Here is a 57671-nt window from a genome sequence, read left to right on the forward strand (position 1 = left end):
AAAAAAGGAATCTGAAAGCCTTATATTTACTGGCTTAGAGATTCCGAGAGATTATTATTAAGATTAGGAGGGTTTGAAAAAATATAAAGAGAAAATGGATTGTGACAGCGGCTGCTGTACTGACAACAGGACTTTTGGCGGGCAGTGGTTCTTTAAATGCCGGGGCGGGAACCATACCTGCAGAAACTACGGTATCAGGAACCACGGTGGAGGCTCAGACAACTGGGGAAGATGCTGGAACAGAAGGGGAAAAAGCAGCTGACGGTGAGAGTACAGGTGGTAGATGTGAAGGGGCTGAAACAACTGGCCAGGCTGTATGTCTGGGTAATCAGAGGGACACCCCTGCTGGTTCAGCTTTATGTAATTTTTTATGGGCTTCCGGGATTGGGGATAACTCTGGATGCATTCCCATCGGCCGTAGTTGTATTTTCTGTTAATACCGGAGCCTATGCGTCCGAGACCACCCGGGCTGCTATAGAGGCAGTTCCGGCCGGACAGTTGGAGGCCGGATACTGTGTGGGTTTGTCCTATACTCAGACCATGATGCGGATTATCCTGCCCCAGGCTCTCAGAATCGCATTTCCGCCGCTGAGTAATTCCCTGATTGGGTTGGTGAAGGATACGTCCCTGGCAGCCAATATCACAGTGATGGAAATGTTCATGTCGGCCCAGAGAATTGCTGCCAGAACGTATGAACCATTTGCACTGTACTGTGAGGTTGGCATCATTTACCTCATATTTTGTACGGCGCTGACCAGGCTTCAGAGCGTATGGGAACAGAAACTGAGGCTGGAGTGAAAATAAGGAGAAAGACCGCATTCGTCTTTCAGAACTACAATCTTTTCCGGAATAAAACGGCCCTGCAGAATGTAACGGAGGGGTTAGTCATTGCTCGGAAAATGCCAAGGTCCCAGGCTGAGAAGGCCGGTAAGAGGGCTTTAGATAAGGTGGGACTCTGGGACCGGTATGACTATTATCCTCATCAGCTGTCCGGCGGACAGCAGCAGAGAGTGTGGATTGCCCGCGCGATTGCCACGGAACCGGAAGTAATCCTGTTTGACGAACCGACCTCGGCCCTTGACCCGGAGCTGATTGGCGAGGTATTAGAGGTGATGAGAAAGCTGGCAGGGGAAGGAATGACGATGCTGGTTGTCACCCACGAAATGAACTTTGCAAAAAATGTGGGAACAAAGGTAATTTTCATGGATAAAGGAGTGGTGGTAGAGGAAAATACGCCGAAAGATTTTTTTGAGTCCCCGAAAGAAGACAGGGCAAGGCGGTTTATGAGTTCTATAAAATGGAGCGGATGATAAAACATATAGGAAGGGGAATTTATTTAGTAAATGTGATTAGTGGGTTAAGGGGTAAAGATACTGTATGGCCCTTCTGCATTTTGAGTGGTTATGCTCCACTTTCCTTGTATGAAGAAGTAATCCGGATTTGTAGAAAATCTGTTATTACATAAAAAATTATAAAAGAAAGGAAGAACACAATGAGAAAGAATTCGCAGAGAATCATAGCAGGGGCGTTAATGCTCACGGTACTCGTAAGCACAGGCTGCTCTGTACAGAATAGCCAGCAGACTGTAACGGAGCAGCAGACACAGCAGAGCACAACATCGGAGACAGAACCGGAAACCGGTGCACCTGTTGCAGACACAGACGAAACAACAGACGGAGTTGTAAATTATGGTATGATGGAGGATACCTCCATCAAGGTGGAACCGATTGAACTTACTGACGAATGGGATAAGGTATTTCCACTCAGTGATGAAGTGAACCATAGAAAGGTGACGTTTGTCAACCACTTTGGCAATACATTGGCTGCTGATCTTTACGAACCAAAAGAATATACAGGGAAGATTCCGGCCATTGCTGTAAGTGGCCCCTTTGGCGCTGTAAAGGAGCAGAGTTCCGGTCTTTATGCACAGGAAATGGCAGAACGAGGTTTTCTTGCTATTGCCTTTGACCCATCCTTTACAGGAGAAAGCGGCGGATATCCGAGGTACTTCAATTCGCCGGATATCAACGTTGAGGATTACCAGGCTGCGATTGATTTCCTTTCCACCCAGGACAATGTTGATCCAGAACAGATTGGTATTATCGGTATCTGTGGCTGGGGCGGTATGGCACTTCAGACAGCAGCGCTGGATACCAGAGTTAAAGCCACGGCTGCCATGACGATGTACGACATGAGCCGGAATACGGCACTTGGTTATTTTGATTCCATTGATGAGGACGGAAGGTATGAGTCCCGTGTTGCTTACAATCAACAGAGAACAGATGATTATAAAAATGGAACTTATACGCTGGGAGGCGGCCTTCCGGAAGAAGCACCGGAAGAAGCTCCGCAGTATGTTAAGGACTATGTGGCTTATTATAAGACCGACCGTGGCTATCATCCCCGTTCCGTCAATTCCAATAATGGGTGGGCGGCTACCGCTCCGGGCTCTCTGATGAATATGCGTTTGTTTGAGTATGCCCCTGAAATCAGAAGTTCGGTTCTTCTTGTGCATGGCGAGGAAGCACATTCTTTAATGTACAGCCATGATGCATACGAACTCCTCCAGGGTGATAATAAGGAACTGTTGATAATTCCGGGAGCAACCCACACAGACCTGTACGATCAGATGGATAAGATTCCGTTTGACAAATTAGAAAGCTTCTTTACGGAAGCATTTCAGTAACCGGTGGATTACGGCGGTTGTGCGCTTTAAAAGGAGCACAGGAAAGGACACTTTATGAAGAAAGCAGGATTAAAAAAATATGCCGTGGCACTTATGGTAGTCATTGGATTGACAGCAGCTCTTACAGGAGTTGCAAGTGCGGAAATGACAGGAGAGGTTGTAACTGCATCCCAGTTGGAGGTGCGTTTTGGTGATAATGGAGCAGCCTTCACAATGACACTTGAAAATAATGATACGACTGCAGCTATCAAAAAGCATGTAGGGACAGCCGACTGGAGGCTTCCAATCTATCACTTTGATGATTATGATAATTGGGAGGTGATGCAGTATTATGATATTTCATCGCGGTATGAGATTCCATCGGTTGATGTGAAAACAGTGACCTCCCAAAAAGCAGGAGAAGTGTATTACTCCCACCCAAACAGGATCATCCTGTTCTATGGGGACGGGGAGGTGACCGGAGACTATACAAAGATCGGAGAAATTGAGGCTGCCGATGATTTAAAAAAAGCGGTTGTTAACAATCCGATCTTACGGGGCTGGGGTAATAAGATTGTCCAGATTAAGAGCGTAAAATAAGCACAGCACTGTGATTGCCAACATGGAAAGTTAATTTTCAAATACAGACCTTTCTGCGGGGGTCTGTATTTTTTTCATCATTGTATGGATTGCTTCAAACCAGGAAAAAGTTCAAGGGGTTTATGAAAAGTTTATTATTTTGTTAGGTGGACGTTATTTTAGTGGTTTAAGATAGAAAAAGAGTAGAAGATGGAACGTGCCGGGTTGGCGTTTCTATCAGAAGTTATGGATAAAGCCATAGTAAAAAGGCATATGTAAATATTTAGTATAGGTATTTGATATTAAATACTACTGGTATTACAATGGACATAAAGAAAGGGGAGACATAAACAGAATGAATAAAATGAAAAGAATGCTGCTGTTTACAACACTGACCATAACAGGAGTGTTAACAGGGTGTGCAGGAGGGGCGCCTGTATTACAGCAGACCGCATACGCACAGAACAATGGGGCTTTGACTCAGACGGTTACGGCTGCCGGGAAAGCATCAGATGCGGCCATCACCCCGGGAAGCGAAATCATGAAGCTGGAAGACGGTTTTTCAGCAGTAAGCTATGACGGGAATTACTGGTTTGATGACTTTCTCGCTCAGGGAGGAGCCACGAACGATGCAGGAGTCATTGATTTCCTTACCAGACATATGATGGCCGGTGAGTCACGACCGTCACTCCGGACAGGCGGTTTCGGATGCAGCACCTTGGCGGTGAAAAGCCCGGCGGGAGAAGCTCTGTTTGGAAGGAATTTTGACTGGCAGCCATGTGAAGCCATGGTGGTCCGTTCCAGGCCGGAGGGTGCATATGCTTCTGTTTCTACGGTTAATATGGATTTTATTCGTTCCGGCTATGGGGCAGGCCTTTCACAACTGCCGGATGAGGTCCGTACCCTGATTGCCTTATATGCTCCTCTTGACGGCATGAATGAAAAAGGTCTGGCGGTATCGGTCAATATGATACAGGATTATGATGTCATCTGTCAGGACACAGGAAAACCGAATCTTACCACGACCACGGCTATCCGGCTGTTTCTGGATCGGGCGGCCAATGTGGAGGAAGCACTGGCTCTGTTGGGACAGTATGATATGCACTCCTCTATGGGAATGATGGTACATTTCGCACTGGCAGACAGAAGCGGCCGAAGCGTGGTGGTGGAGTATATTGATGACGAAATGGTTGTGACGGATACGCCAGCTGTGACAAATTTCTATCTGGCCGAAGGAAGAAAGCAGGGAATTGGAACAGCACAGTCCCATACCCGGTATGAGAGATTGATGAAACGTCTGGCAGAAGATGAGGCGATGGACATGGATCAGGTCAGGGATGCCTTGGACAGTGTCAGTAAGGACAATTTTGGAGAATTTGAGTCAACAGAATGGAGCATTGTTTTTAATTTAAACAACGGTAAGGCTTGTTATTATCACAGGGAGAACTATGGGAACAGTTATGTGTTTTCTGTAAATGAAGAAGCTTAAGTGAATGCCAGACAGTATGAATGGAACTGTCTGGGTATTCAGTGGAACATATGGAGGTTATGATGAATTACTTTAATTTACTGTGGAATTTATACCAGTTAAAAAGAAACACGGGAATGAGACGGGAACAATTAATAACGCTCCAGGAAAAAAAACTGAGAGAATTGCTTGTGTATGCCTATGACAATTCAACGTATTACCACCGGGTCTTTGAGGAGGCAGGCATTACAAGAAAGCAGATTCCGCTCATGCCCCTGTCGGCATTTCCTGTTTTGGATAAACAGCTTTTGATGGAGCATTTCAATGAACTGGTTACTGTTTCCGATTTAAAGCAGGAGGACCTGCGCCGGTTTGACCGGGAGGAAAGCACAGAACAGAAAAAATTTAAGGATGAGTACCATGTGGTCCATTCTTCCGGCAGTACAGGGACCCCAGGATATTTTATTTATGATGAGGCGGCATGGAGCCAGATGCTCCTTGGGATTATCCGGGCCGCGCTCTGGGATATGACCATGCCCCAGATATTAAAATTGCTGTGGAAAGGCCCGCGGATCGTGTATATTGCCGCAACAGACGGCCGGTATGGCGGGGCCATGGCAGTGGGGGACGGGATAGAAGGCGTCCATGCGGACCAACTTTTCCTGGATGTCAAGACACCCCTTGCAGCATGGATTCGCCAGATTAAAGAGTTTAAACCAAATATGGTGATCGGTTATCCGTCAGCAATCAAGATTCTCGGGGAACTTGTGGAAAAAGGTGAAGTCAGCGTGGATATATTCCGCATCGTTTCCTGCGGAGAACCTCTTGGCGCCAGCTTACGGAATTATCTGGAGACAATATTTGAAGCGGACGTGGTTAATATTTATGGAGCCAGCGAATCCCTGGCCCTTGGCGTGGAAACAAGTCATGCGGAGGGAATGTATTTGTTTGACGACTTAAATTATATCGAGGTAGAGAACGGCACCATGTACTTAACCTCCCTCTATAATTATGTACAGCCTCTGATTCGATACCGTATATCCGACCAGCTTAATTTACGGGAACCGGAGGATGGGAGCCCCTATCCGTTTACGCTGGCAGGCAATATTATGGGGCGGAATGAGGACATGATGTGGTTTGAGGATGGACGTGGAAACAGGGATTTTCTGCATCCCCTTGTCATTGAAGGATTCTGCCTGGACGGGCTTTTAGATTACCAGTTCCGCCAGCTGGACAGTCATTCCTTTGAGATGCTGGCAGAAGTGTCAGACACAGGAAAGATAAAAGAAATCCGGGAAGAAATGATGAAGCAGATGGCGCTGCTCCTGAAAGAAAAGAGCCTGGAATATGTAAGGTTTTCCATTCGCTTTGTGGGAGAAATCCGGCCGGATCAAAGGACAGGAAAAAAGCGGCTTATTGTGGCATGACGTGTTAAGTGCTCATAATGAGCCACTGCACTAAGCTCATGGAGGACCTCGCTAAGTGCCAGTGTCATGTATCGCACGTAAGCGGCCAAAAGACACCCGCTAAGTGCTCATAACGAGGAGGAAAAGAAACTTGAAAAAGACATTATTAGCTGCCAAAGATATCAGCAAAGAGTTTGGGAAGGACCGGGGAGCGGTTCCGGTGCTGAACCATGTATCCGTGGATATTTATGAGGATGACTTTACAATCATCATGGGGCCGTCCGGGGCAGGAAAATCAACTCTGCTGTATGTCCTCAGCGGAATGGACCGTGTTTCTTCCGGGACTGTGGTTTATAAGGGAAAGGTGATTAGCCGTTTCAAAGAGAGCCAGATGGCCAAAATCCGCTCACGGGAATTTGGTTTTGTGTTTCAACAGACCCTTCTGGTAAGCAACTTAACGCTTTTCGAGAATGTGACGGTTGCAGGATATTTAGGGAAGGAACGGAAGCCGGAAGAGACCAGGAAGCAGGCAGAAGCCCTGCTGGAACAGATGAATGTAGGAAGCGCCAAGGACCGGATGCCGGCAGAGGTTTCGGGCGGTGAGGCACAGAGGGCGGCCATTGCCAGGGCCATGATCAATGAACCGGGTATCATTTTTGCAGATGAGCCAACCGGAGCCTTAAATAAAAGGAATACAGGGGAGGTTCTGGATCTTTTGACTGAATTAAATAAGGAAGGCCAGAGCATTCTGATGGTTACTCACGATCTGCGGGCAGCTGTCCGCGGGACACGGCTTCTTTACCTGGAGGACGGTAAGATTCTGGACGAACTGTCCATGCCTGTTTTCCATCCGGAAGATGAAAGGACGAGGGAGGCAGCGATCAATGACTGGCTTGTTTCTTTCCAATGGTAACGAGGGGGTTCTATAATGGAAGATACAATATTATTAATGGCTGATCTAAAACGGCACAAAGGCAGCCTGTCCGGCGTATTTATCCTGGTACTGCTTGTCTGCACGGCGTTGGGAACGGTTCTTTCTATATGGATGAACTCAGAACGCTATCTCAGGGAAGAAATGGAGCGGGCGGGGTTTGGGACCCTGACTGCATGGGTCTCCAATGTGCCTGATATGGATGCTCTGGCGGACAATATTGCTGACTTGGAGGCGGTTGGTAATGTGGATACGCAGGTAGTCATTTATTCGGACTATACGGTGAATGACCAGGATTCTGATAGTGAAGGCCAGCTGATTCCCCATGGGACGGAGGATAGACGGTATAAATTCTTTGAAGATGAGCTGTCCGGGTACCAGGGAGATATACCGGAAATCCGGCCGGGAGAGATTTATGTCTCCCCTTCCATGATTTCCATGTTCGGTGTGCAGATTGGAGATGAAATCAGATTTCAGGTTGCCCGCGGGGGACAGGCGGCAGACTTTACGGTGAAAGGGTTTTATGAAGATCCATTTATGGGCAGTTCCATGATCGGAATGAAAGGATTTCTAATCAGTGAGGCCGATTATTCCGGAATCATCCAGACAATCCGGGATACTGGTATTGATGCGCTGGCCAGGGACGGAGCTATGCTGCATATATTTCAGGCGGACACAAACGGGGAAGGTGTCACGGTTTCCCAGCTGAATCAGCTCATTAATGAGAATACAGAGCTGCCGCAGTATTTGGAATTCCTCCACAGTGGGAATGCCATTGCCGGATTCATGCTGATTCTCCAGAATGCTTTCAGCGGCCTTTTGGCGGCGTTTGTAGTGGTACTTATTTTTGTGGTCCTGATCGTGCTGGGACACGGCATAGGAAGCTCCATTGAGGCAGATTATGTGAATATGGGGATTTTGAAAACCATTGGTTTTACAGGCGGGAAATTACGCCGGATTCAACTGGCGCAGTACATGCTCGTCATCTTAACCGGAATGGTTTTGGGTATCCTGGCGGCTGTTTACGTCAGCCGGATTGTGAGTGCGGCCACACTTACGACTACAGGAATCCGCATTCCTACAGACCTGCCTGCCGCCTGGTGTTTCTTAATCAGTGGTCTGCTATTCCTGGTATTGACCGGTTTTATTGTATTTAAAACGGGAAAGCTCAAACGGATCACACCGATGAAAGCAATTGGAGGTGAGGCTTTTATCTACGGAACCAGAGTGAAAAAAGGCTTCCCAATCCGGGGGAACTATCTAAAATACTCCATGGCGCTCCGTCAGCTTACCGCAGGCGCCCGAAGATATAGCGGGGCCTGTATTGTGGCAATCCTTCTGGTGTTCTTTGCCTCCATGATCGGACGGATGGATACCTGGCTGGGAGCGGACGGAAAAGGGATGATGGATGCATTCAATCCGGCGGATCACGATATCGGCGTCCAGATTTTTGGGGAACATACCCCGGAGGAAGCGGAAGCAACCGTGCTTTCCTATACCGGCATTACGGACCGTTACCTCCTGGCGATGCAGGGGGTGTCTGTGAACGGAATTGATTATACGGCCAATGCAATCACCGATCCGGAGCGGTTCCACATTGTGGAAGGGCGGACTTCCAAGGCAGATGATGAAATCGTGATGACAGAGTTTGTGGCCTCTGACCTGGGAGTAGCAGTCGGTGATACGGTCACGGTACAGGCTGATCTGGGCAGTGAGGAATATGTGATATCTGGCATTTATACCTGTGCCAATGATATGGGCGATAATATCGGAATGAGCCGGGAAGGTTACCTGAAAATCGGATCGGATGACCCGGCTATCTGGTGCCACCATTATTTTCTGGAGGATGCTTCACAGAAAGAGGCCATCATAGTGGCTCTTGATGAGTCTTATGGCGGGGATGTCCATGTCCATGAGAATACATGGCCCGGTCTATATGGAATCATCTCTGGCATGCAGGCGCTTTTGGTATTCCTGTATGGGATGGTGGCGGCTTTTATTCTGATTGTCACAATTATGACTGGCAGTAAAATCCTTTCGGCAGAACAGAGGGATATCGGGATTTACAAAGCAGTTGGCTTTACCAGTGGACAACTGCGAGGCACATTTGCCCTGCGGTTTATGATTGTTGCTGTTCTTGCTTCCATCATCGGAACCATTCTGGCTGCAGCCCTGACCGATTCTCTTGTGTCCATTGTCATGCGAATGGCAGGCATCAGCAATTTCTCTTCCGGTATGACAGCCGGCAATACGTTGGTTCCGTCCGCGGTGGTGATCCTTTTGTTTACCGGTTTTGCCTATGCCGTATCGTGGAAAGTAAAAAAAGTGGACTTAACCGTGCTGATAACGGAATGACACATACTAAAAAAGCATAGATAACTATTTGATATAAGTATTTGTTTCGTTGATACCGCAGATATATAATAAAAAAAACAGAATACAGCATTTAGAAATTCAGAGAACGAGACACAGGAAAGGAATCAGGATGAAAAAGAATATAGTAAGAAAACAGTCAATCATATTTATGCTGGCCCTGGCTGCGGCTTCCATGCTGGCGGGGTGCCAAAAAACAGATGAGACCAGGAGAGAAAACAGCAATCCCTCCACATCTGCCGGTACTACAATGAGCGCTGGACGGGATAATAGCACAGGCAATGCGGGAACCAAGGCAGAGGAAGCAGGGGAGGAACTCACAGGAGCATTGGCACTGGAAGTCCGTTTTGGCGATGACGGAGCCCCTTTTGTCATGCAGATGGAGGACAATGCAACCGCAGACGCAATCGCCGGATATGTGGGAACCGCCAACTGGAGACTGCCAATCTACCATTACGACGATTATGAGAATTGGGAAGTAATGCAGTATTACGACATTCCCAGCCACTATGAGATACCCTCTGAGCCAGAAATGGTTACCGCAGAAAAAGCGGGTGAGGTATATTATTCGGAGCCTAACCGTATTATCCTGTTTTACCAGGACGGGGAAGTTACCGGGGAATACACAAAGATTGGGACGATTGAAGACACCGGGGAGTTCAGGGAAGCAGTGGAGAGCAATCCGGTACTGGAGGGTTGGGGCAACAAGATTGTCCTGATTAGCAGCTTAGTGAATTTATTTTGAAAAATCTTGCTGCCAGGCCTGACCATGACGGTTCCGCTGACCATAATTTCCTTCACTCAGGCACTTTGTATAGCGATTCTGACAGCGCTGGTCCAGCTCTATATTGTTTTCCACGATTTTGACAAAATTGCAGCGTTTGGGAGAGAAGAAAATGAATTTCCAGGAAAAGCAGGGAGTGCCGGCACACGCGGAGCGCAGGAATCATAATTTCAATCCAATTCCAATCATGGTCAGAATCAGGGGCAAAGGAGAATCCTTGGAAAAGAAATGTTTGCAAGAGAAATAGATGCAATGAAAAGAAGGAGACAACAATGAAAAAGGGTGTACGAATCCTGCTGATTGTGTTAATGCTGCTGATTTCGGGTGCCGCTTATCTTTATTTCCGAATCAGGGCTGGCGTTGATTCGGCTGTCAATGTACAGAAACTGGAAGACGGTTTCTATTATATGGAATACAGGGACGATTATGGGTTCGACCGCTTTCTGGAACAGGGTGGAGCAGCTTCCGATCTGGATGTGGCAAAGTTTGTCGGTAAGGCTCTGTTCAAAGGATTTCTATATCCCCGTTTTTTAGGAGGCAGCTTCGGATGCAGTACTCTGTCGGCCAGAAATCCGAAGGGCGGTGTGATGTATGGCAGGAACTTTGATTGGATGGAATGCACCTCCATGGTTGTCAAGTCAAAACCGGAGAGAGGATATGCTTCGGTTTCTACTGTAAATCTGGATTTTCTGAATCTGGGTACGGAATACGATCCCGAAAAAACCGTATCTAAAATCATATCGGCCGCAGCCCTGTATGCCCCAATGGATGGGATTAACGAAGAAGGTCTCTGTGTAGCCGTGCTGATGATTGATGACTCAGCGGTTACGGAGCAGGATACCGGAAAGCCGGACCTTACAACCACAACCGCTGTCAGGCTGCTTCTGGACAAAGCCGCCAGTGTGAACGAGGCGGTTCAGTTATTGGGACAGTATGATATGCATTCCTCCGCAGGCATGATGCTTCATTTGGCTCTGTCAGATAAAAGCGGTCGTTCGGTGGCTGTGGAATATGTGAACAACGAGATGTCGGTGGTTGAAACTCCTGTGGTGACAAATTTTTACCTGACCCAGGGAGATAAATATGGGATTGGGACAGAACAGTCTCATACACGATATGAAATGTTACTAGAACGTTTGTCAGAACAGCCGGCCATGGATATGGAGAACATGAAAGACGCGATGAGCAGTGTCAGTAAAAATAATTTCGGAGAATTTGCGTCAACTGAATGGACCATAGTATATAGCCAGGACAGCGGAGAAATCCGGTATTATCACAGGGAAGACTATGATAACTATTATTCGTTTTCAGTGGAGTAAAAGGTAAGGAATATGCTGGAGAATTATTTATTAAAAGGTTTGGTAATCGGGGTTGTATTCGGGGTACCCGCCGGGGTCGTGGGTATATTATCCATACAGCGGGTGCTGACCCAAGGTGCATTTGCAGGTTTTTTGACCGGGATTGGTTCCTCTGCAGCAGACATCTTTTACGCATGTGTGGGGGTGTTTGGGCTTACCTTCATCTCGGATATTTTGCTGAAACATCAGAGCACTATCTGCATGGTTGGCTGTCTGATGGTGGTTGCCATTGGAGTCCGCACAATCAAGAAAAAGGAGAGTCATTCCTTCGCCAGTGCGGCAGGGAACAATAAGGAGGAACATCCCGGACATATTTTCTCCTGCTTCCTGTCCTCCTTTGTGATTGCGATTACCAATCCCGCAACGATTTTATCTTTTATGGTAGTATTTTCCATGTTCAGGATTGGCGGTAATGAATCTGTGGGAGAGAATGTCCAACTGATATGTGGTATCTTTGCAGGTACCTGTATCTGGTGGCTTGCAATCGCGGTGATTGTTAGCCTGTATCGGAAAAAGGTTACGGACGATGTTTATTTCATATTGAATCGGATTTTCGGGGCTCTGATGATTTTATTTGGCATCGTGATAGGTGTCAGAGGATGTCTGAACGGTTAAGATTGGCTCGATAGTTTGGAAATTGTTTAAACACATCATGACTCCTCCCGTTATATAAAGCAGATACCGTACAAAAACATCTGGAAGCTGCAGACATGTACAGGATTGGAAAAGCTCCGCAATTTTTATTCCGGAGAAAAAATGGGAATATGGGGAGAAAACAGGCAATGACAATCAGACAGAAAATTAAATTATCTAATGTAATGATGGCGCTTATTCCGATTATGCTGACGGCCATTATTGTTGCAGTATGTTTACAGACTTCGCTGGGCAGTTACTGGTATACGCTGGAGACCATGTATCAGGATGAGAATGGGATTCAGTCGGCCCAGAGCCTTATTTACACCTATCAACAGGAACTGTGGGAGAATAACTGGGGACAGGGGGTTCATAGAGAGGCCGGGACGGAAATCAGGAAAAGTGACAAAATGAACCATCTGGAAAATAAACTTTCCAGAATGGGGTATCATTTTCTGATTACCAAAAATGGAAATGAGATTTATTCCAATATTTCGGAGGAGGAGATGAGGGCGGCGGAATCTGTAGCAGGTACAGCCATGGAATCGGCTAAGACCCTGACAGCAAGCTACCATGATGTGTCTGTGGTGAAGCATACGTTTTACCATGGGGAGAAGGCTGTGTGCATCCTGGCGGTCCATACTGGGGAAACCGACCAGGAAGTTATCTCCTATCTGCAGAACTATATCCTAAACTATATCGTGGGCTTTATCAGCGCATTTCTGGTCCTGACTGTTTGTGTCAATGGAATTCTTTCCTGCTGGATATCTAAGAGCGTTCTGGTTCCTTTGCAGAAACTGAGCCGCGGCACAAAGGAAATCAAGGAGGGGAATTTAGATACCAGCATTGATTATACGAAAGAGGATGAATTCGGCGAGGTATGCCGGGACTTTGATGAGATGAGAGCCTATTTAAAGGAGTCAGTGGAGCAGCGGCTGAAGGATGAACAGCGGAAAAAGGACCTGATTATTGGGATTTCCCATGACCTTAGGACCCCGCTCACGTCCATCAGCGGGTATCTGGACGGGCTGATGGATGGGATCGCCAATACCCCGGAAAAAAGGCAGCGGTATCTGTCCGCCATCAAAACAAGGGCAAAGGATTTATCTCGCCTGGTAGACAGTCTTTCCGAATATAACCGGCTGGACAGCAGCAGCTTCCATTACCATTTGGAACCGGCAGATTTAAAAAGGTTTATAGGGCAATACCTGATTTCTTATGAGGAGGAGGCCAGACAAAATAAGGTGGAATTTAAACTCACAAGTGAAGGGGGAGAATTCCCGGTCCTTCTTGATAGAGAGGAGATGAAACGCGTGCTGGACAACCTGTTTACCAATACCATACACTACCGCAGGCATCCCCATTCAAATGTGGTGATATCCCTAAGGCGTGTGGAACGCAGTACAGTGGTGGAGTTCATTTTTTTCGACGATGGGCCGGGGGTGCCGGAAGAAAGCCTGGACCGCCTGTTTGAGAGCTTTTACCGGGTGGATGGGGCCAGGAGTAATTCTGGGGAAGGCAGCGGAATCGGACTGGCTGTTGTAAAGGAGATCATATCAGGCCACAGAGGAATCGTCCATGCGGAAAATCATGGAGGCCTTGCGATTATTATACATCTGCCAATGACAGAGGAGAAATAGCATGAATAAAGTATTGATAGTAGAAGATGACGAGTTGATTGCAGAACTGGAACGGGATTATCTGGAGGCCGGCGGTTTTGAAGTAGAGCTTATTTTTGATGGAAATGAGGGGCTTAACCGGGCAATGGCCGGCGGCTGGGATGCCCTGATTCTGGATGTGATGCTGCCGGGTAAAAGTGGGTTTGAGGTGTGCCGGGAGGTAAGGAAATCCTTGCATTTGCCGGTTATCATGGTCACAGCCAAAAAAGAGGATGTAGACAAAATACGGGGACTTGGCCTGGGGGCGGACGATTATCTGGTAAAGCCTTTCAGTCCTGCGGAATTGGTAGCCAGGGTAAAATCCCATATCCAGATTCACGAGAGACTGCTGGAGCACCGGGAGCAGCAAAAGGTGGACGCAATTATCGTGAAGAATCTCGCCATCCGTCCTAAGGAAAGAAGGGTATACTTGAATGGCGAGGAAATGAACCTGGCCAATAAGGAATTTGAAGTGCTTCTTTTCCTGGCTGAGAATCCCAATATTGTTTTCTCAAAAGATACATTGTTTGACCGGATTTGGGGCATGGACTCGGTAGGAAATACGGCGACTGTGACAGTACATATAAACCGTTTGAGAGAGAAACTGGAGAAGAATGCCGATTCCTCAACGTTTATTGAGACGGTCTGGGGAGCCGGATACCGGTTTAAGGTGGAGTGAGGAGAAAAATCCATCTAAGTTCCGAAGAAGAAATGTAAGGGGAAGAAAGCCGCAGGGGATGTTTGCAAAAAGAGCGATTAAAAATATTACGAAAGGAAATAGGATTCATGAGACTATATAAGAAGAAGCTGTTTGCGGGATTGGTGTTGGCTGCCATGTTTGTATCGTCAGCCTATAGTGCCGGAAATCTACAGCCGGAAGAAGCAGCCAGGAGTGAACATACAGCTGAAACAACAATGGAGACGTCAGAAATAGCGACGACGGAGGAGAGCAGAGCAATAACGATGAATGTACAGATAGGCAGCAGTACATTTACAGCAACGCTGGAGGATAACACGGCAGTGGATTCTTTTGTCAGGATGATGCAGACTGCTCCTGTAGTAATCCAGATGAATGATTATTCCGGATTTGAAAAGGTAGGATCGATTGGAACCAGTCTGCCGGCCAGTAACAGTCAAACCACGACGCAGTCAGGGGATATTGTTTTATATAACGGAAATCAGATCGTAATATTTTATGGTTCTAATTCCTGGAGCTATACGAGGCTGGGCAAAATAGATGATTTATCCGGATGGACGGAAGCGCTTGGAAGCGGTGATGTGACAGTAACATTTTCTTTGGAATAGCTGGAATGGGAAAAGAAACAGGCGGCCTCTGCATGGCGTGTTGCAGAGGCTGCCTGTCCTTGTCCGAATTGACAGTAACTATATTTTGCAGAGCACGTGTTTTTCTACGCCATATGGCAGGTCTGCATGGAAGATTAGATACTGCTATGAAAAGCGTCCTGCACATTTTTAAGAAAACGGTCCGCTGCTCCGGAAAATACCTGGTATTTTTTCCAGACAATGTCAAGATGGGCGTCCATCTTTGGTTTCAACGGCCGGAAACACAGGCGGCTGCCTTCTGAGGTGTTCACCAGCTTGTCCAGACACAGGGCGTATCCCAGTCCCTCCTCCACCATAAGGGAGGCATTGTATACCAGATTATAGGTGGCTACGATATTCAGCTTATCATAATCTTTTTTCAGCCAGCCTGAAAATTCATTGCTGACCGTAGTCTGTCGGGAGGATATAAGAGGCAGCTCCCAGATATCCTCCGGCCGGATGAAATCGTGGGCGGCCAGAAGGCAGTCCTTGGGCATTAATAGCCCCCAGGTATCGGTGGCAGGAAGGCGGATATAATCATACTTTTTCATATCTGCCGGTTCGATGAGGATTCCAAAGTCCAGAAGCCCCTTGTCCAGCCGTTCCATCACATCATCCGCGTTTCCGCTGTATAAGTGGTAGCGGATATCAGGACAGCTCTTTTGTAAATCCGTGGCTATCCTGGCAATCAGACGCATGGCATCTGTCTCCCCGCCTCCAATGTAAATGTCTCCGCCAATGGCCTCATCCGGCGCCGTAAGTTCCGCTTCTGTCTTATCTACCAGATCGAGTATTTCCGCCGCCCGTTTGCGGAGGAGCATCCCTTCCTCTGTCAATGTGATTCTGCGGTTTCCGCGGATCAACAGTTTTTTTCCGATCTCATTCTCTAAGTCCATGAGCTGCCTTGACAGCGTTGGCTGTGTCATATGGAGGGACTCCGCGGCCCCTGATATGCTTTCTTCCCTGGTGACAGCCATAAAGTATCTTAAAACACGAATATCCAATCTGATTCCTCCATTCCTGTTATTTATGCCAGACACACGAAAATTCTTCTATGTCTATTATATATAGAATGTGATATGCCTGTCAAGTATGGGATTGTATTTAATATAAGTATTTGATATGAATATGATTTTGGATTACAATAAAGACATAAAAGAAGCAAATAATTTGCGAGGAGGAAAATATGCAGAAGGAAAGCATCATGGGGACAACACCGATCCCCCGATTAATCATAAAAACGTCCATACCACTGATTATATCATTGCTGGTAAACAATCTTTATAACCTTGTGGACAGTATCTTTGTCTCCCGTGTCAGCGAGGATGCGCTGACGGGAATCTCAATTGCGGCGCCGCTGCAGATGCTCATGATTGCGCTGGGATGCGGGCTGGCCGTGGGGCTGAACGCAATGGTATCCAAAGCCATGGGAGAAAAGCAACCGGAGGAAGTAAAAAAGACAACATCGGCGGCAATCGTCATGGCATTCGGAGCGTATCTGATTAATGTAATTGTCTGCTTGTTACTTGTAAAACCATACTTTGCATGGCAGGCCGGCGGGAATGAAGTGATTGCGCGGTACGGAATTTCCTATATACGGATCTGCATGCTCTTTTCCTTTGGCCAGATGCTCCAGTGGGTGTTTGACCGGCTGTTGATTGCGACAGGAAAATCCAATCTGTTCCTTGCCACGCTGGGGACAGCTTCCCTCGTGAATGTGATTTTAGACCCAATCCTGATATTTGGATATTTTGGTTTTCCGGCCATGGGGACGGCAGGGGCGGCCGCAGCGACCGTCACGGGGCAGCTGGCAGGAGGACTTCTTGGAATTTATCTGAATATAAAAAGGAACAAAGAAATCCCGGTTCATTTTACCCTGCATATCCAGAAAAAGTATGTGGCTAATATCCTGAAAGTTGGAATCCCCACAGCGATTGTACAGGGAATCATGTCCGTCATGGGAATATTTATCAATACCATCCTGTACCAGTTTTCATCAACAGCAGTGGCAATCTATGGAATCCTGATGAAAGTTCAGAACCTGGCACAGATTGGCGTCCAGGGAATGAACAACGGCCTGATCCCGATTATTGCTTACAATTATGGGGCCGGAAAAGAAAAGAGAATCCATGAGACAATCCGGTACGCATTTCTTTATGCAGTGATAATCATGACAGTGGTCCTGATTTCTCTTGAATTGATACCGGATAAAATCCTGATGTTGTTTGACGCCTCTGAGCAGATGATACGGCTCGGTATTCCAGCGGTCAGAATTATGTCGGTCAGCTTTTTTGTATCGTCGGTGGGGATTATATTTGCGGCAATTTTTCAGGGGTTTGGAAATGGAAACTACAGTATGTATCTTGCATTCATGCGCCAGGTAATTCTGCTCATACCGATTCTTCTGATTGGAGCAGCTATAGGAAATATAACGGTTATCTGGTCGGGGTTTGCGGTGGCGGAGGCGCTGTCCATTCCTTTTGGAATGTGGTTATATGGAAAAGTAACACAAAATATGATTGCGCCTATGGCAGAAACTTATGGGGAAAACAGGGTCGAAACTGCATAGAAACAATAAAGCAATAAGTGTCAATTATATGTAGAACACACGATGCTTTGTGGGTATAGAGGGAAATGGAGACAAGGGAGGTGATAGATTAGAATGGCAAACTATGTGGAAAACCCTGATTCCGTGATTCAAAATCTGGAGGATGCCGGATGTGATATGGAGATGGTGGCAGAGTTTATGAAATTAGGCATCGCTGGAAACCGGCAGAACCAGTTAAAGCTGTTGGAACAGCATAGAAAACGCCTGTTGGAAAAAGTACATACGAATGAAAAGCGGATTGACTGCCTGGACTATCTGGTGTTTCAGATGAATAAAGAAGAATAACAGGATTATATAAGGAAGGAGTGCTGAACCCTGCCTATACCTTTACGCTGCCCAGGTATCAGATGGTGGCAGGCTTTTATGATATTATGTCTCATATTCTGGAACAGTACTTTTCCGGTGAGGATGACAATACTTCCGATTATATCATGGAGGGGATGTTAAAATCCATGATTCACAGCTCCAGGATTGCAGTTAAGAATCCTTTGGACTATGGGGCCAGAAGCAATATCATGTGGACCGCTACATGGGCATTAAATACACTGGTGTCCAAAGGAAAGACAACAGACTGTATAGTGCATATGATTGGGCAGCCGGTAGGAGCTTACACGGATGCCACTCATGGAATGACACTGTCTGCCGTTTCCATGGCCTATTACATATTCCTGATGCCTTACGGCCTTGCTAAATTAAAACGGTATGCTGTCAATGTATGGGATGTGGACCCAGCCGGAAAAACCGATGAGGAACTTGCGGCGGAGGGCCTGAAACAGATGGATAGCTACATGAAGGAACTGGGCCTTGTAATGAGTATCTGCGAACTGGGAGTCACAGAGGAAATGATCGGGGGCATAGCGAACGGTACATTTGTGATGGACGGCGGCTATAAGGTACTGACCCATGATGAGATTGTACAGATTTTGAAGGAAAGCATGGCATAAAAAGTATACCCAAAAGGTACCCCGTAATTCAAGCCTTGCGGGCAGGGCGCGCTTTGTGCGGTAAGATATGGAAGAAAAGAAAGGAACATTATCATGGCAAATTACATTGCAGAATTAAGTAAAGATGTAGAAAGAAAACACGTGAGATATAATAACCGTTACGGACTTGCCATTGCAGCAGATCTCTATCAGGCAAAGGCGATCGATGGCAGCGAAACGCATCCGGCGATTATCGTGGGTGCGCCCTATGGCGGCGTAAAAGAGCAGGGGCCTTGCGTTTATGCCAATGAACTGGCCAAAAGAGGATTTGTGGTCCTGACCTTTGACCAGTCCTTTATGGGGGAGTCCGCCGGGGAGCCGAGGAATCTTTCGTCGCCGGAAATCTTTACGGAGAATTTCAGCGCAGCGGTGGATTACCTTGGAGTCAAAGTCCCATATGTGGACTGTGATAAAATCGGGGTAATCGGTATCTGTGGTTCCGGAGGCTTCGCTTTATCCGCAGCACAGGCGGATACAAGAATCAAAGCGGTGGCAACCGCAAGCATGTATGTCATGACAACCGCCGTCCGAGGCACGCAGGATCAAGCTGCGCTGGCAGAAATGAAAGAACGGCTGTCTCTGAAACGGTGGGAAGATTTTGAACAGGGATATCCGGAATATATTCCCAGTTTTCCGGAAGAACCCATAGATGCAGTGCCGGAAGGAATGCCGGAGCCGGGAGCTGAATGGTTCCGCTTCTACGCAGTAAAGAGAGGCCACCATCCGAACGCCAGAGGCGGATTTACTACAACCAGTGATCTGGCATTTTTGAATGCCGACTTAACCGCGTTTGTTGGGGAGATATCACCAAGGCCCGTTCTCTTTATTGCAGGTGACCGTGCCCACTCAAAGTTCTTTTCTGAAATGGTATACGAGAAAGCACAGGAGCCGAAGGAACTTTATGTGGTGGAGGATGCGGAGCACATTGATTTATATGACAGGACAGATCGGATTCCCTTTGATAAGCTGGAGCGCTTTTTCAGAGAGAATTTGTGAAAGGAAGGAAATGTATGAGTAAAAGAATTCTGGTTTTATCGACCAGCCCCCGTATCGGCGGAAATTCGGAGACACTGGCGGATGTATTTATAAAAGGCGCAGAGGAGGCAGGTCATGAGACAAAGAAAATCTGCCTTTATGATAAGAAAATTGAATTCTGCAAGGGCTGCCTGGGCTGCCAGACCACAGGGAAATGTATCCTGCGCGACGACGCAGAAAGAATTATAGCGCAGATGAAAGCAATGGATGTATTGGTATTTGCGACCCCGATTTATTTCTATGAGATGTCGGGGCAGATGAAAACATTGTTGGACCGCACCAATCCGCTGTTCCCGGCAGAGTATGAATTCCGTGACATTTATCTGCTGGCCACTTCGGCGGACGAGGAGGAAAGCTCTATGGAGGCTGCAGTGAAAGGCCTGGAGGGCTGGATCAGCTGTTTTGAAAAGTCCCGTCTGGCCGGCGTCGTGCGCGGAACCGGTGCTGACAAAAAAGGAGCAATAGAGGAATGTGGGGAAGCGCTGTCTGCCGCATATGAAATGGGTAGAAATGTTTAGAAGGAGGCCGGGGCAATTTCCCTGGTGACAACCATACCGGTCGCTGCAATCGCCTCCAAATAGTGAGATGCAGACAGTTAAAACCGCCCGTACCCAAAATGGCTGAGTATTTCTGAAATCCAGAAAACCCAGCCATATGATATACTCAAAAAGCATAGAAATAAATTTGATATAAGCATTGGATATTTCATGCTATTGGTATTAAAATATCGTCAGATAAAGAAAAAGAGTAAAACGGCAAAGTTTATTTAAAGTTTATACTTATGTTAGCCAGCCGTTATTTTCGTCAGTTAGGATAGTTCATATTAAGAAACCGACTCACATTATTTTAAGGAGGAGCAGACAAAATGAAACAGATTAATCAGAAGTTTTTAACAGGAGAGCGCGCGTTATTCCAGGGTAAGGATTTGAAAATCTATGATACCACTTTTGCTGATGGGGAATCCCCTTTAAAGGAAAGCAGAAACATTGAGCTTTACCGCAGCATGTTCAAGTGGAAATATCCGCTGTGGTACAGTCACAATATTAAAATGGAGGACTGCGTGCTGTTTGAGATGGGGCGTGCCGGAATCTGGTATACGGAGAATATCTCCATGAAAAACTGTATTGTGGAGGCTCCAAAAAATTTCCGCCGTACCACCGGAATCGAACTGGAGCGCGTTACCATGCCGAATGCAGGTGAGACCCTGTGGAACTGCGATCAGATCCGGATGGACCAGGTATCCGCGAAAGGCGATTATTTTGCAATGAACAGCAGCAATCTTTATATCGACGGCTTTGAACTGGTTGGAAATTATTCCTTTGATGGGGTTAAAAATGCGGAAATTCATCACGCAAGGCTGCTGTCCAAGGACGCGTTCTGGAACAGTGAAAATGTAACGGTTTATGATTCCTTTATTTCCGGCGAATATTTAGGCTGGAATGCGAAGAACTTAACGCTCATCAACTGTACCATTGAAAGCAGCCAGGGTATGTGTTACATTGACAATCTGGTGATGAAAAACTGCCGCCTTTTAAATACAACGCTTGCATTTGAATATTCCACGGTGGATGTGGAGGTGAACAATACCATTGACAGCGTTTTAAATCCCAACAGCGGCATAATCCGGGCAGGAAAAATCGAAGAACTGATTATGGATGCATCAAAGATTGATGTGACAAAAACGTTCATTCAGACGGAAGAATTAAAGGAGGCTGTGTAGGATGCCTTACAATTTTGATGAGTTAACCGAGCGCCGGGGAACAGGTTCCATGAAGTGGGATGTACCGGAGGGTGAGCTTCCCATGTGGGTGGCGGATATGGATTTTGAGACAGCCCCGGAAATCAGGGAAGCGCTGATGAAACGGGCAGCCCATGGGATTTTTGGCTATACGGTAGTTCCGGACGAATGGAGAGAAGCGGTCACCGGCTGGTGGGAACGGCGGCACGGCTTTGTGATGGAAAAAGACTGGCTGGTATTTACCACCGGAGTGGTTCCGGCTATTTCAAGCGGCGTCAGAAAGCTGACGACGGTTGGAGAAAATGTGCTGGTTCAGACACCGGTCTACAACATCTTTTTTAATTCTATCCGAAACAATGGCCGGAACATCATCGAGAACAGGCTGCTCTATGATGGAGCGGGCTACCGGATTGACTGGGAGGACTTAGAGAAGAAGCTGTCAGATCCACAGACGACTCTGATGATTCTCTGTAATCCTCACAATCCCACCGGAATGATCTGGACGCGGGAAGAACTGGGGAGAATCGGAGAGCTATGTGCGGCCAATCATGTGAAGATTATGTCGGATGAGATTCATTGTGATCTGACAGAGCCGGGGTACGGTTATATCCCCTTTGCATCAGTATCAGAAACATGCGCTCAGAACAGCATCACCTGCATCGCTCCAACGAAAGCCTTTAATCTGGCTGGTTTGCAGACAGCAGCTGTCATGGTGCCAAACGAAGAACTACGTCACAAGATGGAGCGCGCTTTGAATACGGATGAAGTAGCGGAACCCAACGCCTTTGCGATTGAAGCTGCCATTGCAGCATTTACAAAAGGCGAGGGCTGGCTGGATGCGCTTAGGGAGTATTTGGCAGAAAACAGGAAAACAGTCCGTAAATTTCTGAACGATGAAATCCCGGAGATGTCTCTGGTACCGGCCCACGCCACCTATCTGCTCTGGCTGGACTGCCGTAAAATCATTGTGGATGCGTCAGAATTATGCCGGTATCTCAGAAAGGAGACAGGACTTTACCTGTCGGCCGGTATGGTATATGGCGGAAACGGCAGAGAATTTCTGCGAATGAATACAGCCTGCCCGAAAGAACGGCTTCTGGATGGTTTGGAGCGTTTGAAACAGGGCGTTAAGACCTATGAGGAATATGCAGCCGGAAGCTGTTGATGATGATAGAAGGGTGACCATGTACTATAAAAAGTTTCGTTCATTAAATTTATCAGCATTGGGGCTGGGCGCATTGCGCCTGCCCATGGAAAAGGACAATCCAGAAAGCGTTGTCCGCAGAAATTCCTGCATGTACGGTCCTTCCATATTTAAAGTTGGAGCAATAAGATTTTACAATATTGATTAGAATAAGCATTGTCTCAATAAAAAAACAGCTCCTTTTCAGGACATAAGAAATAGATGCCAGGCTCCGGAAGACGACTTTTCCGGGGCTTTTTGCGTATGCCGGGGATGGCGCTAATCTTGCTGAGGCGATGAAGCGGGTAAGGCTGTTCAATAACCTGAAGTCCCAAAAATGCAATTCCTTCCAATGCCTGTCAAAACCACTTGTAGTCAAAGTATGAAAGATGTATAATTACAAAAGAGATGCAAAGCCATGACCACTCTGGAGTGTTATTAACGCATGGAAGAAGATTAAAAAGATGATGCTCTCCCTGTTGGGTCACTGAGGAGGAGGAAGTATGGAAATATTAAATGAAACGCTCAAACGGACAGGCTACGAATATGATACGCTGATGAATCTGCTGCATGTCAGCGTCAGCAAGCATATATTGGATGAGTATTATACCCTGGTATGGTGCAATGACTACTATTATGAACTGATTGGATATTCCAGGGAGGAGTATGAGGCATTGTACCACAATAAGCCGGCTCATTACTATATGAATGACGATTTGAATATCCACGATGAAAAGCTGTGGATGCAGCTGAGCGCCAAGGTAATGGAGACACTGGAATCAGGGGAAAAGTCCTATAATCTGGTTACGCGGATGCGGCGGAAACATAACGGAAACCATCATGATTATATGTGGGTGCGGCTGAATGCATATCTTACGGATGAATATGTGGATGGCTACCAGGTCAGCTATTCGGTCATGACGGATATTACCGATGTGATGGATATGAAGCTGGAGCAGTCAGTGACCTACGACAGCCTGCCGGGGTTTGTCTCCAAGTTCAGAGTTAACCGGAACCTGGACTTTAAGCTGCTGGAGGCAAATGACCGTTTTTTTGACTTTTTTGGGAAAGACAGCATGGACGGCATGGATAATGCTCTTTTTCGTGAAAATATAATACGCAACATGCCGGTATTTCTGGAACATAAAAATGCTGTTACCAATGGCAATTCGGTTCATTTTACGGTACAGATGAAGAACCGGTCTGGCAATGACGCCTGGCTGCAGATTAACGCCTCCTGCATCGGGTATCAGGAAGGCGATCCGGTGTACCTGGCCATTTATATTGATATTACCAACGAAACAGAACTTCGGCAGATGCAGCAGAAATTGGAGGCGCAGGCGAAGGAGCTTCGTTCTGCCCTGGAGACAGCGGAGGAGGCGAACCGTGCAAAATCAGATTTTCTTTCCAGAATGAGCCATGATATCAGGACTCCCTTAAATGCGGTGCTCGGCATGAAGGATATTGCGGAAGCCCATTTGGACGACCCTGCAAAGGTGAAGGACTGCTTAAGGAAGATTGGTTTGTCAGGGCAGCATCTGCTGAGTCTTATTAACGATGTGCTGGATATGTCTAAAATTGAAAGCGGAGAAATGGTTCTCAGGGAAGATTCCATGTCCTTGCCGGAGGTGCTGGAGAATGTAGTGGCCATTATGCAGCCACAGTTCGGCGAGAAGGAGCAGCATTTTTCCATTCGCCTGCGGTCAGTGGTGCACGAACAGTTTTTAAGTGATGCCCTGCGTATGAGGCAGATTTTTATCAATATCTTGTCTAACGCATATAAGTTTACCCCTGTCAATGGAACTGTTTCCATGGATGTCTGCGAGAAGCAGGCTGTGGACGGAACAGCCCTCTTTCGCTTTTCAATAACTGACACGGGAATCGGCATGAAACCGGAATACCTGGCCCAAATCTTTACGGCATTCAGCAGAGAACGGGACAGCCGTGTGGATAAGACGGAAGGAACCGGTCTTGGAATGGCAATCACAAAAAGGTTCGTGGATATGATGGGAGGAACTATTGAGGTTACCAGCGAATTGGGAAAAGGGACCTGCTTCAGGGTGGAACTACCACTGAAAATAGAAGAGAACCAGTTTATAAAAGGGGAATTTCCAGGGTTGAGAATCATTGTCACAGATGATGACGCAGTCATGTGCGAGTATATGGCTGAGATGCTCGGACAATTGGGTATCCATGCGGATTGGGTCGACAGCGGCATCCAGACTGTGGAAATGATAAAGACAGCAAAGCAGAACGGGGAAATGTATGACGCGGTGCTTCTTGACTGGAAAATGCCGGATCTGGACGGATTTGAAACCACCCGCCGGATTCGGGAATTGTGCGGCGGCCAGCTGCCGGTACTGATTATCTCAGCTTACGATTGGAGCGATGTTGAAAAAGATGCAAAAAAGGCGGGTGTCACAGGTTTTCTGCAGAAACCGATATTCGTCTCGACTCTGATTCATGGGCTGCAGCGGTATGTGCTTGAGGGACAGCCGGCCAGGAAAACGCAGGGGACAGATACCGGAGCCAGGTTTACGGGCAGGCGCTTCCTGCTCATAGAAGACAATGCAATCAATCAGGAGGTTGCCAGGGAACTCCTGGCCGACATGGGCGCTGAAGTGGATACTGCAAGTGACGGAGCCGAGGGGGTGGAGACGTTCAGACGCTCCCCGGACGGTTTCTATGACGTGATTTTAATGGATGTCCAGATGCCGGTGATGAACGGATATGAGGCCACTAGAGCCATCCGCACCATGGACCGTGACGGGGCCAAGGCAGTTCCCATCCTTGCCATGACAGCGGATGCGTTTTCGGAGGATATCCAGGCTGCGAAAGACGCCGGAATGAACGGACATATGGCAAAACCCCTGGACAAAGCAATCCTGTGGAGGGAAATAGGAAAATACTTAAACAGTGATTTTTCCCCAGAAACAGCCGGCAAATCCGGCGTGAATCACTAAATAGCCATAAAGGCGATGAGAAAGTAAAATCCCGGAGGACACCTGAATGGAGATTAACCTGAGTTATGAACAGCTCAATGCTGAATACAGTATGCTGATGAGTGTTTTAGGCGCAAGCGTCAGCAAGCATCTGGTAGATGATCATTTTACCTGTATCTGGGCAAATGATTACTACTATGAGCTAATCCGCTATCCGAAGCCCCTGTATGAACATCTGTTTCGCAATCACTGCGATGAATATTTTTATAATAATCCCAAAGGATGGGCCAGGCTGACGGAACAGGTCCATTCTGCACTAGAGCAGGGGAAAAGCGGCTATTCCTTATATCTTCCCATGATATATCCGGATGGAGGGACTTTCTGGGTCAGGATGCAGGCGGTGTTTACCGATGAGTTTATCAATGGATACCGTGTGTCCTATACAACGATGGTTGATGTGACTGATATGATGCAGGCCCGGCTGGAACAAAAGGAAACCAGGCAGGATTTTGATAAAATGATGCAGGAGCAGGCGATGATTATGAGTGCGCTTAATATAAGCGTCAGCAAACACCTGATTGATGAACATTATACCTGTGTCCTGGCCAATGAGTATTACTATAAGCTGATTGGCTATTCAAAGGCAAGATACGAGGCGTTGTTCCACAATCATCCGGATGAGTTCTTTGCTAATAACCCGGAGGGCTGGGAACTCCTGACAAGCAAAGTTGAAGCTGTTCTGAAAAATAATGGGGATGGATATGAGGCGATTGTGCCCATGAAATATGAGGACGGTTCAAGCTACTGGGTCAAGCTGGTGAGCTTTTTTACAGATGAATACATAGACGGATTCCGCATTTCTTACACGGTAATGACAGATGTAACAGAATTAATGAGAACAAAAAACGAGCAGGAAATGCTTATGAGTGCAATGGAGGTCAGTGTCAGCAGGCACTTGATGGATGAACATTTTACTGTTATCTGGGCTAATGAATGTTACTACCGGATGATTGGGTACACGAAAGAGGACTATGAGACCAGATTCCATAACTGCTGCGATGCGTATTTCTGGGACAATGAAACCGGTTTGAGGATTATTAATGAGAATATCCAGAGTATGACCAATGCGGATGAGAAAAGTTACGAGGCATATCTGCCGCTTAAAATGCCGGACGGTTCCATGCGCTGGGTCAAAATAGTGGGTTTTCTGACAGATGAATACATGGATGGAATACAGATTGCCTACACCACAATGATTGATGTCACAGATTTGGTGCAGACCCAGAAGGAGCGGAGTATTGCTTATGAGAATATTCCGGGATTCATAGTCAGGCACCGCATCCTGCCGCAGGGGATTGTAATGCTTGACGCCAGCGAACGGATTAAGGATATTTTTGATGTCAGCATGGAGGATATCGCCGCCATCGACCCGCTGGAGGTGATGTCCGGGGAAAGCCGGGAGCTAATAATCAGCCATTTTCCGGGTCTGAGAAGAGGGGAGCCCCTTGAGGCGACTATACGTATTAAAGATAAATATGACCGTGACCGGTGGTTCCACTTCAACAGCACCTGCATTGATACAATATCGGATGACCCCGTGTACCTGTCTATGTTTATAGATATTACGGATATTACAGAATTGAGGGAACTTCAGCGCAAACTGGAAGAGCGGACCGACATGCTTAACAGCGCCCTGGAGGCGGCAAAATATGCGAATGCGGCAAAGTCTGACTTTCTTTCACGCATGAGCCATGATATCCGTACACCCATGAATGTGATCACCGGTATGGCTGAAATTGCAGCCGCCCATATTGGGGATCAGGACCGTGTGAAGGATTGTCTTCAGAAAATCCGTTTATCCAGCCATCATCTTCTGGGGCTGATTAACGACGTGCTGGATATGTCCAAAATTGAAAACGGTAATTTTTCTATCAGCATAGCTCCAATGTGTCTGCCGGATGAGCTGCAGGAGATTATCACAATTGTGCTGCCAGGCATCCGCAAAATGAATCAGAGATTTGATGTGTACCTGGAAGGTCCAGGCTGGGAGAACTTCATGAGTGACGCGCTCCGCTTCCGCCAGATTCTTCTCAATCTTCTCTCCAATGCTTCAAAATTTACTCCCAAAGACGGGAGGATCATCTTAAAAATAGAGATACAGGAAACAGAGTCTGCAAAAAAAGCCATGATCTGCTTTACCGTGTCTGACAATGGGATTGGTATGAGTCCGGAATATCTGGAGCAGATTTTTGAACCGTTTACCCGTGAAAGGGACAGCCGTATCGACCAAATCGAGGGAAGCGGGCTGGGAATGGCAATTACGAAGCGTCTGATTGACCTGCTGGGGGGCACTATAACAGTTAAAAGCCAGTTGGGTGTGGGAACTGTGTTCGATGTTCTGATGCCCATGGATGTCCTGGCTGATTCAGAAGAGGAACAGAAAGATTTCAGGGGATTACATGTCCTGCTGATAGACGATGACCCTGTACAGCAGGCGTGTGCAGGCAGTTTGCTCCGTTCTATGGGGATGGAGGTGGAGTGCACGGATTTTGAGGAAGCGGGGAAACGCTTCCTGACACATTGGGGGACAGAAAACTTCGGTTTTATCATTCTGGGTTTAAGTCTGGCGGAAGTTGAACGTATGGAGAAGACAGAAATGATCTGCAGGGGGATTCATGGCAGGGTGCCTTTGGTGGTGTCTGCCTATGATGTAAGCGGAATGAAAGAAAGAGCCATGGCATGGGGGGTCTGTGGATTTATGAGTAAACCGTTATGCCGGTCCGGGGTGATTGACTGCATGAACCGGTGCCGGATAGGGGAGGAATTGATGCGGCCGGATACGAAACTGGTGAGGCTGGAAAAGAAGCCGGGACAGCCGGATACGGAACCACTGGATTTCGCCGGAAGCCAGGTCCTCCTCGTTGAGGATAATGAGCTTAACCGCGAGATTGCCCTGGAACTGCTGGGCGGATTCGGGATGGAACTGGAAGCTGCAGTCAACGGGAGGGAGGCCCTTAAACGTTTTGAGGAGAGCCGGCCAGGGTATTATTCTTTGATTCTCATGGATATTCAGATGCCTGTGATGAACGGATATGAGGCAGCCCGCGCTATCCGTTCGCTTTCAAGAGAGGACGCCAAGACGGTTCCTATCCTGGCAATGACCGCTGACGCCTTTGTTGAGGACATAGAGAACACAAAGGCCGCGGGTATGAACGGCCATTTGGCAAAGCCTTTGGATTTTAAACAGCTTGTGCGTGAAATAGGACAATATCTGCACGTATAGCACAGATGCAGATTCCTGGCCTGCTCTGAGGTACATACAGAAAACAGTGAAGATATTCATTTTTATATTGGCATTTTTTACTTATGAAGCACCTGCTTTACTTTTTGCAGTATTATAATTCATTCCGGATCCTTCAACGTATTAAAGATGGAACCGGAGGGGAGTTTTGATAAGACCATACAAACATCTTGATAGATCAAGGCAAACGCATTACTAAACGCATCTGGTAATGCGTCGCTCCTTTGGGTTTTCAAGGCAGTGATAACAGCTTCCATTGCGAGCGCGATTTCACTGTAATCAGGATAATACGACTTGTCAATTGCCTGCATATAGTGTCCCCATATCAGCAGGTCGTCTAGCTGCCGAAAAATATTTTTAAGGGATTGGTATGGCAGGAGCTGGATGAAGGCATTCATAAGCAACTGAAAAGACAAGGGGGTGATTCTGTTATCCGATGCTGTGCGAAGCCTGCTTTCCACGGACTGGCCCAGGTAATCCGGAATAAAGGAAATGGATGATGCACAGCAGCGTGCAGTGAGAGCTACAATTTGAAGGGCTTCCAGGAAAAAGGATAGCCGCTCCTGTATCACCGGCTCCGCCAGATCCAGCTCACTTTTAAACGAAGTATATCCTTCCGGCGTAATTATACTCCCCTTTTTATCAATTGTCTGTGCGATCCCCAGTGAATTGAGCAGGCTAACCGCCCGTCTTGCAGTATTTTTTGTTATGTTGTATTCTTCCATCAGCTTTGGTATAGAGGGTAAATACGGTTCGTTGTCAAACTCCCCGGCAATAATCCTGCGTACAATGGTCATCGCCAGCCGGGAATATAGCTCGGAATGTCCTTTTATTCTGAACCAGCGGATGTCCTCATTCTTATTTGAATTGCTTTCGGTATATTTACCCAAAGCATATAAGTAATTGTCAACCCTTTCTCCTGAATCGCGGTATAATTTTGACGCATCGGCATAAAAGTCATCAAACTGTTTCTGTTTAATTTGAATGATAGCTTTGCTGAACCAAGTTTTTGTTCTTTCAAAAGTCGTAGCAAAAGGATTATCTATGCCGGGAATTGGTACGAATGGGACGTGAAGATAGTTTTCACTGTCAAACTCCAGATCGATGATTAACTGATTTTTTAATGGACGGAGCAATGCTGTAAAAAAGGCATTGGCCAGCTGATAGTGATCTGGCAGTTCCATCTGTTCTGATATATGATTCAAAATCTTATCCAACCAATACAAATCTGACTCGTTACACCGTTTGGCGCCCTCACGATAGAGGATTGGCATCAGCAACCCCAATCCCTTATATGCGTCGGCAATTTCCTCACGGTTCTGAACCAGAAATTCGGCATGGGCTTCCTTTGAGGTACGATAAGTTACTACAGACGGCTGTCCCTGCGCTGTGCGGATATATCCTTCTTCAGCAAGGAGCTTCATCACTTTGCGAACCGTAGTTATCCCCGCGTTGTATCGCTGGCAGATTTCCCGCTGTGAAGGAAACTCCTGTCCATAAATAAAAGTACCGTTACATATCTGTGTGGTAATGGTCTGATACAGATACTGATATAGCTGTTGATCATGGCTCATGGGTTTGGCCTCCTTTCATGGAAACGTTCTCCTTATTAAGAAGCAGAGAAAAAATGCAGAGATTTTTTATTAATAGCTGCTTTTCTTAAATCAACTTCATTATATCAGCTCTTTCGTGTCTCTTCAACTTGATTTCCTAACATTCATATGCTAAACCCGGCTTGCATAGATGCCGTGGCTCTGGGAGATGGATTCCCTTTTGGGTGTTTCTTTATAGGTTATCTCTGATTTACGTTTTCAGGACAGCCCCTTTTCACTCCCCCTTTTATATTTATAACAGTAAATACAGCCGCATGCCAAGAGCAGGCGGATAATCTAAAGGATAGTATATAGCTATATATTTCTGTCCAATAAATACATTGCATGTATGCCTATTTGCAGCTTCAGCATATTTTCTGGCAGCCCGATATTGTAAGGCAGCAATTCCTGAATTCTGGTCAGATAATTCATCAAGGTATTGCGATGGATATGCAGATAAGACGCAGTTTTGCTGATGTTATAATGATTCCCGATATATGTTCTCAATATATGGACATAATTGACATCGGAATTACCGGCCTTGCTTAAGGGCTCTATGGTATCTCTGTACATTTCCTCCAGACTTTCCTGGGGCATGGTCGAGAGCCATTGATAAACCTGAATGGTGCGGAATAAAAACACATTTTCTTCCGGATAGAGTTTTCTGCCCAATTTCATTGCGTCGATAGCCTGAAAAAACGCCTTTGAGATCTGCTGTAGATCAGAGGAATACAAGCTGACACCAATATATGTGGAAATATTATTGTGATTAAAAATATGCCAGATTTTTTTTGCTGCTTCCGAAGCCTGGTATTCTGCTGTTTCCTGTGATATGACATCAGAAAAGAGCAGATACAGAACATAATGGGTGTGAGTTTTTAGGAAAAAAACGTTGCATCCATAGGTGTTCATGATCCAGGTGGTTATGGACGAGAAGATTTCTCTGGTTATATATTTACGTGTGGATGTGGTGGGTACCTCACTGTCAAATTCTATGGATAAACAAATACGGTGTTTGGAGTAATCAAAATTGTACATCTTGCAATAGCGAAGAATCGTTTCGTTTGAATTTGACTGCGCCATGATTACGGAGGCCGCAAAATCCTGGGTGTTTACTTTATTATTAGCTGTTAATTGAAATAAGGCCGATATGTCCTTTACAACCCTGTAATGCCAGTCTTCCAGTTTGTTTATCTCCGGAATAATTAAGAACGTTGTATCTCCGTCAATGTTTCCCGATGATAACAGAATACAGTTTATTTCACCTTTTGGGCTGCTGATAGAGAATTGGTGGAATTGGTATGGCTGCTGCTGATGCCTTTTCAGAAGAGTATTCTGTATATTTTTATCCAGCTCCATCAAAACTTCTTTGTGAAGGAGGTTCTGCAAAGAAAAATCGTCACTTGGACCATAGGAATATTCTATCAGCTCAAACTGTGAATTTATCAGGAAAACAGGATTTCTAAGCACCAGGCTTAATTCAGACAGCATTCTCTCCGGTACCTTATACTTGCTGAATGAATTGACAATATCCTTGTATGCAATGGAAACATGGTACATATCATCTAGCTGCTCCTCAAATATACGTTTATAAATCATAGAAGCAAAATCACAAAAGTAAAGATTATATGGCATTTCGTATATGGGAAAATCCAGTTTGTTTCCGTCGTCAAGTATGATGCCGGGAATCTCGTTGTGATAGCGGTGTAGTTTTACACCAAGCGCAGCGCAGCCTTTTTCCTTAAGGGAAGCGATAAAACCTTTCAGCATGGATGGATTATGACTGGTGATATATCCGGAATCCACAACAAATTCTCCTCCATGCAGCCAGTCCAGAATCTCAGGTGTGTCGATTATGGTGAACGAGGTAACTTCTCTGTTTGTCCCGCAAAATCCGGCAACACAACGGATTTGTTCAAGGTCTGATGTAAAATCTGCAACTGTAACCATGGAGTTCCATCCTTTCTAAAACAACTAGATGTAATTATATCAGCTGCCATATTATTAAGCAATGTGCAGTTTTTTGAATTTAAATGAAAAAAATGTGCACTTTGACCAGGACTGTGCAAAAAAATAATGATAATATATAGAAGAATATATGAATTTGCAGAAAAAAGCTGGGATTAACAGAGAAAAAGGCAGTTTGTTTTCGCGATTATAAGTAGTTGTTGGTGAAATTTTCGCAAATGAAAGAGTCGGAAATAGCTATGATCCTGCTGAATATACAGATATGATTCTAAATCTGTTAAATTCAAACAAAATTTAATACATCACTGGCTGATGTAAATTAACAGCTGACGGGGGGTGTGTATGTTTATAAGATTTATAGTAACTCGTTAATCGTGTAGTCCAATTGACTATACCATCATTATGCAAGGAGGTTGCGAAATGAGTAATATTGAGCAAGTCCAACAGGTTTCCAATTCACCTATTCTGTGGCTCTTATGCGGCGTTACGGTTGTCATATCTGCTATACAGACAGTGCTTTACATGAGGCAGTGCAGCAAGACTACCAGGGCGGCAGGTCTGGATCCGAAGATTCCCAAGGAAGCTTTCCGCGTGGGACTGATATCCGCTATAGGTCCTGCTTTGGGTGTGTTTATCGTAATGGTTGGACTTATGGCTTCCATCGGAGGCCCCATGGCATGGCTCCGTCTTTCCATCATCGGCGCTGCTGCCACAGAGCTTTCAGCAGCCAATATTGGTGCAGAAGCATGTGGAGTTACTCTGGGCACAGAGCAGTATACTCTGATCTGTCTTGCGGTTTCATGGTTTACCATGGCCTTAAACGGTGCAGGCTGGCTTCTCTTCACCGGTGTTGCCACTCCGTCTTTAGAGACGCTGCGCAATAAGGTATCCGGTGGAGATATGAAATGGCTGGTTGTGCTTAGCGGTGCGTGCTCCCTTGGTATTTTTGGTTATCTGAACGCAGGTGAAATCTTAAAAGGGATGGGAAATACACTGGCAGTTTTGACAGGTGCTGTTTCAATGGTCCTGCTTGTGAAAACCGTATGTAAAAAATATCCTAAATTGATGGAATATTCCCTGGGTATCGCCATGATCATTGGCATGATATTCGCATTGGGATATGATCAGTTACTCAAATAGACCAGGAGGGAAGATAAATGAGTGATAATGAAATCATGAAACAATGGAAAAAAAGCAGTATTGTTATTGGCTCACCTACGAACATCCTGGCTGCCCTGACCTCATTCATTCCGGTAATCTGGCTTTGCACCACTTATGATTGCTGGCCGCCAATCAGCACGGTCCTTACTGCATGGGGCATGGTTGCTGCTTCCTTTGGAGCATTTTATTTTGTGGAGCCGGTTTCCTACTATGCCGCTCTTGGTATGACCGGAACCTACCTTAGCTTCCTGTCAGGAAATATCGGCAATATGAGGGTTCCCTGCGCGGCTCTGGCCCTGGATGTTACACATTCCACACCAGGTACAATCCAGGCAGAGGTGGTTTCCACCATGGCAATCTGCGGTTCTATCATTACAAACCTGATAGGCACCACTTCTGCAGTTATTGTAGGCGGAGCGGTTTTATCTGTGCTTCCTGAGTTCATAGTGGTAGGTCTTACGAAATATGCCAGTTCCGCAATTTTTGGAGCGACTTTCGGGAATTTTGCGGTTAAATATCCAAAGGTGGCAGTATTTGCATTGGCAATTCCCGTAATTCTGAAAATGACCACCGGGCTTCCGGCAGCAGCAGTCATTGTGTGCACTGTATTTGGTACCTTGTTAATCGCAAGAGTATTCTATAAAAAGGGACTTGTCAAATAATCATGGGTTGCGGCAATCTAATTTCAGGAAAGGAGTAATATATTATCATGTGGGAGAAATGTAAAGAATTACAGGAAGAGCTGGTCAGAATGCGCAGGGAGCTTCATCAGATTCCTGAGCTGGGCGGAGAACTGCCCAAGACCAGGGCGTATGTGGAAGAAAAGCTTAAGGAACTGGGGATTCCTTTTGTGGAGAATAAGACGGACAGCGGCCTCATTGCTACCATTAAGGGAGAAAAAGAGGGAAAGACCATTGTGCTCCGTGCAGATATGGATGCCCTTCCGATACAGGAAGCCAATGAGGTGGACTACATATCCAGACATGAAGGATGTATGCATGCCTGCGGACATGATACGCATATGACCATGCTGCTGGGGGCGGCTAAAATTTTAAGTGAACATAAAGATCAGATCCCAGGCACGGTAAGGCTGCTCTTCCAGACCGATGAAGAAGGTTCCAGAGGAGCTCAGAGGCTTTGTGCAGAGGGCGCTATGGATGGTGTTGATGCTGTTTTCGGAACCCATATCGGAACGATTATTTCCAAGGACATCAAGGCAGGAACCGTGATTTCCGTACCGGGCTGCTGTATGGCCTCCTTTGATAAATTTGTGATAAAAGTAAAAGGAATCGGCTGCCACGGCTCCACTCCGGAAAAAGGCGTGGACCCGGTAAACATTGCAGCCCATATCATCATCAATCTCCAGGAGATCATTGCCCGTGAGATCCCGGCAGTTAAGCCTTCCGTACTCACTATCGGCCATGTGAAGGCAGGTTTCGCCTATAATGTTATCCCGTCGGAGGTTCTGATTGAAGGTACTATCCGGGCTCTGGAGGAAGATGTACGCCAGGAGCTGTCTAAGAGGATTGGCGAGATTGCAGAGGCAACTGCGAAAGCCTTCAGAGGGGAAGCTGAGTACGAAATGATCTGGGGTGCGCCTCCTGTTATCAATGATGCCGGTATGGCTAAACTGGCAGCGGACTGTGCCAGGGACGTGGTGGGAGATGATATGGTCATTGACCATCTGGATGCGCCAAATATGGGCGGAGAGGATTTTGCATATTATCTGGAGAAAGCGCCGGGAGCATTCATGTTCTTAAGCTCATCCAACCCGGAGAAACACACGGATGTACCGCACCACAATCCGCTTTTTAATGTGGACGAGGACGTATTCTGGATTGGATCTGCCATATTTGTGCGTATAGTCGAAAAGTTTTTCAAAATGTAATAAATACGGCTCAGAAAGGACTTTTAAGATATGTCACCAGGGTTATTGTTTCTTGCATATGGTGTCATTGTCATAATGGCAATGTATGTTTTTGTATATATACCTAATAAGAAAAAGCACAGGAAGATGCAAGAGATGCATGATTCCATTGCTGCAGGGGATATGGTCATCACCATCGGAGGGGTAGTTGGAAGGGTGGTAAAAAAAGAAGGGGATTACCTCACTCTGGTTATTGATGAGGAGAAGGAAGTGACCATGAGGATTGTGCTGTATGCAGTCAATCAGAAGATAGATAAATAAGTGATTGGAAGGCGGAACATTTGGTTAAGTGTTCCGCCTTTAATTGTCCCGTTTATTCCCCTGCTTTACCGCAATTATTTTAATCCCGTCTGTAAGTATCTTGAATATAAGCCAAAACTCTGCTGTGATATACTTTTTCCATGGACAGAATCCACAAAATAAATCACCTTATTTATATAAATATCACAAATGTGTATATAAGGCACAAAAATCGTTTGACATTAATATGGTGTGATGGTAACCTAATATTAAAGCACACGCTAAAAATACACCAAAATTAAAAAATAGGGGGAACTATTCACATGGACGCTGTTAAAGAAAAACGTTACTATGGTTGGTACATGGTCATGGTCAGTGCGATTATCTATGCGCTGGTTTATTCCACCACATCCACCGGATCCGTCTTTACAATTTCAATCACGCAGGAGCAAGGCTTCAGCCGGTCACTCTGGTCATCAAAGTCAATCTTTACCTGTATTGGTTCATTGATCAGCTGTTATATGAGCGGACGTCTGATCCAGAGATTCGGCCTAAAGCGCATCATGCTGATTTCCACAGCCGGAGTCGCATCCACATTTTTCATTCCGCTGATGTTTACGGATATCCGCCAGTATTATGTTCTGTCTGTTTACTCCAGCGCTACATGGTGCGCGGCCACCATCATGTCAGTACCAATCCTTATCAACCGGTGGTTCGGGCCTAAGAAAAAGGGCATTGCCATCAGTCTTGCCCTGGCAGGCTCCGGAGTGGGAAGCATGCTCATGTCGCCGTTGCTGAGTTATCTCTGTGAGAATTACGGCTGGAGAAAGACGTACATATTTGAAGGAGTCATGCTGCTTGTGGTTATGCTGCCCCTTATCTATTTCACGGTTGTGGAGCGTCCCCAGGAAAAGGGATATACGGAACGGCTGGGAGAAAAGGAAAGTACAGGCTCCGGTGCAAGCGCCGGGAAAACCGTGCTGACCGGCGTACCCTACAAGGAGGGAATCAAGAGCATTGTATTCTTCACGGTTGTGATGGGAATCATGCTGATTCAAATTTGCAATGCGTCCGTAACCAACCACCGCACCCCATATCTTACAGACCTTTTTAATGGTAATGCAGTAAAGGCAGCCAGCATTTCCGGAATCGCCATTGGTTCCCTTACCATAGGAAAGATCGTGCTGGGCTCACTTTGTGATAAGATTGGTGTGAAGAAAGGTCTTTTACTGGGCATGACATCCTATTTCTGCTGTTTGCTCATGCTGTTTTTATCCATATACAGTACAAACTTTATTTATCTGTACCTCATGTTCTTTTGTATCGGCGGTTCTGTGGGAACGATTGTCACGCCACTCATTGTTTCTACGGTATTCGGAGATAAGGACTATGGCCGTTACCTTGGCACAATCCAGAGCATCACGGCATTCGGAACACCTATCGGAAATATGTTTTCCGCCTATGTTTTCGATAAGACCGGCGGGTATTCCGGCGCGTGGATGGTGGTGTCCACAGCTGCGCTGATTGCCATTCCGATGATTTTTATAAGCATAGTGATTGCAAACCGCAAACGGGCAAAGCTTCCGGTTTCCATGAAGGAGGCAACCGTCTGACTGGCAAGGCGCCGGCACTGAGTGAATATAAACCTTAAAATGATATGGGAGAGACTAAAATGAACTACAATTATCTTGAGGAAGCATGCCAATTAAACGACGAGCTTGTTGCATACAGAAGATATCTGCATGCGAATCCGGAGCTGGGGCTTTCCCTTCCGGGTACAAAAGCCTATGTGATGAAGGCCCTCTCGGATTTCGGCTACCAGCCCCTTGAGTATGGGGAATCGGGTGTTGCCGTGCTGGCAGGAGGTAAAAAGCCGGGCAAGGTATTTCTCATCCGCGCGGATATGGACGCCCTTCCCATAGAGGAGGAATCCGGTGTGCCGTATGCTTCGCGGATAAAGGGACGCATGCACACATGCGGACATGACAACCATACCGCTATGCTGTTAGGCGCTGCAAAGCTTTTGAAACGCCATGAAGATGAGATTGAAGGGACGGTAAAAATACTGTTTCAGCCGGGGGAGGAGACACTTGAAGGGGCTAAGGCCATGATAGAGGCAGGAATCCTTGAAAATCCCCATGTGGATGCCGCGCTCATGTTTCATAATATTGCAGGCAGCCCTGTAAAGGAAGGGACCGTGGGTGTCTTTGGGCCGGGCGCGGTGTACGCCTCCTCCGGACGGTTTGAAATCCATATAAAGGGGGTGGGCGGTCATGGTGCAGCCCCTGACTGGACGCATAATCCCCTTGGAGCCATGTGCGCAATCTACCAGGGAATCCATGAAATCGTGGCGGAGCACCGGTCGCCCTTTGACAGCTGTACCATGACGGTGGGGAAAATGAGTGCAGGGGACAGCGCCAATATCATACCGGAAACAGCTATTATGCAGGGGACCATACGTACATTCAGCAAGCAGGTTGGAGAACGGCTGAGAAAGGACCTTGTAACCCTGGTGGAATATGTGGGGAAGGCCAAAGGTGTGACGGCAGAGGTTACCTTCGGCACTGCCTGTCCGCCCCTTGTGGTGGACAGCAACGTGCACAAGTCCTTTCTCTGTTCCATGAAGGAGATGTTTGGGGACGAGGCCTGGGATATGCGCACTGCATGGGGGGGAGCTTACAGTAAAAGCACAAGTGCCGAGGATTTTTCCTATATCGCCGAAAAGGTTCCTTCCGGCTTTGGCTGGATATTCCTTGGGGACAGCCGTCAGGGACGCAAGTGGGGATGTCATAATCCCAAGGTACAGTTTAATGATGCCTATCTTTACCGGGGCGCGGCTGCTTATACTAAGGCGGCAATGGATTGGCTGCTGGAAAATGCAGCGGCAGGAACGGTATCGGACTGTATCCGGCAGGCAGAAGAGACTCTTTATGAGATGGCCGGAAATTGATGGTGGATGTCCTTTGAAAGGTTGATTGTATGGATATAAAACAGCGTATAGAAGAAATATACCCGGAGCTGGTGGAGATCCGCAGGGATTTCCACCGCCATCCTGAACCTGGGTTTGAAGAAAAATGGACCAGTGCCCGTATCCGCGAACGGCTGGACGGATGGGGGATTTCCTACGAATATCCTGTAGCAGGCACGGGGATTGCAGCCATGATTCAGGGCAGCAGACCGGGCAGGGGAAACACGGTGGCCCTGCGGGCTGACATGGATGCCCTGCCGCTGACGGAGAATCCGGCCTGCCCGTACGGCTCCATGAATCCCGGCTTTATGCATGCCTGCGGCCATGATGCCCATGTGTCCATAGCTCTGGGTGCGGCCCGCATCCTGAGGGAATGTAAGGCAGAGTGGTCCGGGTGTGTGAAGTTCTTTTTCCAGCCCGCAGAGGAGACTACAGGAGGCGCACTTCCCATGGTGGAGGCTGGCTGTATGGAAGAACCTCATGTGGATTATGTCATAGGCCTGCATGTGATGCCAACCCATGAGTCAGGCGAAATTGAAATCCGCTACGGTGATTTAAATGCCTCTTCTGACCATATACACATAAAACTTCGTGGAAAAAGCTGTCATGGGGCTTATCCGGATACAGGGGTGGATGCCATTGTCATGGCTGCTGCTGTCATAAACAGCCTGCAGGTTCTGGTGAGCCGCTGTATTTCCCCGCTGGACAATGGGGTGCTCACAATAGGGACCATATGCGGCGGGACTGCCGGCAACATTGTTGCAGGGGAAGTGGAGATGACCGGCACCCTTAGAACCACAGACCGGATGGTGAGGCAGAATATCATTGACACCATGACCCGCATGGTAAAGTGCACCTGCCAGGCAATGGGAGGAAACGGCGAAGTCACGGTGACCCCGGGATATGCCGCCCTTATCAACACGGATCAGGTGGTGGATGTGCTGGTGGAAACAGCTTCTGACATCATTGGAGAGGAACATATCCACTGGAAGAAGTGTCCCAGCATGGGGGTGGAGGACTTTTCATTTTTCCTGGACAAGGCCAAGGGTGTCTTTTATCATCTGGGCTGCGCCAGCAGAAGGAAAAAGATCACGGCGCCCCTTCACAGCCAGGACTTTGATATGGATGAAACCTGTCTCAAGCTGGGGGTTGAAATGCAGACCAGGCTGGCCCTGCGGCTGTTGGAAAGAGAGGTGAATCCAGCCATATCAGGGTGAACGGCAAGTCCTGTTTCGTCAAAGAAGAGTCAGGGGATTCATGTACCTGGCTTTTTTGCTTGCTATTTGCCTGGCCGTATGCTATAAAAAAATGGACAGAATCATTTGAAAGGAACTGCGTGGTGATTAAACATGATGAAACTTGCGATTTTGGCAGCCCCTGGCCTGATTCCATATCTCTCAGACAAGCTTGAGTCCACAGGCCAGGCAGCGGGAGTAAAGCTTGATCTCTATGATTACGGGCATCTCTCCATGCTCCCTGAGCTTTACCCCAAGCTCAGGGACAAGTATGACGGATTTCTTTTGAGCGGACTTGTGGTGCAGACAGCCATACAGCGTTATTTCCCGGAGGATGACAAGCCGGTGGCTGCGTTCGATACTGAGCTTGAAGAGATATACCATGCGCTTCTGGACCTTTTGGACAGGGACAGAAGCCTTGACCTCACTAAGGTGGTGGTGGATATCTATCTGCAGGTGAATGAGAAGCACAACTGCAGGGCCTTGCTTGATATTAAGGATATGGATGCAGCAAGACAGAAAACCATGGATTATTGGAAAAATATCTCCCTTAAGGAGATTGAGGGACTGGGGGACAGGCTTTTTGCCCAGATTAAGAGACGCTGGGAGGCAGGGGAGATAACGTATGTGATATCCAGGAATTCCTCAGTCCAGCCAAAGCTGGCGGCCTGCGGCATTCCCCATACCTTCCTGTATCCGTCAGAGAAGCAGCTGCTCCGCACGGTTCACGGGCTCCTCAGGCAGATTACTGCCCAAAAAAGCGCAGATTATATGGCGGCCGCGGTGGTGGTGGCCAGGGAATCCGTGAAAGGGCTGGTGGAAGCAGACGAGGAGGAAGAGCTTCTGCTCCAGCAGGCGATTCTGGACTATAAGAAGGAGACCCTTGCTGATTTCCAGATACAGAAGACCACAAACGGCCTGTTCCTTTTTACGAACCTGAAAACCGTCAGCCGTATGACCGGTAATTTCAGGCATTGCGGGTTGAGTCACTACCTGCAGAAGCGGCTGCGCTTTTGTACCTATGTTGCTTATGGGGTTGCGCCGGAGCTGTCCACGGCAAAAAGCAGTGCCCTTGAGGCGCTCCGCGAGGGCGTTTACCGCAAAGCGGTTTATGCTGTGGTGGAGGATTCTCTTGTGGGTCCGCTCATGCCCGAGACAGAGCCGCTTAAACAGGTGCCCCTTGACGAGGATTTGATGGAAATTGCCGGGAAGGCAATGCTTGCTCCGGGGACGGTCCGCAAAATCAAGACCATCCTTGGGATCCGCGGGAATAACGAAATTACGGCGGCCGAGCTTGCCGAGCGTCTCAATGTAAAGATCCGCCATACAAACCATATCATAGAGAGGCTGACTACGGCAGGATATGCGGTACAGACAGGGATGAAATCCACAGGGACAAAGGGAAGGCCCACCCGTATATACCGGATTGATATATAGGTATCGGAATATGCTGCTGACCAAGCGTTTTCACTAAAAAACGTATATTGCCGAACTGAGTTTGTCAGGATATAATGCAGCGGCACCCCTTGCAAAGAAGGAAGGATCCGGTATCCACAATCTCCGGCACAGGTACTGGGACTGCCTTGTACATGTGGCGGCCTGTGAGGAGGTGCAGAAGTATCTGTGAAGTGTATCCTTTTCGGGAAACATAGCGTGTCTGTGGAAAAGAAAAATAAAAAACAGGATAGATTGTATAAAACACACAATACAGTTTGTGGAAAAAGTACAAAATATAGTTAAAATAGAACTGTCTATTGACATTTCAAACGTTTTAAATTATACTTTCAGTAAGAAATCCAGAAGGAGAGAGACCTGTATGACCATCAAAGATATTGCTAAAAATTTAAATGTCAGCTATTCCACTGTCTCTTTGTCCTTGAATAACGACCCCAGGGTCGCGGAGAAAACAAAAAAACGTGTCATAGAAGAGGCGGAGCGCCTGGGATTTACCTTTAATGCCAATGCCCGCAGTCTGGTGACCAAAAAAACAAACCGTATCGGCATTATATTTTCAGATAACTTTAATGCGCCTGATTACCGCTGGTTTTTCAATGAGATTGAGACCTACTCTACCAGAGCAGTTGAAAACTGCGGATATGATTTTTTGATACAGCCCAACAAAAACATACATTCCCAGAGTAATATACTCAGAATGGTCAATGGGAAGATGGTGGACGGCCTTGTTATTTTTTCCAAAACCCTGACAGAGGCCGAGTATAAATTCCTGAGTGATGCCGGCATTCCATATGTATATGTATATTTTAAACCTTCCTTTTCCGCAGATATACCGGATCATTTCTTTTGGGATGACAACAGGAAGGGGGGATACTGGGCCACAAAGCACCTTCTGGAGCATGGACACAGGAAAATCCTGACCATCCGTTCCAATGACCCGGAACTGAAGATGTATGATGACCGCACGGCCGGATACATGGAAGCCATGGCGGAATACGGCGCAGAGCCGGCGGTATTGACAGCCCGCATGGATTTTGAATCCCAGAAGGAGTTTGTAAGACAGAATATTGAATATATACGCAAATTTACGGGTATCTTTTCCCAGCAGGACCTTCCGGCCTTGTCCATTGTACAGCAGTTAAAAAAGTACTATGGGATGGATGTTCCGGAGGACCTGTCAATCGTGGGATATAATGATATTGAACTGATTCATTATCTGGACATTCCGCTGGACACCATTGCAGATCCCAGGGAAGAAGTGATTACCAATGCGGTTAATTCCCTTGTCTGCCGCATTGAGGGAAGGGAAGATCTGAATCCGCGGAAAATTTACCCGCGTTTAATCACACGGGGATCCGTACGGGACGCGGCACAGGCCGGTCCTGTAAAATAGGATGTTTTATGGTTTCTATGTGTTCACACTTAGCCTTGTAAAAGGCTTTGTTTTAATCCAAAATTTCAAACGTTTGAAAAAAGAAGGAGGACGTTATGATTATGCAGGAAAAGGAACCGGGTACATATGAAAAAACAGGTATTCCGGACCCGGTGATTCCGGGTAAGACAGATATGAAAAAAGGAGAGGAGAAGGGAACGAAAATGAAGGAAAAGCCAAAAAGCAGCGGTAAAATTTACTACGGTGAGACGGAGGAGGTGAACCCGGTCAGACACGCGGATTACAATGACTATCTGGAACTGGCTGGCTCAAAGCAGCAGCTGCCGGGGTTTGATGAGGAATACCGCGACATTGTGGACTATGTGCTTAAGATAACCCACAGAATATGGGAAGAAAAGGGAATCGGGGTCATTTATGACACGTACCATAACGATGTAACCATGCATTGTGCTTCCTCTAATCTGGTGGGAATCAAGGATGTGGTTGCAAATACGCTGATGACCCTGCATTCATTTCCGGACCGCCGTCTGATAGGGGAACAGGTTATCTGGTCAAAGCATGATACAAAGGGATATCTTTCCTCCCACAGGGTCCTGTCCACGGCCACTAATCTTGGGGACAGTGATTTTGGAAAGGCCACAGGGAAAAAGGTTAACTTCCGCACTGTCATTGACTGTGCCATTGAGAACAACCGTATTTACGAGGAATGGCTGGTAAGGGACAATCTGTGGCTGGTAAAGCAGCTGGGATTGGATGTCCATGAGGTTGCCAGGAATATGGCCAGGGGGTCAAAGGGGAAGACTCCTGCACTGCAGTCCCGGTTTGGACTGGGCGAATCCATGCAGGGGCAGTTTTTCCCTGAGAAATATAAGGCCGCTGATGACAGTGTCGGAGAAATGATGCTGGAAATGCACAGCCAGGTGTTTAACTATAAGATGATTAACCAGGTTAAGGCCTATTATGCGCCGGATGCAGTGGTTCACTATATATGCGGAAAAGACCTGGTGGGATATGAGGAGATTCAGGGAATGGTCATCAGTCTCCTGGCATCCTTCCCCAATGCGCATCACAGCGTGGACCGTGTTACCTGCAACAGGCGGGCCGGGGATGATGAATGGGATGTGGCTGTCAGATGGAGGCTGCGCGGACTGCATGAAGGCCGCGGCATGTTTGGGGCGCCGTCCATGAAGCCGGTGGATATATTAGGAATTAATCATTACCGTATTGCGGGAAATCAGATTCAGGAAGAATGGGTTACATTTGACGGCCTGGATGTACTGAAACAGATTTATATGGAAACAGAGGACAGCTATGCAAAAACAGAAGATAACATGACGGAGGGAGAGAGATAAATGTCTGCAATCGCACTAAATACGTCTGAAGCAGAAAACGAGATAATATTGGGAAAGAATCTGTCGGCTGGCCGCAGGAGTCTTGCATTCTTGTCCATTGTCATTGTATACTTTTTTTATTGTTACAATTTTATGGTGGGAACCTTTGTAAAGCCCACCATGATTGCAGAGGCAGCTTCAGGAGGGTTCGGTTTTACGTTACAGCAGTCGGAAACCATATTTGCGGTTATGTCCTTCGGAACCATTCCCGGAACCATTGTATTCGGCATACTGAATGCAAAGATAGGAAAAAAGTATACATTGATTGTGGTGGCGTCACTGATTGCGCTGACCACATTCCTGCCCATGATGACACCCGGCAGCTATCAGGTATGGCTGGTGTCCAGGCTGATTACAGGCGGTACCCTGGGAGGAGTATTCGGCTGCGCCATGCCTCTGGTGACGGAACTGTTTCCGCAGAAATACCGCGGCAAGCTGGCTGCGGTTCTGACCAGTCTCTTTTCCCTGGCCATGATTTTCGGGGGTCAGCTCTACTCATTTATGGGGGACTCCAACTGGCAGGTGCTGATGTATACAGCCATCATACCTCCGGCGGTGGGGGCAGTCATGATTTTCCTGTTTGTACCCAACGATTACCAGAATACCAGGCAGTTAAATGAAGTATCCAAACAGCAGAATGAGAAAATCAGCTATTTAAATATGTATAAGGGAAAGTATCTGTGGATTGGACTGGGGGTCATCCTGCTCTCCGGCGCTAACTTTACGGCCTACTCGGCATTTTCCAACAATGCCACTACATATCTTAGAAACTCCCTGGGGCTGAGCGCGGCAGTTGCAGGAGGCATTTACAGCCTTCAGGGAATAGGGCAATTAATCGGTTACAACATATGGGGATTCATTTCAGACAGGTTCGGGCGGAAAAAACCTCTGATTGGCATGGCGCTCAGCGCTGTGTTTGTATTCCTCTTTATGAGGCTGGGGGCCGGGAATATTACCCAGTTCAAGCTGGTATCGGTATTTTTGGGGTTTGCGGTCGGCTTTTCCGGTGCCTGGGGCGCCTATTATACGGAGTTGTTCCCGCAGAAATTCAGCGCCCTGTCCTCCGGAATCTCATTTAACGGGGGAAGAATCATATCCACCTTTGCCATTCCTGCAATTGCAGGCCTGGGATCCGCGGCTGCGGGGATGCAGGGGATCTTCATGGTATCCATGGCAGTATTTGTGGCAGGCGCGGTCATATGGATGTTCCTGCCGGAAACTTATCAGAAAAACGAAAAAGCAGCAGATAATGAATAACACACAGGAGGTTGTAAGATGGGACAATATCAGGAAGCAAAAAAGGTAGCATTGTCATATTTTGACGCACTGGAAAAGGCTGAACCGGAACAGGTGCTCCAGGTTTTCCGGGAATATATGACCGAGGACTATAATTGGAAGGGGGTATACCCGTTCCGTGAGCAAAACGGCAGGGAGGCTGTGGCGGAGTCATTCTGGATACCTTTAAAAAAGGCTCTCCGCCATATGCAGAGGAGACAGGACATCTTTATCGCTGGTACAAATGAAATCAGCGGTGAGGAATGGGTTATGAGCATGGGACATCTGATGGGTCTATTCGACCAGGATTTTCTGGGGATTCGCCATACCAGGAAAATGGCCAGCCTCCGTTATGCGGAATTCAGCTGTGTAGAGAATGGCAAGATATGCAAGAGCGGTATGTTCGTGGATTTAATCGGACTCATGATCCAGGCCGGCGAAAATCCACTTCCGCCTTCCACTGGAAATTATTTTATCTACCCCGGCCCCAGGTATCATGATGGAATTCTGTTGGAAGACGCTCCTGAAGAGGAAGGGATAAAAACACTTGCACTGGTAAATAAAATGGTAGACGACCTGGACGAGCTGAATAAGAGCGGGGCCATGGGCTGTCCCCCTGAGGTTTTGGAAAAGGCCTGGGCATCGGATATGATTTGGTATGGTCCGGGGGGAATCGGAGCTTCCTATACCATTCCGCGCTACCAGGAACAGCACCAGCTTCCGTTCCGCAATCATTTAAAGGACAAAACCTTTAACGGGCATGTATGCCGGTTTGCGGAAGGCAACTTTGCATGCTTCTTCGGCTGGCCTAACCTGACCAATACACCCATCGGAGGATTTCTGGGCTTACCCGGAGGAGGAAGAGGAGATATGCAGGTGGTGGATGTTTACTGCCGCAGGGGAGACAAGCTTTCTGAAAACTGGGTTTTAATCGACCTCCCGTACTGGCTGAAACAGCAGGGACTGGATATTTTTGAGAGGACACGTCAGATTCTGAACCACGACTGATTGTAAGCCGGCTCAGCCGTAATACGGAACCGGACCAAACAAAAATTTTAATAGAAAGGCAGGCATGACAATGACATTTACAATCATAGATGCTGCAATCATTTTCATTTATCTTATGGGAATGCTTGTGTTAGGATTTATCATGGGCAAGACCAACAAAACCCAGGAAGATTATTTTGTTGCAAAGCGTTCATTGCCATGGCTGCCAATCGGACTGTCCATTGCCGCCACCATGATTAGCTGCAACAGCTTTGTGGGAGGCCCAGGATGGGGGTATCACAGTGGACTGCTTCCGTTCATGCAGAACATGACAGTGCCATTGGCATTATTCATCAGCACTACTATATTTGTGCCCATGCTGTACGATCTGAAACTGACATCCGTATATGAGTACATTGAACTCCGGCTGGGTCCTAAAACACGGATGGCGGCAGTGCTGGGCTTCATCCTCAACTCCCTGATTCAGGTCAGCTCCATGGTGTTTGTCCCTTCCCTGGTCCTGCAGCGTTTTATGGGTGTCAGCATAAACATCATAATACCGGTCATTGTGGTGATTGCGGTGGTTTACACAATGGCCGGCGGAATCAAGGCAGTTATCTGGACGGATGCTATCCAGATATTGGTAATATGGGGCGGCCTGATAGGCGGAATGGTTTTCCTGTTCTCAAAGAGTGATATCGGATTTTTTGAAACCGTCCGCATGGCTGCACAGGCAGGGAAGCTGAGGGCGTTTGACACCAGCTGGCAGTTCTCCCTGACCAATGAGAACGGATTTTGGGCGGCATTGGTGGGGGGACTGTTTATGTGGTCACGGTATTTTTCCTTTGACCAGGCCCAGGTTCAACGGATGTTCACGGCCAAATCCATACGGGAATTAAAGCGTTCGTTTGTGGTGAGCGGTATCATGATGAATGTCCTCTATTTCCTGTTTATTTTTCTGGGAGCGCTGTTGTTTATACAGTTTGGCGGAGCTGCCTTTGAAAATGCCAATGATGTGATGATCCGTTTCATCGGAGGACTGCCGGCAGGACTGGTGGGGCTGCTGCTGGCAAGTTTATTTGCTGCAGCCATGTCCAGTGTGGATTCCCTGCTGAATTCCATGTCCACGGTATTTACCAAAGATATCTATGAAAGATATATAGAAAAGGGAAAGGAGGCCTCCTTAAAGACCTCCATGATGGTATCGGCCGTCTGGGGAATCCTGGTATATATCATCACCATGCTGGCCTTTTCCGGCACTTCAAAATCTATTTTGGCGGTTATCGGCAGCTATATATCCTATATAAGCGGCCCTACCTGCGGTATATTTCTTTTAGCCATGCTCACGAAAAAGGCCAATGACAAAGGAACGGTATGCGGTGCTGTAGTTGGTTTCATTATCACATTGCTGTTTGGAACATTGGCCGGATTTACCTGGATGTGGAATTCTGCCTTTGGTACGGTGATGACCTTTCTGGCAGGGTATGTATTCAGCTGCCTGTTTGGAGAGCCGGCGGGAGAACAGGCCCGGCGTTATACAATCCGCGGCCATATGGCCTGTTTGAAGGAGCAGGGGCGTACCGAGGAAAACGGTATCAGCCTTATGCCCTTTGCAGTTGATAGATACAGTATGATCCTGTTGGTTTTCTTTTTGATTCAGCTGGCGGTCATCTGTTTCTTTCAGCGGGCTTAGGGGCATACTCCGGCGGCCCGTGTGCGTCAGACTGTCCCGGCTCCCATGAACTGCGCTATCAGCCCTGATGTAAAGAAAGTCCCGAAGATCACTAGCAGCGACACCAGAACGCCCTTCCAGCCAATGGACAGGAATGCTTTCCAGTCCTTGCCTAACAGCACGCCGGCAAAGGCCAGAATGGGGGTGATGGAAGCCATTAAATCAATTTTACCGGTCCAGTAGATAATGGGAGCGGATACGGGAGAAGCAGGGACGGCGGCCAGCATTCCGATAATTCCGATATAGGTTACAGCCGGCAGGCTGCTGGGGATGAAGTGTTTTGCCGTCAGTCCAAGGAAGCTGATTACGCACAGAATCAGCATTCCGGGAATGGATTCCAGAAACCGTCCCCCATACCCCACGATATTACAGGCCATGGTCAGAATCACCATTACAGTCAGTGAAATTACCCATTCCACGCAGAGACTTTTAAAAGATACTTTTTCGCTCATGATGGTACCCCTTTTCTTTTCATGACCTTATAAATCAGGTTGCTCAGCGGGATGGTTATAAAGATCCCAAGGTAGACTGTGATTGCAGATGAGATAACATTGCTGATGGTTGCAAAGGCTGTCAGCGTGTCGGGATTGCTGGCAGGGGATGCTTCTATCACACCTGCCAGTCCTGCCGCCATCATGGAGGAACTTCCTGCCCCCACAGCCATGGCGGCGGCTTCAGGGCGGAAGATTCCAAGGGTGACAAAAAGCGGAGGAATAACACTCATAAAAATGCTGCCGAATACGGTTCCCACGATGTAGCAGACCATAACGCCCTTAAATTCATCGGATTCACTGCCGTACATATCGGCAATCAGAGCAACATTCGGCTCGCGGCTGAGCGCATAGCTCATGCCCACGGCTTCCCGTTTCATGCCTAATATCAGGGCAATGGGAAGGGCAAAAAGCACGGTTCCAATGTTTCCGATGTTCTGTAAAATCAGGATTGGACTGGCGGAAATCATCTCCTTTATGGAAGCGCCGCTGGAAATGCCCAGCTTTGCCATGGCGAACACAACCCCCATGGACAGCATCCTGGAAGCAGCCGGAACATAAGCTTTCCCCACTCCCCGGACCGGTTTTGCCAGATACAGGACCAGCATAAGAAGCATGGCGTATAACAGCGGCAGAAAGGTAACGGTAAACCTCCCTAAGGAGAGCTTAATGGGACCAATGAATTCTGCGGCCAGGCAGCACAGGATAACACATAGAAAAAATGAAGAGTATTGTTTTGTCATATCAGACAGTTTCTTTCGCATAGTTATTGCCCCCCTTCTCTGGGCCGTCCGGCCTATTTTTTCAGCTTTTCCAGAATCTCCGCCCGTCTGGCTTTTGTTCTGCGCAGCCAGATAACAGTCAGTACCAGTCCGAAAACAGTAACGGCAAAAAGGTAGACAAAGAACAGGCGGTATCCGGCGGCACCTGGAAAATGATCCAGAATCACACCAGCTACAAAGGGTGATGTGGCCTCCGGCAGATAGCCAATGGCACATATCAGGCCGATAGCGGTTCCCACGCATTCAGGCGGGAAATATTCCTCATCCATAATGGCAAAATGCATGGTTACGCACATATACATGCAGAAGAAAATCATCAGGCAGGCCACCAGAATGGGAAGGACTCCCATGGAGGACGGAACGGCCAGGATAATAACCAGAGCAATAGCGAGTCCAATCTGTCCAATGAGCATGACCTTGGAATTGTTGATTCTGTCGCCCAGCACGCCTGCCCCGAAGGAGGCAATGGGACGTATGTACTGTGAGGAAGAGGACAGAACAGCGCCAAGAAGCGCGCTGACACCGAACACCTCGGTTACATAAGGTGAAATATAATAGTAACCGGTGCTGATGGTTAATGTCGCGAAGATGATGCCAATCATCAGCCAGACTGCAGGCATTTTGAGGGGCTTTGTAAGCATTTTTAAGTTTACAGTATCATTGCTGTCACCTTTTTTGCCATCGTCAATTCCCTTCAGCAGGACAATATCAATCACACCCAGGAGAATGGTCATAACAGAATAGAACAGAATGATTCCGCGTACGCCAAAGGATTCGCTTTTTATAATCGTCATCTGGCCGAAAATCAAAGCAGCGATTGCCAGATATACGGCGTTTGAGATACCGCGTCCTCCTTCAAAGATACCGAAGGCCTTTCCCTGCTCATTGACAGATGCCAGATTACGCACTGCCTTTGTCTGAGCCGGGAAAAAGAGCATCAGGCAGGTGATGGCAAACAGACCGTGAATGATTACCATAATGATGGGAGAAGGAATGGTCAGCATCACAAGTCCCAGGGCGCCTGTTGATATCATGGCTGCAGGAATCAGTTTTTTGATGGATATGTAGTCGCAGATAATTCCGCCGAACAGGTATGCGGCGATTCCGCCTACGCCGAGGGCCGTACCGCACAGGCCCATCTGGGTATTGGTCATGCCGAAGGTTTCCATAAAGGGATTATAATAGTATGAACGGAACCAGGGAAGAGAGCAGATAAAGGAACCGGACAATGTCAGCGTGATTAAGAGCGGCAGATTCTTTTTTAAGGATGGAGTTTCCATATGTTCACCTCGTTTGTCCATTATGGTAAAATTTGCTCGGTTTCAAGAGACTTTACATAAGTACAGTAGTCTTCGGCGCTGGCGAACAGGGGCTTATGGGCCGCCTTCACTTTTTGGGCCAGGGCGCCCCCGTCATCCAGCAGGCGGCAGGCCATGGCAGCCAGAAATAAAGATGCGGTTTCATATATTTTCCGGTCCGCAATCCTGTAATCCGCCCCGTGATGGTCCCCATACATATAGTTGACAAATACCTGGATTCCGGGAATGACCTCGTTTAAGTCGCCAAGATCCGTAGAACCGCAGTTATGTCCGCCTTTGTTTACGCGGCCTTTGCCCAGGATATCGTCTGCTGTCTGAACCGCTGCCTGGTCAAGCTCCGGCAGGGGGCGGTAGGGCAGGTAACCAGGCTGTGTGCGAACCAGGGCCTTCCCGCCGAAGGCGTAAGCGCCTGCCCCCATGGCCTGGTCAAATTTCTTTGAAACATCCAGAACCGTTTCCGTCTTTCCGGCACGGCACAGACATTCTACGCATACTTCCTCAGGAATGGCATTTACAACCGTACCGCCTTTGGTGATGATTGGATGAACACGCACAGTATCGCTGTCCTTAAAGGTTTCTCTTAAGGAATTGAGAGCAGTCAGAGCCGTGTTTGCCATGTACAGGGCGTTGATCCCGTTTTCCGGATCCGCTGCCGCGTGGGCGGATCGTCCCTGGAATGTGACATTTTTGGAGATGAAGCCGTTGTGGGAGCCAAGGATGGTGATTGTGCCGTCATTTCCCAGACCGGCGTGCATGGAGATGACAATGTCCACGCCGTCAAATGCGCCCCGGTACAGCAGTTCCGCTTTGCCGCAAAGGTAATGGAGCCGCCCCTTTTGGATTTCCCGGGTTCTCCACTCTATCTCCAGGCATTCCTCCGCAGGAACACCGGCTAACATGACCTTTCCGCCGAAATTCTCTAATACGCCGCTCTCTGTGAGAGTGATGAACGCCCCCATGGCTGTGGCCACCTGGATGGAATGGCCGCAGGCATGGGCTGCACCTGTTTCAGGATTGCAGTCCGGATGGGAATAGCAGATAAGTGAATCCATCTCTCCCATGATCATCACACAGGGGCCGGGCCTTCCGGTGTCATAGGTACAGGTAAAACCTGTTACATCCGGCCAGGTACAGGCCTCAAAGCCATGGTTTTTCAGAACCTCCAGACAGTATTTCTGGGTTTCTGTTTCTTTAAATCCTGCCTCCGGGTGATGCCAGAGCCAGTCACCATTTGCCTCTATCTCCGGCAGTTGTTTCTTAAGCTCGGCCTTCAGCCGGTCCAGCGTTTTCTTGTATAATTCTTCCATTCGGTTTTCCTCCTGATTTCCGATAAAAGTAAAATATGCTGCATTTACGGATACGCGCGTCCTATGATTTTGTATTTTATTACTAAGACGGTCAGGAGTAAAGTACCATAATGATTTTGATATGTGTACCAATATGAATATTGGTACACTATTTTGCTAGATCCGGCAGGAATTCAGGACCTCTGCCATGCGCCGGCACCCCTCTGCGATTTCTTCGTCCGTGACAGAGGAATAGGAGACCCGGATATAAGACTCTCCATGGCTGCCCTCGGCAAAAAAGGTATTTCCCGGCATGAGAAGCAGTCCTGTCCGCTCTGCCGCCGCGGCAATCTGCCGGTCATTTGTATATTCAGGCAGGCGGATCCAGATAACAAGACCGCCGTCCGGGACAGAGAAAGACAAACCGGGAATACAGGAGAGGGCGCTGCACATCAGATCGCGTTTTTTTCTGTAAAAGTCAATCAGAAACTGTCTGTGCTTTTCATAGTATCCCTTTTCAAAAAAACGGGCCCACATATACTGGCTTAAGCTGTTGAGAAACATCTGATCCTTATTCACAATACGCCGGTAGGTCTTGATCACATTATCAGGAGCCACGATATAGCCCACCCGGGCGCCGGGGAAAAAGGACAGATTAAAGGAATCTATATAAATGACCGAGTTGGTGCGATCCATGGAGTACAGGCTTGGAAGTGTAATGCCGCTGTAGTTAAAGTCGAACAGGGAGTCATCTTCCACTATGGGGATGTTGTGTGATAGGGCGCACTGAAGAAGCCGTTTCCTTTTTTCCAGGCTCATTACGGCTGCAGAGGGGTTGTGGAAGTTTGGCATGGAATAGATTAACTTGGGGCGATAGCGTTCAACCAGGTTTTCCAGTATTTCGATCTGGATACCGTCTTTTTCCACGGGAACAAAGAGCACATGGGCTCCTGTATGCAGAAGGATGTTGACAATGGCGGGCATGACCGGTTCCTCCACAATTGCAAAATCACCTTCCTTCAGATACATGAAGGCGATATTGCTCAGGGCCTCGTAAGTCTCGGTTATGATTTGGATATTCTGGGGCTGTACGTAAATCTTCCTCCCAAAGAGCAGGGATGCCAGGCATGCTCTCATACGCTCCGTTCCCTGGGGATCGCAGAACCAGAATGGCTCTAAGTCATCACCGGAAGTAATTTCATCCATAATCTCATGCAGATAAGGCAATGGAAGTGTTTCTTTATTTACCAGAACGCCGGCAAAGGAAATGCTATCGGAGAGGTATGAGGAATTATACAGACGCTGGAACGTATTTTGCGTCCCTAGAAAATGGTAATTAAAATTCTTGTCCAGAGAAGAAAATGCTTTCCTTGTATCCGGTTTGCCGTCGGGTTTTACCTCGGAAGGGCTGTTTCTCACAAAATATCCCCTGGGTGCCTTGACGGAGGCATAGACCAACCCCTCATGAATGAGCATCTCATACGCCTTTTTAACAGTATTGCGGTGGACACCCAGCTTTTCCACCAGCTGGCGCTCCGAGGGCAGCTTAAAGCCGTCGGAGAGCTGGCCGGAGAGTATCTGACTGCGGATTGTGTTCCGGATCTGTTTGTACAGCGGGGTTGTACTGTTTTTCTTCAGTTGAATCTCCATATTCGCTCCTTTTATGATATTCCTTCAAAGTTTCTGTCTTGTTTTATATCATTCTAATTCAATTATATTATAAAAACAATGAATTTCTGTCATATGCGGAGTGCGCGGGTTCTGCAACGGATGGCATATACCAGTCAGATGAAACCCGCCCTGATTCAGTTGAAATATTTCCGTATAAAATAGGAGGGTGTGCAGCTCCATGCATGGCAATAGCTGTTAATGATTCTGGAGCCATAGGGGGAGGCATACCTGTCCCTGGGATTAAAGAGTTCCCAGAAACAGTCCGCGCCCAGGTCCGCCATCTGTCCCCAATAAAAGCGGATGTAGTGGAGTGCAGTGTCCTTCATGCCGTTTTGTATCAGGGCTTCTATAAAATGATGGTACATGTAGGGGGTAACCATTCCCACAGGCGGGTCCTCCTTTACAAGATGTTCCAGCAGTCTGCGGTTTGACTCCTGGTCCAGCACACCCGCCAGGACCAGCCATATCTGAGAGGCCCAGGACACCTGGCGGTTCTGTCCGCTTATGAAGAACCGCAGTTCCTTATCCCACAGATATTCCAGGGCTCCGCGGACAGCGGTTTCTATCCAGCTCTCCAACTGTTTGACGGATTCTGCCCCGGATGTCTCACTGCACATAAGCCGGGCTAAAGAAAGGGCCTGCCTCAGGGTGTAAATCAGGACGCCCTGTGCGCCGGCCTGTTTGTTCAGACTGTCATTCCAATCCAGGAAGCACCACCAGTCGCCGCTGTCTTTTACCACGCCTCTGCCATCCAGACGTTTTAGCGCAAGCTCAGCCTGGTGGTAAGCAGCAGGCCACAGCTGCATCAGGGTTTCCCGGTCTCCGGTGGCCTGATAATAGTCATGGAGACAGGAAATAAAGAACAGGCCATAGTCAAACAGGGAAGTATCATCTACCATCGGGGCCGGCCGCAGGAACAGGCAGGCGCCTACATGATGTTCGTTTTGGGTAAGTCCGGCAAACAGGTACAAGCACCGCTTTACCAGATCATAGTTCTTAAATGTTTCGTAATTGGTCAGAGCCTGGAGCCTTAAGTCTCCAATCCATAGGCGCCGGTCGCGTTTGGGGCCATCCTCAAACACAGACTGCATGCAGTCCTCCATTGTCTTAAGGGCTATGGCGTCGATTCGTTTCAGGTCTTCCGGCACATTTTCATTCAGGGGATCTACCTGGGACATGTCGCCGGAAGTGACGGTATCACAGGATACATCACTTAGCAGCACCTGGTATTTGGGGGAGGTGTCCATGACCTTCAGTTCCAGGTAGCGGAAAGCGTACCGCCTGGGCAGAGAGATTCTGGCCGGCATCTCATCAATATGAAGGTATTCCTCCTGGATCCAGCTGCTGCTGATGGAGCCCTGGTAGGATGCGGTGTCCTCCATAATTTCACAGGGCATTTCCCCCAGCTTAATCCGTATATGGGCCGGAGCGTCAGGCGGACTGCCTGCAGGCGTCAGGCGGAAGGATATATAACCCACATGATGGGTGCCAAAATCCAGGCACACGGAACTGCCCTTTGACAGAGGCATGGTATCCAGTGCTTCCACGGGCTGCATACGGCAGGGAATCCAGTCAAAGACCCGGTCTGCCCTGTTATGGACCGGGAGGTCCCAGTCATTGGGCTTGTCTGGGGCATCAGAAGGCTGGAATGAGACGAGCTGCGCGGGCCGGACTGTTTTGTAGTGAAGAGCTGGCTCCAGTTCCTGGGCTTTTCTTACGAAATCCTCATTTATATTCATTTCAAAGTTTTCAATATGATTTGTAATCTGCGCCATTGTTATATCTCCTTATTCGTTTCGGGAATCCAGTACAGCCTTAATTTGGGGATAAATCTTATCCAGATTGTAAAACAGCATAGTGACGATGGAGCATATAAGAAGAAGCATGGGAATATACAGGTACATGGCTTTGATTGCCAGTACCGCATTGGAACTCTGTGCCGAAGCACCGCCCTGGTAAGCACCCCATGCCAGAAGGACTCCGCTGATACCGCCGGCGGCCGCCTGGGCCACCTTTCCCAGGAAGCCGTTGATGGCGGACAGTGAACCGGCTGTGTTGATGCCGGTCTTCCATTCACCGTAGTCCACCGGGTCTGCCTGCATGGAAAAATAGATGCTTTCCTTCATGCCGTATCCCAGAGCGGTTACCACTGCTCCGGCCAGTATAGCCCCATGGTTTATACCTGCAAAGAGGATGACAACCAGCCCGGCCAGCTGTATGGCAGCACTGCCCACATACAGGTTGCGTTTTCCCATGCGTCCGGCCAGTGCGGGCACCAGGAAATTGGCTGCCATGGGCACAATGGACATGATGGTGGCAATGGTAACTGACAGCTCCTTGCTTCCTATGACAGCTGTATAGTAGTAAACAATTGCACTGGTCTGGAGAAAAAAGCCGGTCCACATGAAAATAATGTTGAGGGCAAAGATAAGCCAAGGCTTGTTTTTTCCCAGGGACATAAGGCTTTCTTTCAGGGAAACGCTCTCAGCGGCCGTATTTACCCGTTCTTTTACAGTGGCAAAGGTAAAGAAGAATAGCAGGCATCCAATGAAACCAAAGATTATCATTACGATACGAAAGCCCAGAGCTTCGCTGCCTTTGCCCAGGGAATCCACCAGCTTTAAGGCTGTGGAGCTGACCACTGTGGAGCCCAGAAAGGCGAAGAACTTGCGCGTGGTGGACAGGGCTGTCCGTTCCTGGGTATCGGTTGTCAGGCTTGGCAGGATGGAAGCCATGGGGATGTTCACCACAGTGTAGGTAAAAGACAGACCGATGTAAGTCACATAGGCATAGATAAGCTTGCCTGACTGGGAAATGTCGGGTACACTGAAGGCTAGGACGGCAAACAATGCAAATGGTATGGCTCCGAAGAGAAAATAAGGCCTGGACTTCCCCCACCGTGTACGGGTATGGTCAATGCAATAGCCAATCAGTAAATCCGTCCCTCCGTCTATAAATCGCGTGACAACAAACATAAAAGCGATGGACTTCGCGCTCAGGGACATGACATCCGTGTAAAAATATAAGAGATACAGGGAAATCATCTGCCAAATCAGATTGCATGCAAAGTCAGAAACCCCATAGCCAATTCTTTGTTTCCATATCTGCTGCTTCACGTACCTCATGGTTGAATCTTGTTTCATTCAATAACCCCTCCTTGTATTTGATGCTGTTATTGTAAGGGATAAGGCAATAAAAAACGATTGAGTTTTATAATCAAATAAATTGATGTTTTATAACCTGTCTGTTACAATCATAACAGAGATGGGAGGGAAAAACCATGACTACCGGAGAATTAGAGAACCAGCTGATGGAATTTAACGAGGATGAGCGATTTTATCAGCAGTATTATAATGTGAAGCAGGATAAATGGATGCTGGAGGATTTCTTGGAAAGTCTGGATTTTAATGAAGTCATACAGCGCCGTTTGATCGTGCCGGAGGTATCAGGGGGCTGGATGCCTTCTGACATGAAGGATGAAGCCTATTTTGACGCGGAGGATAAGAACCATATTGTGATTAGCAAGCACAACCGTTTCACACCCCCTTTCCGGCACCGCCATATATTTTTCGAGCTGGCCTATGTGGTAAAGGGACACTGCAGCCAGGATGTGGGGAAAGACAGGATTGAGATGGAGGAAGGGGACTTTTGCCTTTTGGCGCCGGATACCATACACAGCGTGAGCGTATTTGACGACAGCCTGCTGGTGAACATACTGGTAAGGCGGAGTACCTTTGAGGATATATTTTTTAATATGCTAAGGGACACAAACATGATAGCAACCTTTTTTAACCAGTCCCTGTATTCAGGAGTCCATAATCCCTATCTGA

The 57671-nt window shown here is 47.5% G+C and carries 47 protein-coding genes and 1 pseudogene (1 of these 48 running past the window's edge); 38 read left to right on the forward strand and 10 right to left on the reverse strand.

Annotated features, from left to right (window positions below):
* The first annotated feature begins 231 nt into the window (after nucleotides 1-231).
* The 14 genes from LI015_RS02850 to LI015_RS02915 all read left to right on the forward strand — a co-directional run bounded on the left by LI015_RS02850 (nucleotide 232) and on the right by LI015_RS02915 (nucleotide 15160).
* Nucleotides 232-798 carry an amino acid ABC transporter permease gene (locus LI015_RS02850; protein WP_227124064.1) on the forward strand — a complete coding sequence of 189 codons (567 nt, stop codon included), beginning with the start codon at nucleotides 232-234 and terminating at the stop codon, nucleotides 796-798.
* Complete coding sequence (locus LI015_RS02855; RefSeq protein WP_330628574.1) at nucleotides 795-1310, forward strand: amino acid ABC transporter ATP-binding protein; 516 nt, start codon at nucleotides 795-797, stop codon at nucleotides 1308-1310. The genes LI015_RS02850 and LI015_RS02855 overlap by 4 nt, the downstream gene beginning before the upstream one ends.
* Nucleotides 1311-1492: 182 nt before the next feature.
* Nucleotides 1493-2686 (forward strand): alpha/beta hydrolase, encoded by a 1194-nt coding sequence (locus LI015_RS02860; protein ID WP_002568742.1) that lies wholly within the window; start codon nucleotides 1493-1495, stop codon nucleotides 2684-2686.
* A 54-nt stretch (nucleotides 2687-2740) separates the two neighbouring features.
* The gene (locus tag LI015_RS02865; RefSeq protein WP_227124066.1) at nucleotides 2741-3265 is read left to right on the forward strand and encodes a cyclophilin-like fold protein; all 525 of its coding nucleotides are present in this window, start codon (nucleotides 2741-2743) and stop codon (nucleotides 3263-3265) included.
* Between the two features lie 334 nt (nucleotides 3266-3599).
* Nucleotides 3600-4733 carry a linear amide C-N hydrolase gene (locus tag LI015_RS02870; protein WP_227124068.1) on the forward strand — a complete coding sequence of 378 codons (1134 nt, stop codon included), beginning with the start codon at nucleotides 3600-3602 and terminating at the stop codon, nucleotides 4731-4733.
* 116 nt (nucleotides 4734-4849) lie between these two features.
* Nucleotides 4850-6139 carry a phenylacetate--CoA ligase family protein gene (locus LI015_RS02875; protein WP_227124070.1) on the forward strand — a complete coding sequence of 430 codons (1290 nt, stop codon included), beginning with the start codon at nucleotides 4850-4852 and terminating at the stop codon, nucleotides 6137-6139.
* A gap of 130 nt (nucleotides 6140-6269) precedes the next feature.
* Nucleotides 6270-7031, forward strand: a complete 762-nt coding sequence (locus tag LI015_RS02880) for an ABC transporter ATP-binding protein (RefSeq protein ID WP_227124073.1) — start codon at nucleotides 6270-6272, stop codon at nucleotides 7029-7031.
* Between the two features lie 15 nt (nucleotides 7032-7046).
* Nucleotides 7047-9404 carry an ABC transporter permease gene (locus LI015_RS02885; protein WP_227124075.1) on the forward strand — a complete coding sequence of 786 codons (2358 nt, stop codon included), beginning with the start codon at nucleotides 7047-7049 and terminating at the stop codon, nucleotides 9402-9404.
* 130 nt (nucleotides 9405-9534) lie between these two features.
* Complete coding sequence (locus LI015_RS02890; protein WP_227124077.1) at nucleotides 9535-10167, forward strand: cyclophilin-like fold protein; 633 nt, start codon at nucleotides 9535-9537, stop codon at nucleotides 10165-10167.
* 311 nt (nucleotides 10168-10478) lie between these two features.
* Nucleotides 10479-11525 (forward strand): linear amide C-N hydrolase, encoded by a 1047-nt coding sequence (locus tag LI015_RS02895; RefSeq protein ID WP_195334218.1) that lies wholly within the window; start codon nucleotides 10479-10481, stop codon nucleotides 11523-11525.
* Nucleotides 11526-11537: 12 nt separating this feature from the next.
* Nucleotides 11538-12179 carry a LysE family translocator gene (locus LI015_RS02900; protein ID WP_118018407.1) on the forward strand — a complete coding sequence of 214 codons (642 nt, stop codon included), beginning with the start codon at nucleotides 11538-11540 and terminating at the stop codon, nucleotides 12177-12179.
* A 167-nt stretch (nucleotides 12180-12346) separates the two neighbouring features.
* Nucleotides 12347-13837, forward strand: a complete 1491-nt coding sequence (locus LI015_RS02905; protein WP_227124079.1) for an ATP-binding protein — start codon at nucleotides 12347-12349, stop codon at nucleotides 13835-13837.
* 1 nt (nucleotide 13838) lies between these two features.
* Nucleotides 13839-14534: a response regulator transcription factor gene (locus LI015_RS02910; RefSeq protein WP_227124081.1), complete on the forward strand. Its 696-nt coding sequence runs from the start codon at nucleotides 13839-13841 to the stop codon at nucleotides 14532-14534.
* Between the two features lie 107 nt (nucleotides 14535-14641).
* Nucleotides 14642-15160 (forward strand): cyclophilin-like fold protein, encoded by a 519-nt coding sequence (locus LI015_RS02915; RefSeq protein ID WP_002568731.1) that lies wholly within the window; start codon nucleotides 14642-14644, stop codon nucleotides 15158-15160.
* 134 nt (nucleotides 15161-15294) lie between these two features.
* Here LI015_RS02915 and LI015_RS02920 read toward each other — a convergent pair whose 3' ends face one another.
* Nucleotides 15295-16182 (reverse strand): LysR family transcriptional regulator, encoded by an 888-nt coding sequence (locus LI015_RS02920; RefSeq protein WP_002568730.1) that lies wholly within the window; start codon nucleotides 16180-16182, stop codon nucleotides 15295-15297.
* A 182-nt stretch (nucleotides 16183-16364) separates the two neighbouring features.
* Here LI015_RS02920 and LI015_RS02925 point away from each other — a divergent pair, with 182 nt between their 5' ends.
* The 10 genes and pseudogenes from LI015_RS02925 (at nucleotide 16365) to LI015_RS02970 (ending at nucleotide 28950) form a co-directional block, all read left to right on the forward strand.
* A complete protein-coding gene (locus LI015_RS02925) occupies nucleotides 16365-17747 on the forward strand; it encodes an MATE family efflux transporter (RefSeq protein ID WP_227124083.1) in 1383 nt (460 codons plus the stop codon).
* Nucleotides 17748-17840: 93 nt separating this feature from the next.
* Nucleotides 17841-18071 carry a hypothetical protein gene (locus LI015_RS02930; protein ID WP_002568728.1) on the forward strand — a complete coding sequence of 77 codons (231 nt, stop codon included), beginning with the start codon at nucleotides 17841-17843 and terminating at the stop codon, nucleotides 18069-18071.
* An 11-nt stretch (nucleotides 18072-18082) separates the two neighbouring features.
* Nucleotides 18083-18730: pseudogene (locus LI015_RS02935) on the forward strand (iron-containing alcohol dehydrogenase); the annotation flags it as partial.
* A gap of 93 nt (nucleotides 18731-18823) precedes the next feature.
* On the forward strand, nucleotides 18824-19765 hold the full coding sequence (locus LI015_RS02940) for an alpha/beta hydrolase (protein ID WP_002568726.1): 942 nt from the start codon (nucleotides 18824-18826) through the stop codon (nucleotides 19763-19765).
* A 14-nt stretch (nucleotides 19766-19779) separates the two neighbouring features.
* Complete coding sequence (locus LI015_RS02945; protein WP_002568725.1) at nucleotides 19780-20322, forward strand: flavodoxin family protein; 543 nt, start codon at nucleotides 19780-19782, stop codon at nucleotides 20320-20322.
* A gap of 347 nt (nucleotides 20323-20669) precedes the next feature.
* A complete protein-coding gene (locus LI015_RS02950; RefSeq protein ID WP_117625494.1) occupies nucleotides 20670-21524 on the forward strand; it encodes a DUF3737 family protein in 855 nt (284 codons plus the stop codon).
* Between the two features lies 1 nt (nucleotide 21525).
* Nucleotides 21526-22707 (forward strand): MalY/PatB family protein, encoded by a 1182-nt coding sequence (locus LI015_RS02955; RefSeq protein WP_227124087.1) that lies wholly within the window; start codon nucleotides 21526-21528, stop codon nucleotides 22705-22707.
* Nucleotides 22679-22894, forward strand: coding sequence for a hypothetical protein (locus LI015_RS02960; RefSeq protein WP_227124088.1), 216 nt, complete (start codon nucleotides 22679-22681; stop codon nucleotides 22892-22894). Before LI015_RS02955 ends, LI015_RS02960 begins: the two co-directional genes overlap by 29 nt.
* 334 nt (nucleotides 22895-23228) lie before the next feature.
* Nucleotides 23229-25688, forward strand: coding sequence for a response regulator (locus LI015_RS02965; RefSeq protein WP_227124089.1), 2460 nt, complete (start codon nucleotides 23229-23231; stop codon nucleotides 25686-25688).
* Between the two features lie 46 nt (nucleotides 25689-25734).
* A complete protein-coding gene (locus tag LI015_RS02970) occupies nucleotides 25735-28950 on the forward strand; it encodes a PAS domain-containing hybrid sensor histidine kinase/response regulator (RefSeq protein WP_227124090.1) in 3216 nt (1071 codons plus the stop codon).
* A 119-nt stretch (nucleotides 28951-29069) separates the two neighbouring features.
* Here the strand turns inward: LI015_RS02970 and LI015_RS02975 are convergent, their stop codons facing one another.
* On the reverse strand, nucleotides 29070-30542 hold the full coding sequence (locus LI015_RS02975; protein ID WP_227124101.1) for a GntR family transcriptional regulator: 1473 nt from the start codon (nucleotides 30540-30542) through the stop codon (nucleotides 29070-29072).
* A 333-nt stretch (nucleotides 30543-30875) separates the two neighbouring features.
* Nucleotides 30876-32510: a PucR family transcriptional regulator gene (locus LI015_RS02980; RefSeq protein WP_117625474.1), complete on the reverse strand. Its 1635-nt coding sequence runs from the start codon at nucleotides 32508-32510 to the stop codon at nucleotides 30876-30878.
* Nucleotides 32511-32948: 438 nt separating this feature from the next.
* Between LI015_RS02980 and LI015_RS02985 the strand changes: the two genes are divergently transcribed.
* The 13 genes from LI015_RS02985 to LI015_RS03045 all read left to right on the forward strand — a co-directional run bounded on the left by LI015_RS02985 (nucleotide 32949) and on the right by LI015_RS03045 (nucleotide 48253).
* On the forward strand, nucleotides 32949-33668 hold the full coding sequence (locus LI015_RS02985) for a DUF5058 family protein (protein ID WP_002568717.1): 720 nt from the start codon (nucleotides 32949-32951) through the stop codon (nucleotides 33666-33668).
* A 17-nt stretch (nucleotides 33669-33685) separates the two neighbouring features.
* Complete coding sequence (locus LI015_RS02990) at nucleotides 33686-34351, forward strand: hypothetical protein (RefSeq protein ID WP_002568716.1); 666 nt, start codon at nucleotides 33686-33688, stop codon at nucleotides 34349-34351.
* Between the two features lie 47 nt (nucleotides 34352-34398).
* On the forward strand, nucleotides 34399-35577 hold the full coding sequence (locus LI015_RS02995) for a M20 metallopeptidase family protein (RefSeq protein ID WP_227124103.1): 1179 nt from the start codon (nucleotides 34399-34401) through the stop codon (nucleotides 35575-35577).
* Nucleotides 35578-35607: 30 nt separating this feature from the next.
* A complete protein-coding gene (gene yajC, locus LI015_RS03000) occupies nucleotides 35608-35877 on the forward strand; it encodes a preprotein translocase subunit YajC (RefSeq protein ID WP_002568714.1) in 270 nt (89 codons plus the stop codon).
* 302 nt (nucleotides 35878-36179) lie between these two features.
* On the forward strand, nucleotides 36180-37469 hold the full coding sequence (locus tag LI015_RS03005) for an MFS transporter (protein ID WP_002568713.1): 1290 nt from the start codon (nucleotides 36180-36182) through the stop codon (nucleotides 37467-37469).
* Nucleotides 37470-37528: 59 nt separating this feature from the next.
* Nucleotides 37529-38806: a M20 metallopeptidase family protein gene (locus LI015_RS03010; protein ID WP_227124106.1), complete on the forward strand. Its 1278-nt coding sequence runs from the start codon at nucleotides 37529-37531 to the stop codon at nucleotides 38804-38806.
* A gap of 29 nt (nucleotides 38807-38835) precedes the next feature.
* Nucleotides 38836-40041, forward strand: a complete 1206-nt coding sequence (locus LI015_RS03015; protein WP_002568711.1) for a M20 metallopeptidase family protein — start codon at nucleotides 38836-38838, stop codon at nucleotides 40039-40041.
* Between the two features lie 132 nt (nucleotides 40042-40173).
* A complete protein-coding gene (locus tag LI015_RS03020; RefSeq protein ID WP_227124107.1) occupies nucleotides 40174-41496 on the forward strand; it encodes a hypothetical protein in 1323 nt (440 codons plus the stop codon).
* 379 nt (nucleotides 41497-41875) lie between these two features.
* Nucleotides 41876-42907, forward strand: coding sequence for a LacI family DNA-binding transcriptional regulator (locus LI015_RS03025; RefSeq protein WP_117625469.1), 1032 nt, complete (start codon nucleotides 41876-41878; stop codon nucleotides 42905-42907).
* 95 nt (nucleotides 42908-43002) lie between these two features.
* A complete protein-coding gene (locus LI015_RS03030) occupies nucleotides 43003-44259 on the forward strand; it encodes an ester cyclase (protein ID WP_227124109.1) in 1257 nt (418 codons plus the stop codon).
* A complete protein-coding gene (locus LI015_RS03035) occupies nucleotides 44260-45555 on the forward strand; it encodes an MFS transporter (RefSeq protein ID WP_227124111.1) in 1296 nt (431 codons plus the stop codon).
* Nucleotides 45556-45573: 18 nt separating this feature from the next.
* Entirely contained in the window at nucleotides 45574-46581 is a 1008-nt protein-coding gene (locus tag LI015_RS03040) for a nuclear transport factor 2 family protein (RefSeq protein WP_002568706.1), read from the forward strand.
* Nucleotides 46582-46651: 70 nt separating this feature from the next.
* Nucleotides 46652-48253 (forward strand): sodium:solute symporter family transporter, encoded by a 1602-nt coding sequence (locus LI015_RS03045; protein WP_227124113.1) that lies wholly within the window; start codon nucleotides 46652-46654, stop codon nucleotides 48251-48253.
* 26 nt (nucleotides 48254-48279) lie between these two features.
* On the opposite strand, the gene LI015_RS03050 is transcribed toward LI015_RS03045, so the two are convergent.
* The 7 genes from LI015_RS03050 to LI015_RS03080 form a co-directional block, all read right to left on the reverse strand.
* On the reverse strand, nucleotides 48280-48744 hold the full coding sequence (locus LI015_RS03050; protein WP_002568704.1) for a hypothetical protein: 465 nt from the start codon (nucleotides 48742-48744) through the stop codon (nucleotides 48280-48282).
* Nucleotides 48741-49547 (reverse strand): DUF3100 domain-containing protein, encoded by an 807-nt coding sequence (locus LI015_RS03055; protein ID WP_002568703.1) that lies wholly within the window; start codon nucleotides 49545-49547, stop codon nucleotides 48741-48743. Before LI015_RS03055 ends, LI015_RS03050 begins: the two co-directional genes overlap by 4 nt.
* 32 nt (nucleotides 49548-49579) lie before the next feature.
* The gene (locus LI015_RS03060) at nucleotides 49580-50845 is read right to left on the reverse strand and encodes an MFS transporter (RefSeq protein ID WP_002568702.1); all 1266 of its coding nucleotides are present in this window, start codon (nucleotides 50843-50845) and stop codon (nucleotides 49580-49582) included.
* Nucleotides 50846-50865: 20 nt separating this feature from the next.
* On the reverse strand, nucleotides 50866-52191 hold the full coding sequence (locus LI015_RS03065; RefSeq protein ID WP_227124116.1) for an amidohydrolase: 1326 nt from the start codon (nucleotides 52189-52191) through the stop codon (nucleotides 50866-50868).
* A 156-nt stretch (nucleotides 52192-52347) separates the two neighbouring features.
* Complete coding sequence (locus LI015_RS03070) at nucleotides 52348-53820, reverse strand: aminotransferase-like domain-containing protein (protein WP_117625465.1); 1473 nt, start codon at nucleotides 53818-53820, stop codon at nucleotides 52348-52350.
* A 155-nt stretch (nucleotides 53821-53975) separates the two neighbouring features.
* Nucleotides 53976-55616, reverse strand: coding sequence for an alpha-L-rhamnosidase-related protein (locus LI015_RS03075; RefSeq protein ID WP_227124118.1), 1641 nt, complete (start codon nucleotides 55614-55616; stop codon nucleotides 53976-53978).
* 12 nt (nucleotides 55617-55628) lie between these two features.
* Complete coding sequence (locus LI015_RS03080; RefSeq protein WP_227124121.1) at nucleotides 55629-56984, reverse strand: MFS transporter; 1356 nt, start codon at nucleotides 56982-56984, stop codon at nucleotides 55629-55631.
* A 137-nt stretch (nucleotides 56985-57121) separates the two neighbouring features.
* On the opposite strand from LI015_RS03080, the gene LI015_RS03085 reads away from it, so the two are divergent.
* A protein-coding gene (locus LI015_RS03085; RefSeq protein ID WP_117625462.1) for an AraC family transcriptional regulator crosses the window boundary here: on the forward strand, nucleotides 57122-57671 show its start. Its footprint extends 551 nt past the window's final position; the window shows 550 of its 1101 coding nt (coding positions 1-550); the start codon lies at nucleotides 57122-57124; the stop codon falls past the right edge of the window.

Origin of the sequence: Enterocloster sp. 210928-DFI.2.20 (assembly GCF_020554465.1) — a bacterium.
Taxonomy (GTDB): Bacteria; Bacillota; Clostridia; order Lachnospirales; family Lachnospiraceae; genus Enterocloster; species Enterocloster bolteae.

Coding starts and splice junctions, on each gene's coding strand:
- LI015_RS02850 (WP_227124064.1), top strand. CDS start 232: ATGCTGGAACAGAAGGGGAAAAAGCAGCTGACGGTGAGAGTACAGGTG.
- LI015_RS02860 (WP_002568742.1), top strand. CDS start 1,493: ATGAGAAAGAATTCGCAGAGAATCATAGCAGGGGCGTTAATGCTCACG.
- LI015_RS02865 (WP_227124066.1), top strand. CDS start 2,741: ATGAAGAAAGCAGGATTAAAAAAATATGCCGTGGCACTTATGGTAGTC.
- LI015_RS02870 (WP_227124068.1), top strand. CDS start 3,600: ATGAATAAAATGAAAAGAATGCTGCTGTTTACAACACTGACCATAACA.
- LI015_RS02875 (WP_227124070.1), top strand. CDS start 4,850: ATGAGACGGGAACAATTAATAACGCTCCAGGAAAAAAAACTGAGAGAA.
- LI015_RS02885 (WP_227124075.1), top strand. CDS start 7,047: ATGGAAGATACAATATTATTAATGGCTGATCTAAAACGGCACAAAGGC.
- LI015_RS02890 (WP_227124077.1), top strand. CDS start 9,535: ATGAAAAAGAATATAGTAAGAAAACAGTCAATCATATTTATGCTGGCC.
- LI015_RS02895 (WP_195334218.1), top strand. CDS start 10,479: ATGAAAAAGGGTGTACGAATCCTGCTGATTGTGTTAATGCTGCTGATT.
- LI015_RS02900 (WP_118018407.1), top strand. CDS start 11,538: ATGCTGGAGAATTATTTATTAAAAGGTTTGGTAATCGGGGTTGTATTC.
- LI015_RS02905 (WP_227124079.1), top strand. CDS start 12,347: ATGACAATCAGACAGAAAATTAAATTATCTAATGTAATGATGGCGCTT.
- LI015_RS02910 (WP_227124081.1), top strand. CDS start 13,839: ATGAATAAAGTATTGATAGTAGAAGATGACGAGTTGATTGCAGAACTG.
- LI015_RS02915 (WP_002568731.1), top strand. CDS start 14,642: ATGAGACTATATAAGAAGAAGCTGTTTGCGGGATTGGTGTTGGCTGCC.
- LI015_RS02925 (WP_227124083.1), top strand. CDS start 16,365: ATGCAGAAGGAAAGCATCATGGGGACAACACCGATCCCCCGATTAATC.
- LI015_RS02930 (WP_002568728.1), top strand. CDS start 17,841: ATGGCAAACTATGTGGAAAACCCTGATTCCGTGATTCAAAATCTGGAG.
- LI015_RS02940 (WP_002568726.1), top strand. CDS start 18,824: ATGGCAAATTACATTGCAGAATTAAGTAAAGATGTAGAAAGAAAACAC.
- LI015_RS02945 (WP_002568725.1), top strand. CDS start 19,780: ATGAGTAAAAGAATTCTGGTTTTATCGACCAGCCCCCGTATCGGCGGA.
- LI015_RS02950 (WP_117625494.1), top strand. CDS start 20,670: ATGAAACAGATTAATCAGAAGTTTTTAACAGGAGAGCGCGCGTTATTC.
- LI015_RS02955 (WP_227124087.1), top strand. CDS start 21,526: ATGCCTTACAATTTTGATGAGTTAACCGAGCGCCGGGGAACAGGTTCC.
- LI015_RS02960 (WP_227124088.1), top strand. CDS start 22,679: ATGAGGAATATGCAGCCGGAAGCTGTTGATGATGATAGAAGGGTGACC.
- LI015_RS02965 (WP_227124089.1), top strand. CDS start 23,229: ATGGAAATATTAAATGAAACGCTCAAACGGACAGGCTACGAATATGAT.
- LI015_RS02970 (WP_227124090.1), top strand. CDS start 25,735: ATGGAGATTAACCTGAGTTATGAACAGCTCAATGCTGAATACAGTATG.
- LI015_RS02975 (WP_227124101.1), bottom strand. CDS start 30,542: ATGAGCCATGATCAACAGCTATATCAGTATCTGTATCAGACCATTACC.
- LI015_RS02980 (WP_117625474.1), bottom strand. CDS start 32,510: ATGGTTACAGTTGCAGATTTTACATCAGACCTTGAACAAATCCGTTGT.
- LI015_RS02985 (WP_002568717.1), top strand. CDS start 32,949: ATGAGTAATATTGAGCAAGTCCAACAGGTTTCCAATTCACCTATTCTG.
- LI015_RS02990 (WP_002568716.1), top strand. CDS start 33,686: ATGAGTGATAATGAAATCATGAAACAATGGAAAAAAAGCAGTATTGTT.
- LI015_RS02995 (WP_227124103.1), top strand. CDS start 34,399: ATGTGGGAGAAATGTAAAGAATTACAGGAAGAGCTGGTCAGAATGCGC.
- yajC (WP_002568714.1), top strand. CDS start 35,608: ATGTCACCAGGGTTATTGTTTCTTGCATATGGTGTCATTGTCATAATG.
- LI015_RS03005 (WP_002568713.1), top strand. CDS start 36,180: ATGGACGCTGTTAAAGAAAAACGTTACTATGGTTGGTACATGGTCATG.
- LI015_RS03010 (WP_227124106.1), top strand. CDS start 37,529: ATGAACTACAATTATCTTGAGGAAGCATGCCAATTAAACGACGAGCTT.
- LI015_RS03015 (WP_002568711.1), top strand. CDS start 38,836: ATGGATATAAAACAGCGTATAGAAGAAATATACCCGGAGCTGGTGGAG.
- LI015_RS03020 (WP_227124107.1), top strand. CDS start 40,174: ATGATGAAACTTGCGATTTTGGCAGCCCCTGGCCTGATTCCATATCTC.
- LI015_RS03025 (WP_117625469.1), top strand. CDS start 41,876: ATGACCATCAAAGATATTGCTAAAAATTTAAATGTCAGCTATTCCACT.
- LI015_RS03030 (WP_227124109.1), top strand. CDS start 43,003: ATGATTATGCAGGAAAAGGAACCGGGTACATATGAAAAAACAGGTATT.
- LI015_RS03035 (WP_227124111.1), top strand. CDS start 44,260: ATGTCTGCAATCGCACTAAATACGTCTGAAGCAGAAAACGAGATAATA.
- LI015_RS03040 (WP_002568706.1), top strand. CDS start 45,574: ATGGGACAATATCAGGAAGCAAAAAAGGTAGCATTGTCATATTTTGAC.
- LI015_RS03045 (WP_227124113.1), top strand. CDS start 46,652: ATGACATTTACAATCATAGATGCTGCAATCATTTTCATTTATCTTATG.
- LI015_RS03050 (WP_002568704.1), bottom strand. CDS start 48,744: ATGAGCGAAAAAGTATCTTTTAAAAGTCTCTGCGTGGAATGGGTAATT.
- LI015_RS03055 (WP_002568703.1), bottom strand. CDS start 49,547: ATGCGAAAGAAACTGTCTGATATGACAAAACAATACTCTTCATTTTTT.
- LI015_RS03060 (WP_002568702.1), bottom strand. CDS start 50,845: ATGGAAACTCCATCCTTAAAAAAGAATCTGCCGCTCTTAATCACGCTG.
- LI015_RS03065 (WP_227124116.1), bottom strand. CDS start 52,191: ATGGAAGAATTATACAAGAAAACGCTGGACCGGCTGAAGGCCGAGCTT.
- LI015_RS03070 (WP_117625465.1), bottom strand. CDS start 53,820: ATGGAGATTCAACTGAAGAAAAACAGTACAACCCCGCTGTACAAACAG.
- LI015_RS03075 (WP_227124118.1), bottom strand. CDS start 55,616: ATGGCGCAGATTACAAATCATATTGAAAACTTTGAAATGAATATAAAT.
- LI015_RS03080 (WP_227124121.1), bottom strand. CDS start 56,984: ATGAAACAAGATTCAACCATGAGGTACGTGAAGCAGCAGATATGGAAA.